Annotated in this window: 40 protein-coding genes; 34 read left to right on the forward strand and 6 right to left on the reverse strand. The window is 38.6% G+C overall.

Going from position 1 to position 47653, the window contains the following annotated elements; all coding sequences use genetic code 11:
- Nucleotides 1-330, forward strand: a 330-nt coding sequence (locus tag PLJ10_08900) for a hypothetical protein (GenBank protein ID HOK09764.1), incomplete at its 5' end; no start/stop codon positions are given.
- Nucleotides 331-841: 511 nt separating this feature from the next.
- On the opposite strand, the gene PLJ10_08905 is transcribed toward PLJ10_08900, so the two are convergent.
- The 3 genes from PLJ10_08905 to PLJ10_08915 all read right to left on the reverse strand — a co-directional run bounded on the left by PLJ10_08905 (nucleotide 842) and on the right by PLJ10_08915 (nucleotide 9005).
- Nucleotides 842-4375, reverse strand: a complete 3534-nt coding sequence (locus tag PLJ10_08905) for an NPCBM/NEW2 domain-containing protein (protein ID HOK09765.1) — start codon at nucleotides 4373-4375, stop codon at nucleotides 842-844.
- Nucleotides 4376-5011: 636 nt separating this feature from the next.
- Nucleotides 5012-6799 carry a hypothetical protein gene (locus PLJ10_08910; protein HOK09766.1) on the reverse strand — a complete coding sequence of 596 codons (1788 nt, stop codon included), beginning with the start codon at nucleotides 6797-6799 and terminating at the stop codon, nucleotides 5012-5014.
- Nucleotides 6800-7730: 931 nt separating this feature from the next.
- Entirely contained in the window at nucleotides 7731-9005 is a 1275-nt protein-coding gene (locus PLJ10_08915) for a C45 family autoproteolytic acyltransferase/hydrolase (GenBank protein HOK09767.1), read from the reverse strand.
- Nucleotides 9006-9111: 106 nt separating this feature from the next.
- On the opposite strand from PLJ10_08915, the gene recG reads away from it, so the two are divergent.
- The 16 genes from recG to dapA all read left to right on the forward strand — a co-directional run bounded on the left by recG (nucleotide 9112) and on the right by dapA (nucleotide 23297).
- Nucleotides 9112-11121 (forward strand): ATP-dependent DNA helicase RecG, encoded by a 2010-nt coding sequence (recG, locus tag PLJ10_08920; protein HOK09768.1) that lies wholly within the window; start codon nucleotides 9112-9114, stop codon nucleotides 11119-11121.
- A 267-nt stretch (nucleotides 11122-11388) separates the two neighbouring features.
- A complete protein-coding gene (locus PLJ10_08925; protein ID HOK09769.1) occupies nucleotides 11389-11652 on the forward strand; it encodes a CopG family transcriptional regulator in 264 nt (87 codons plus the stop codon).
- Nucleotides 11653-11668: 16 nt separating this feature from the next.
- Nucleotides 11669-12556, forward strand: coding sequence for a zinc ABC transporter substrate-binding protein (locus PLJ10_08930; GenBank protein HOK09770.1), 888 nt, complete (start codon nucleotides 11669-11671; stop codon nucleotides 12554-12556).
- A 23-nt stretch (nucleotides 12557-12579) separates the two neighbouring features.
- Nucleotides 12580-13389, forward strand: a complete 810-nt coding sequence (locus tag PLJ10_08935) for an ABC transporter ATP-binding protein (GenBank protein ID HOK09771.1) — start codon at nucleotides 12580-12582, stop codon at nucleotides 13387-13389.
- Entirely contained in the window at nucleotides 13382-14242 is an 861-nt protein-coding gene (locus tag PLJ10_08940; protein ID HOK09772.1) for a metal ABC transporter permease, read from the forward strand. Before PLJ10_08935 ends, PLJ10_08940 begins: the two co-directional genes overlap by 8 nt.
- A 157-nt stretch (nucleotides 14243-14399) precedes the next feature.
- Nucleotides 14400-15059 carry a hypothetical protein gene (locus PLJ10_08945; protein ID HOK09773.1) on the forward strand — a complete coding sequence of 220 codons (660 nt, stop codon included), beginning with the start codon at nucleotides 14400-14402 and terminating at the stop codon, nucleotides 15057-15059.
- Between the two features lie 12 nt (nucleotides 15060-15071).
- Nucleotides 15072-16034 carry a 16S rRNA (adenine(1518)-N(6)/adenine(1519)-N(6))-dimethyltransferase RsmA gene (gene rsmA, locus PLJ10_08950; protein HOK09774.1) on the forward strand — a complete coding sequence of 321 codons (963 nt, stop codon included), beginning with the start codon at nucleotides 15072-15074 and terminating at the stop codon, nucleotides 16032-16034.
- Nucleotides 16035-16078: 44 nt separating this feature from the next.
- Nucleotides 16079-17173, forward strand: a complete 1095-nt coding sequence (locus PLJ10_08955) for a histidine kinase dimerization/phospho-acceptor domain-containing protein (protein ID HOK09775.1) — start codon at nucleotides 16079-16081, stop codon at nucleotides 17171-17173.
- Nucleotides 17174-17175: 2 nt separating this feature from the next.
- A complete protein-coding gene (lipB, locus tag PLJ10_08960; GenBank protein ID HOK09776.1) occupies nucleotides 17176-17853 on the forward strand; it encodes a lipoyl(octanoyl) transferase LipB in 678 nt (225 codons plus the stop codon).
- Nucleotides 17854-18028: 175 nt separating this feature from the next.
- Entirely contained in the window at nucleotides 18029-18463 is a 435-nt protein-coding gene (gene rpsF / locus PLJ10_08965; GenBank protein ID HOK09777.1) for a 30S ribosomal protein S6, read from the forward strand.
- 24 nt (nucleotides 18464-18487) lie between these two features.
- On the forward strand, nucleotides 18488-18979 hold the full coding sequence (ssb, locus tag PLJ10_08970; protein HOK09778.1) for a single-stranded DNA-binding protein: 492 nt from the start codon (nucleotides 18488-18490) through the stop codon (nucleotides 18977-18979).
- A gap of 75 nt (nucleotides 18980-19054) precedes the next feature.
- Nucleotides 19055-19336, forward strand: coding sequence for a 30S ribosomal protein S18 (gene rpsR / locus PLJ10_08975; protein ID HOK09779.1), 282 nt, complete (start codon nucleotides 19055-19057; stop codon nucleotides 19334-19336).
- Nucleotides 19337-19381: 45 nt separating this feature from the next.
- On the forward strand, nucleotides 19382-20377 hold the full coding sequence (locus PLJ10_08980; GenBank protein HOK09780.1) for a hypothetical protein: 996 nt from the start codon (nucleotides 19382-19384) through the stop codon (nucleotides 20375-20377).
- A 55-nt stretch (nucleotides 20378-20432) separates the two neighbouring features.
- Nucleotides 20433-20909 (forward strand): 50S ribosomal protein L9, encoded by a 477-nt coding sequence (rplI, locus tag PLJ10_08985; GenBank protein ID HOK09781.1) that lies wholly within the window; start codon nucleotides 20433-20435, stop codon nucleotides 20907-20909.
- 5 nt (nucleotides 20910-20914) lie between these two features.
- Nucleotides 20915-22390, forward strand: coding sequence for a replicative DNA helicase (gene dnaB / locus PLJ10_08990; GenBank protein ID HOK09782.1), 1476 nt, complete (start codon nucleotides 20915-20917; stop codon nucleotides 22388-22390).
- A 37-nt stretch (nucleotides 22391-22427) separates the two neighbouring features.
- Complete coding sequence (gene dapA / locus PLJ10_08995; GenBank protein ID HOK09783.1) at nucleotides 22428-23297, forward strand: 4-hydroxy-tetrahydrodipicolinate synthase; 870 nt, start codon at nucleotides 22428-22430, stop codon at nucleotides 23295-23297.
- 93 nt (nucleotides 23298-23390) lie between these two features.
- Here dapA and PLJ10_09000 read toward each other — a convergent pair whose 3' ends face one another.
- Entirely contained in the window at nucleotides 23391-25001 is a 1611-nt protein-coding gene (locus tag PLJ10_09000; protein HOK09784.1) for a glycosyltransferase family 39 protein, read from the reverse strand.
- A gap of 119 nt (nucleotides 25002-25120) precedes the next feature.
- On the opposite strand from PLJ10_09000, the gene PLJ10_09005 reads away from it, so the two are divergent.
- From PLJ10_09005 to PLJ10_09025, 5 genes are all read left to right on the forward strand, one after another.
- Complete coding sequence (locus tag PLJ10_09005) at nucleotides 25121-26014, forward strand: DUF72 domain-containing protein (protein HOK09785.1); 894 nt, start codon at nucleotides 25121-25123, stop codon at nucleotides 26012-26014.
- Nucleotides 26015-26141: 127 nt separating this feature from the next.
- Complete coding sequence (locus PLJ10_09010) at nucleotides 26142-27440, forward strand: HD domain-containing protein (GenBank protein HOK09786.1); 1299 nt, start codon at nucleotides 26142-26144, stop codon at nucleotides 27438-27440.
- A 125-nt stretch (nucleotides 27441-27565) separates the two neighbouring features.
- Nucleotides 27566-29659, forward strand: coding sequence for a RelA/SpoT family protein (locus PLJ10_09015; protein ID HOK09787.1), 2094 nt, complete (start codon nucleotides 27566-27568; stop codon nucleotides 29657-29659).
- A 19-nt stretch (nucleotides 29660-29678) separates the two neighbouring features.
- Nucleotides 29679-31679 (forward strand): excinuclease ABC subunit UvrB, encoded by a 2001-nt coding sequence (gene uvrB / locus PLJ10_09020; protein HOK09788.1) that lies wholly within the window; start codon nucleotides 29679-29681, stop codon nucleotides 31677-31679.
- Between the two features lie 96 nt (nucleotides 31680-31775).
- Nucleotides 31776-32024: a zinc ribbon domain-containing protein gene (locus tag PLJ10_09025; protein ID HOK09789.1), complete on the forward strand. Its 249-nt coding sequence runs from the start codon at nucleotides 31776-31778 to the stop codon at nucleotides 32022-32024.
- A 3-nt stretch (nucleotides 32025-32027) separates the two neighbouring features.
- Here the strand turns inward: PLJ10_09025 and PLJ10_09030 are convergent, their stop codons facing one another.
- Complete coding sequence (locus PLJ10_09030; GenBank protein HOK09790.1) at nucleotides 32028-33311, reverse strand: L-rhamnose isomerase; 1284 nt, start codon at nucleotides 33309-33311, stop codon at nucleotides 32028-32030.
- Between the two features lie 202 nt (nucleotides 33312-33513).
- On the opposite strand from PLJ10_09030, the gene PLJ10_09035 reads away from it, so the two are divergent.
- The 11 genes from PLJ10_09035 to PLJ10_09085 all read left to right on the forward strand — a co-directional run bounded on the left by PLJ10_09035 (nucleotide 33514) and on the right by PLJ10_09085 (nucleotide 44130).
- Nucleotides 33514-33915 (forward strand): type II secretion system protein GspG, encoded by a 402-nt coding sequence (locus PLJ10_09035; GenBank protein HOK09791.1) that lies wholly within the window; start codon nucleotides 33514-33516, stop codon nucleotides 33913-33915.
- Between the two features lie 29 nt (nucleotides 33916-33944).
- Nucleotides 33945-34472, forward strand: coding sequence for a GspH/FimT family protein (locus PLJ10_09040; GenBank protein ID HOK09792.1), 528 nt, complete (start codon nucleotides 33945-33947; stop codon nucleotides 34470-34472).
- The gene (locus tag PLJ10_09045) at nucleotides 34469-34933 is read left to right on the forward strand and encodes a hypothetical protein (GenBank protein HOK09793.1); all 465 of its coding nucleotides are present in this window, start codon (nucleotides 34469-34471) and stop codon (nucleotides 34931-34933) included. The genes PLJ10_09040 and PLJ10_09045 overlap by 4 nt, the downstream gene beginning before the upstream one ends.
- The gene (locus PLJ10_09050; GenBank protein ID HOK09794.1) at nucleotides 34930-35676 is read left to right on the forward strand and encodes a prepilin-type N-terminal cleavage/methylation domain-containing protein; all 747 of its coding nucleotides are present in this window, start codon (nucleotides 34930-34932) and stop codon (nucleotides 35674-35676) included. The genes PLJ10_09045 and PLJ10_09050 overlap by 4 nt, the downstream gene beginning before the upstream one ends.
- The gene (locus PLJ10_09055; protein HOK09795.1) at nucleotides 35673-36611 is read left to right on the forward strand and encodes a type II secretion system protein GspK; all 939 of its coding nucleotides are present in this window, start codon (nucleotides 35673-35675) and stop codon (nucleotides 36609-36611) included. The genes PLJ10_09050 and PLJ10_09055 overlap by 4 nt, the downstream gene beginning before the upstream one ends.
- Complete coding sequence (locus PLJ10_09060) at nucleotides 36601-38211, forward strand: hypothetical protein (GenBank protein ID HOK09796.1); 1611 nt, start codon at nucleotides 36601-36603, stop codon at nucleotides 38209-38211. The genes PLJ10_09055 and PLJ10_09060 overlap by 11 nt, the downstream gene beginning before the upstream one ends.
- A complete protein-coding gene (locus PLJ10_09065) occupies nucleotides 38183-39235 on the forward strand; it encodes a hypothetical protein (protein ID HOK09797.1) in 1053 nt (350 codons plus the stop codon). The genes PLJ10_09060 and PLJ10_09065 overlap by 29 nt, the downstream gene beginning before the upstream one ends.
- A complete protein-coding gene (locus PLJ10_09070) occupies nucleotides 39232-39753 on the forward strand; it encodes a hypothetical protein (GenBank protein HOK09798.1) in 522 nt (173 codons plus the stop codon). The genes PLJ10_09065 and PLJ10_09070 overlap by 4 nt, the downstream gene beginning before the upstream one ends.
- Before the next feature lie 85 nt (nucleotides 39754-39838).
- Nucleotides 39839-42916, forward strand: coding sequence for a secretin N-terminal domain-containing protein (locus tag PLJ10_09075; protein HOK09799.1), 3078 nt, complete (start codon nucleotides 39839-39841; stop codon nucleotides 42914-42916).
- A gap of 177 nt (nucleotides 42917-43093) precedes the next feature.
- Entirely contained in the window at nucleotides 43094-43576 is a 483-nt protein-coding gene (locus PLJ10_09080; protein HOK09800.1) for a pentapeptide repeat-containing protein, read from the forward strand.
- On the forward strand, nucleotides 43573-44130 hold the full coding sequence (locus PLJ10_09085; protein HOK09801.1) for an MBL fold metallo-hydrolase: 558 nt from the start codon (nucleotides 43573-43575) through the stop codon (nucleotides 44128-44130). Before PLJ10_09080 ends, PLJ10_09085 begins: the two co-directional genes overlap by 4 nt.
- A gap of 51 nt (nucleotides 44131-44181) precedes the next feature.
- Here PLJ10_09085 and PLJ10_09090 read toward each other — a convergent pair whose 3' ends face one another.
- Nucleotides 44182-45177, reverse strand: coding sequence for an aldo/keto reductase (locus PLJ10_09090; protein ID HOK09802.1), 996 nt, complete (start codon nucleotides 45175-45177; stop codon nucleotides 44182-44184).
- Between the two features lie 164 nt (nucleotides 45178-45341).
- On the opposite strand from PLJ10_09090, the gene PLJ10_09095 reads away from it, so the two are divergent.
- On the forward strand, nucleotides 45342-47653 hold a 2312-nt coding region (locus PLJ10_09095), incomplete at its 3' end, for a DUF6259 domain-containing protein (protein HOK09803.1).

Below are 47653 nucleotides of genomic sequence, written 5' to 3' on the forward strand. Positions count from 1 at the left end.
TCTCTTATTTTCAGTCCTGATAGTCGTAGGGTGGCGTATTCCGCTAAGCGTGGGGATAAGTGGGTTGTAGTGGTAGACGGGGTAGAAGGCAAGGAATATGATGGGATTGGAGCAGGTTCTCTTATTTTCAGTCCTGATAGTCGTAGGGTGGCGTATTCCGCTAAGCGTGGGGGTAAGTGGGTAGTAGTAGTAGACGGAGTGGAAGGCAAAGAATACGGGGTTGTTCTAACAGGTAGCAACCTTGTCTTCGACTCGCCTACACATTTGCATACTCTCGCTGGCCGTGGTAACGAAGTCTTCCTACTTGAGATAGATATTGTTGAAAAATAGGTAACGTAATCTTAGGATAAAGCGTAGGTAGAACTAAAATATAACAAACGTAATCGTTTTTTGCTCTGCTTCATTTAAAGCGAACACATAAGATTTTTACTTACATTCCTTTTCTCTTCTGCGTAAATCCAGTAATAGGATTGAGGTTAAGATTAACTCATAAAATCATCTTTTCTAAGATTATACTGAATTCGGGTATTCTCTGAAATGCTACTTTTTCTTGGTGACCATTTGTAACCGCAGGAGTTGCACTTGTATATGCATCTTTTTATCCAACCTATTCGTTTGAATTGGTAGTACGGACAATGCGGGTACGTTTTGAGCAGTCTGAGTGCTTGCAGGTATCTGTAAGCGCTCTCTTCCTCTGCTGATATCTTTGCTATTTCCATTATCTCAACTGCTTCTCTTCTTTTTTTATTCTCTCTAATAAAGCATTTCTCTAAAAATTATTCTATGTGAATTAATAATATTTTGATAAATAAAAATATAATTTATAATGTATATAAATTTATTAAAACATACATTTAATAACCCATTTTTCTTCAATCTTACTGGGGGTAGGGAATAGATAGACAACACTTGATTGGGTATCCCAGTTAGCGTATTCGGTAGCATTTACTAAGACCTTTTTAATGGATTTATTGGAAGGATGTCGGATTCTGAGTATTATTTTGCTGAAATCCACATCTTTTTTGAGATATACATTCCCATCTATTTCATTGTTATCTAATGAATATAAATCATAACTTACTTTGCCGAAGTAGGTATCGGCGTTTGTAATTGTAATTTGCTTTCCTGATTCGAGCCAATAGGATGGAACAAATGGTGCCAACCAGAGAACATCTTTATCTTCACGGATAAACATTTTTCGTGTTTGAACAAGGAACCAACCCGTTTCATGTGTTTTATTCCATGCTCCGATATTATGAAAGTGTTCCCAGAATGACAGGTTTTCAGTATTCAATAATGAAGGAATAGCATTAAAATAAGAACGGATAAAAGGCTTTATTTCGTCTCGCATAGCATAAGTTTCCGCTATTCGCGTGTAATAGGGTTGGATTTTTGAAAATCCCCCCAAATTGAATGGGTCTTGTTTATTTCCTTCTTCTGGATAATCTCCTTCACCACTAAAAGCGAACCAGTAATCGGAATGGAGGAACCAGTAATCTTCCATGTGCTGGACAATGTTTTCCGCATCGTTGCTGTATGGCTCCAGTACACCGAGAGGGATTAGATGATGCGGTCCTAATTCAACATCATACGCCCAACTTCTGCCGGCATCTTCTCCGGGAAACATTTCACCGGAGGTGCCGAAGGTATATAAGTTAGGTGGATAGGGTAAAATCCATCTCCCATTTGAAAGCGGTAATACAGGTGTTCTCTCCTTATTCCATTCGAATGCTCTTAAAATAGATGCATTTAAATCCTTTGCTCCTTCTATATATTTATCTGCTAATGGATGGTTTATATCTTTTAATATGGAACCCACTCCATTAAGTCCTGCACAAAAATGTCCCTGGATAGCGAACCGATATGCAAAACGATTCCAATCCGCGCCAACACCTGGTGGCATAAGCCCGTATTCTGGCACTTTATCTCCATTTCCTTCCATTTTTTTCGTTTTCTCACACTGTGCCATTATCCAATCGCAAACTCGGGATAGTTTATCCGCATATTTTGTTAACCATTCTTTATCCCTTGTAAGTCGGTAATGTTCGGCTAATGTCCATAAATGCCAGCCTGTTCCCATTAATGTATACCCTGTGGTCAGATAACCTGCATCATTATACTTGCTTATGAAGTATTCCAGAGATTTCTTCGAAAACTCATGCCAGCCCATAAGGTCCATTCCATATACAATGGAATGAGCTTCACTTTCTAATGGACCGTATGACATAGAGGCTATCCATGGAGCAATTAAATCCTCTTCGGAACGTCCTGCAATTAAACAGTGCACCTGCGATGCTTTAATAACATTGTTAAGTAAGGGTTCAGGTATATCTATTTTCATTGAGTCTGCACATAAGTTTTCCCAGTATTTCACTGTTTCTCCCAGGAGTTCTTCTTCTTTTATTTGCTCTAATACTTTTATATCTATATTTATATCTGATGGGATGATGACAAATAATTTGATAAATGACCCTGGAGATATTGGATGGTTTATAAGAATATTTTCTCCACTTATTTCCCCAATTGAATTCTCTATTTTGCAAATACCTACTATCTTCTCTTGCTTCTTTACAACTATAATATTATGTTTCTTTTCTAATTCTGCTTTTATTCCCTCTTTTTTGTTGGAGTAAAAAGAAAGAGAGAAATCTGGAGTTTTTTCTTTCACATCATTATTTTTTATTTCAAAATCCGAAATACACAAAGATTTTTTTTCTTTATAGGGAGCAACAAAGGTTCTTAAAAAATATGTAATGCCGTTATCATTTTTTTCAATTACAGGGATAGGGAGCCAGGCATTATAAAGAGTGCGTTTTAATTTGTCGGTATTCCCCATACGAACCTTCATAAAAAGGTCGTTAAACTGGATAGAACCTTCTCTCTCCACAATGAATTTATTATTATCACACGCAAGGGATAGCATCGTGGGTCCATTATCCTGAATGGGACGGTGAATCTTTTCCATGGCATTTGGAAAAGTTTGTTCTGGAAGAGAACGGACGCTATCAAGAACACTTTGCTTGCCTTCTATCGTCTTTTTGTATTCATTTATTGTAAGAGAGGAAGATTGTAAAACTGCGAAAACACCTGCAGAAGGCACATAAACACAGGGATGGCTCATGATGTCCTCAACTGCAATACAAAACTTTGTATCTGGCAAACGAATCCATAACAGGGTTCTATCCCCTTTATCACTTCGAGGGACACTATAAAGGAGATTAAGTGTTAATGGCTCAGGAAGTTTCCATATTTGATTTAACGGATGTAACGATTCTAAAAACTTTCCATTATAAATCTGAAGGGTTGCCTGAGTATTTGTATCGTTTTTTTCTTTTTCCAATCTTATAACGGTTTTTTCCCAGTATGAATTGCTATATGCATTCAATTTTTTTATATATAGTGGTTTGTCAGTTTCAAAGACCCATCTAACTTTTTCTGTGCCTTTCCAGATAAAAAGATTATCCCGCCATGGTATATGCAAAGCACATTGGGTCCCTTTCATTTCAATCTCACCATTTACATTTTGCCATTTCCCCTGCCATGGAGATTCTCCTGTCCAGACTTCTACTCTGATTTTTGAGGGGGTATTATCATCAGCAAATTCAATTTCAAGATCTGTTAATTTTCGTCTTTCATACCAACGCAATCCAATACATTTTAATCCTTCGTAATCTGGGACTTCGTATAATCCACTTTCCTGTAAAGTTATTTTTTTCTCCAAAAACACATCCTCTGGCGGGAACTCTTCTACTCTGGAACAACGAGCCCCTTCATATCTTCTCGGGTCGCAGGTAATCACATCTGCAAACGATGCAATATCTAGATTATTATCTTTGTTTGTTTTTTCTTCATTTCCCGTTAAAATCAATTTTGCATCTGCCCAGTTTGCACAATCACAGGTAATACCATCATTCCCATCTTTAACCACAAGACGCAGTTCACGGGCGTTATCTAAGTTAATCTTAACAGGCACTGGAGAATCTAATTCCCGTATTACACCACTGTCCCAGCGTTTCTCATCGTCCACAAATATCTGGAAAATCACACTGCCTGTATTTGTCCCACTTTGTTTTTGAACCCCCACTTCACATTCAAAATGTTTATATTTACCACCTAAATCAACTACAATCTCTCCTACTGCATGATGTCCTATACCTTTCTGATATTTTTTCTCCCCTATTTGCAACTCCATTGGAGTTTGCCCTGAAGCATGTGCAGAGACATCCCAGCCCGTCTCTCCCCAGCCCTGTGTAATCGAAATAATACGCTCTGGCATATCACTCAAATATACCATCTTGTCTGAGAAACATGGCAAAGATATGACAAATAAGCAAATCATTATTAGTCTGTGTATCTTTAATAGAGTTCTTATCATTCTGCTATCTCCTTATAAGTAGAAGCCTTTCTTCATTTATCGTATAACCTTTAACCAGAGGTTCTTTAAGCGTTTTAGTTGCCCAGATATGAAATTATGTTACTTTTTTTGAATTAACACGATAACCAATAGAAATAATCATGTCTAATTATATAGGTTCATCTTTCTAATTTTTCCATCAGAGGAAACCTGTGCAATTTTTACACAGGTTGATTTTTCGTTTAACTCATTTGATTTGTATATATTTTTGATATGTTTGGCAATAATTGTCCTATCAATTTCAAAAAGTTTTGCAATTAAATGTGGATCAAGTCAAATAGTGTCTTTTTCAGGTTTAACTTGAATTTCAGGTCCATTTGGAAATTCATAAGTCACAATTTTACCTTCATTGAAATCATCTTTTTGTTTCATTTGTAGTATCCCTATTAACGTCAAATTAAATATCAGATTTAACCAACCTCTCTATTTTGTTGTAATAGTTTGATGTTATTTTTATGAAACTGATGTAATTGCATCTATCTTCTATCTTAACATAGTGGTTCACTAATCCTATACGTAGAATGTACGCGATAAACACACATGTAAGGATGTTGATAATACCTTTGTAATTACAAGTAGTATGGCAGGCAAATACTGCTAATGCGTATATAATTCTGTGGGGATATTACCATTCCAGCGGGACCATGTATCGCAATTTCTATTAATTGTTTCACCATTGATGGATTTAATCACCCACATTCCCGCAGGTGCGTTAACATCGTATTCGATTTTATTATCATCTAAAAACACGAAGGATGAATATATTTTTTCTCTCGAAGGATTTTTGTTGATGAGTTCTGATAACAATTTGTTGGGAGAAAGGTTATTTCTATCGGGTAAATACAATAAACCAAATTTCTCATCATTATAAACACAAACATACAAACCACTTGCACATTCAGGTGCAAAAACGAACCACGCTTCCTTCTGAGCAACGGGAGTATATTGTGGTGGAATAGATACGGGGGAATTTCCTACTGCAAATCTTTTGTAAACACCTGTATTGTTCCAGCACCACCATTTGCCCTTGCCTTTTATATGAAAGCATTTATTAATGTCTACTTCTCTATCATTTAATAATAAGGTTGTAGGTCTCGGAATAATCATGGCTCGCAGACCTCTATATACTCCTCCTGCACTAATTAGATATTCCGTCCCTCCACTGTATATTTCAGGAGTTCCATTTTCCCCATAACCTATCTGAACAAAATAATCATGAGGTTTTTCACTTGCCCACTTCTTCACAATAGGAGGGACAGTGTATGGAGATAATACAGCAAAAAGAATTCGGGAATGTCGGGTCATTTCCTTGCCCGGGGCATTATCGCTTTCAGGCAGACACCACCATCGCATTAATGCAGTATGTGGGTCAATCACTAAAGATGTCGTATCGGCATATTCAAATCTACGACGGAAAGGGGCACATCTACGGAACTGTAAACTACCTAATGCATATTTCCAATTAATACTATCTAATACCTTATGTGCTCTAACCCTTATCTCTGTCGAATCAGGAAATTCTTCCAGATTTAGCAATGCCTGAACCGCATATAACAAGTAAGGAATGGAATTAAACTCATATTCACCATTCATAAGCATATCTTCAAGATAATCAATAAGCCACCTCTCCAAACCATTAGTTTTGTTATCATATTCGGGCTTCCCAGGTGTAATTGTGGAACTTCCATATTTAAATAGCCACTGATTTTTCAAATACCTACTACTTTCCGTCATCAAATGATGGTTTTCTGTATCACGAACCCAACCCAGGGATTTGGGAACAGCAATTCTCGGCTTTCCTCCTTCTTCTACTAACCCGACATTAAGCACATGTTCCAATGTCTCCTGGTAAATCAATTTCGGATTATCTCCAAAAAGATACATAATCCTCGTAAGCACCACCTCCGTAAAATCATAATCCCCTTTAAACAAAAACCATGAAGAACCGCTGTATGACCAAGGTTTCAATTCCTGCAAATATTTATTTACTTCTTCTACATCTTTACCACAGGCAAGTTTTGCCAGGCATATATACGGTGAACTGCTTCTTTTTTCCGCCTTTACCAAAGGTTTCTTCGCAACCGATTCTATGAATTCTTTTGCATAATCATTATTATAAGACAATTTTCCATTCTCATTATTTAGTAGAACCTCATCATTCCATTTTGGTCCTGCTTCTCCCCAGGATAAATGTGGAATCGGTTTTCGCCCTGCACCTAATAACTCATCCACCAACGACGGCAAAAATAAGAAGGCAGTCATAAGAAAGCAAATCCCAGGAAAACTATAAAGGGACACTTTCACTAACAATGATAGTAAAATATAAGAAAAATAATTTTCTTCATTATTTTCGCTTTGTTCAAAGAACTTATTAAAATTTGACATAAACAGTTTTTCCTTTATTATCTTTTCTATCAAATGGGTTTAATAATACCATACATAGAAATTTATTATGTAAAAAGTAAACTTTACAGGTATTTAGAAATAAGAAAGAGAATAGGCAAATAATAACAGGAAAACAAGGAGCGGTGGATATGGCTGGGATGAAATATCAACCTAATGCTAAAACAATGGCTTAACTGGGCAAGATAATAAAGAAGTTAAAGGAATCCGTGATGGGTTTTGTGAAGCAGTTGAGGTTAAGCCACAAACAGTATGTTAGTGGAAGCATAGAGAGAAATTAACAGACAGGTCATTTCGTCTCCATCAGTTAAAGGTGGTGTCTAATCTGTCGTAGGAGTCGGTAATATGTTATGTTAGGTGAGGCATAGTACGGGGCTGGGGATTGATGGTTTAGTGCGGTATCAAAACTGTTCATTCCAAAGGGGAATAAAGGAAATGTATTTCGGTATTTGTATAGGCATGTGGTTATTAAGAGGAGATAAAACAATGATTTACCCGCCCATATACATCGAAAACCAATGAATTAGCTGAATGCTTGAACGGTAGGATAGTGGAGGATTCTTCTGCAACATTACTTTACAGGTTACAATAAGTTAATGGATAGGTCAAATCACACGTCTATTGTTATAGCTTTGTTTACAGAAGGTGGAATTAAATAACGAGTTCTAAAAAAAAGTATTCACAACAACACATCCGTTTGAATCTTCATTTGTCCCCTCTTTAAAAAACTATTAATATTAAATACAGTTCTAAAGTAAAAAGTCCCTTGTAGCGTACAAAATTCAGTATGTGCACATTCTACAGGCTTGTATACAACACGCTGTCGCCATGGTCCGTAGATTTTACTGTAATCTATTTCAAGATGAAATATTAAATGGCAGATGGAAATAAATTTATGATAATACGTTATAATTTATTGAATGATTTTTGCATTATTTTTGCGGTTGGGATCGAATAGTTCTTTCATCTTATAATGGATGTATGGTTGTTTTGCGGCGTCTTCTTTCCCTTTAGCGTGTGCTACCCATAATTCAAGGTCTGTCGGGCAATATAAAACGCTATGAAGGTTAACATTGACCATTGCAACAGCCTTCAGGATTTCAAGGGCTATGTTCTGGTCAATCTTGCCGTAATTTTCCTTAATCCGTGTTGCCATCCCTTTGTATCGGTGGTCATAAGAATTAGAACCGTAAGGCATGTTTGGTGCATTGGCACAGGTTTGTAAGGAGCGAATTCTCGGGTCCATTGCCTCATCTGCACGCATAACTGCATTTGGGATGGGAATAGCATACTCAACAGTTTCCTTTGGGTCATTATCGGTAAAAATAGCGACATGATGAGCACAGGTTTCAAATGCCAGTGCACGATTATCATCTCCATCCGCAATTACATAGTTATATCCAACGGTATGCCGTGCAGATTTGATAATGTCGGAGGCCTTATCTAATGTTGAAGCCTCTTCAAGGATACGGCGGAGTAAGAATTCCAGTGGAATGCCATCAATACGTCGGTCTTTGTTGGTTGCACCAATTTGAGCGATGGATACGCCACGCATGTTCATTCCTGACAATACCCCGATTGCACAGGCATAGCCAACCGAAACAAAAGAGTTTAGCCCTTCAGGTTCATAACAAAAGAGGACTGCAGTGTCCTGAATACCTGCTTCCATAATCCAGTCGAAATTTCTGCCATGATATAATTTGCCATCGGTAGTTGCTTCTCCCCACACTGCAAAAGAACTGCAACCCCGTTCTGTAATAACAGAAACGACATGAACTCTCCGTAAATCCTGCAATTTTACACCTGCACCATCAGCCAATCCTTCCAGTTCACGTTCATATCTTGGTGGAATATGAGGTGAACATAAACGCCATGTTATGTCTAAAATTAACTTCGCCGCAAATTTTGGTAGTCCCACTTCCCTTTTTGCCAATTCCAGAAGTTCGTCAAATCGTGTTAAACTTTTACGAACCACATCTTTCAGCAATACACCACGTTGAAACCCCATTTCATAAGGTGTTCCTTTTAAGTGAAGAACCTTTGTGCCTTCCACTTCTTCTAAAAAAGCCTTTTGCACATCCACGTTCTCTTTTGGTCCACGTATCGGGTATAACCAAAAATAAAATCCAGCGATTAACACAACAATAACAAATAGGACAGGTAGAAGAAATTTAATTTTCCGTTTCATGTTCTATACTCCTGTGATTGATTTGTTTATGACGGGAAGCAATCTAAAAAGAAAGAATATAATATTCTATAACAAGAATGACATTTAGTATTACAGGAATGTTTCAATGGGTGCAAAAAAGAATCTCGCATCTACATATCCACATCATTGGGATGTATCAATTTCAGAACTTCCAGAAATTGGTAAAAGCCGTGAACGGCGACTAAATCAGATGGGTATTTATACCGTGAAGGACCTATTGCTCTACCCACCTCGTAGGTATGAAGACCGAAGAAATATTTGCACCATTAACTCAATTAGAAACGGCAATAAATATACCTTGTTGGTAACGGTTGAAAAGGCAAGGCGTATTTTTCTATCGAAAGGTATTCAACAAGCACGGGTTATGTTCAAAGATGATACGGGCAACTTAGAGGCAATTTTTTGGGGAAGAGGCTATCTTATTAATTATGTGTTTCAAACGGGAAAGAAATTTTTCTTATACGGTTCTATCGAAAAATTTAATTCCAGATTCGTGATGAATAATCCAGAGTATGAAGAGTATGTTCCTGAAGAAGAGAGCATCCACACTTCCCGTTTAGTGCCTATTTACACCGTAACTGAGGGTATTTCGCTTCGCTCATTTCGTAGATGGATTTATGAAGTATTGACGCAAATTTTAATTGATGATACATTATCTGAAGAATTCATCAATGCCCGTGGATTTATGACGTTACAAGATGCCATAAGAAAACTACACTTCCCAGATTCTATCGAAGAGATAGAACAGGCACGCCAACGTTTAGCCTATGATGAAGTGTTGAAATTACAAAAAGAATGGTTAACATGGAGAACAACAAACCTCGCATCAGAACATATATGTAGACATAGAATTAATGGTTCACTTCTTAAAACATTCCAAAAAAGCCTTCCCTTTAGTTTGACTAATGCACAGAAACGGGTTATAGATGAAGTATTACATGATATGAGTTCAAATAAACAAATGCTGAGGCTTATTCAAGGCGATGTCGGTTGTGGCAAAACACTGGTGGCTGTACATGCCTTACTCTCTGCTGTAGATAGTGGCTATCAAACTGTTTTAATGGCTCCTACTGAAATATTGGCAGAACAACACTATTTAAATATTCAACATTTCCTTAACGTCCTACCTGTTCAGGTAGCATTACTCACAGGTTCTGTAAGGAATGCTAAAGAAATACGTCAAAAGATAGCCAATGGTAAGGTAAATATTGTCATTGGAACCCATGCTTTAATTCAGGATACGACACAGTTCCAAAATTTAGGGTTGGTCGTAATTGACGAACAGCACCGTTTTGGAGTGATGCAGAGGAAAAAATTGCGAATGAAGGGTCAGGCTCCCGATATTTTATATCTCACTGCAACACCTATTCCGCGAACTCTCGCCCTAACTGTTTATGGAGGTATGGATATTAGTATCATTGACGAATTACCATCAGGTAGAAAACCTGTTAAGACTCATATTGTCCGTGAAGAAAAAAGAGAGGATTTACTGAACTTTATAATAAAGCAGGCTCAGAACGGTTTTGCCACCTATTGGGTTTGCCCAAGCATTGAGGAATCAACTCATAAGGAGAACCTTAAACCTTTATTCAATATCTATGAAACACTGCGTAACGGTGCTTTTTCAACATTACGAACAGACTTGCTCCATGGGAGGTTATCTTTTAATGAGAAAGCAGAGGTAATGAATCGCCTTGGAAAAGGAGAAATTGATGTCTTGTTCTGTACCACAGTCATTGAGGTTGGTGTTGATATTCCACATGCTACTACACTTGTTATAGAAAATGCTGATTGTTTTGGACTTGCTCAGCTTCACCAATTACGCGGTCGAGTTGGGAGAAGTTCTTATGATTCGTTTTGTTTCTTGGTACCTACCTCCCTTAATTCCGCTGGTATCGAACGATTAAAAATTCTATGTCAAACAAATAATGGATTTGAAATTGCTGAACAAGACCTGCTTCTCCGCGGGCACGGTGAACTTGGTGGCTTACGACAAGCAGGTATGTCTGACCTTAAATTTATCGATTTTAGCCATGACTTGCAAATTATTCAACAGGCAAGAAATGATGCCCAAATATTGGTATGCAAGAGATAGTATTGCTTTACTATTTTGATATTCTTTTGATAATGCTGTTTGTCCATCTATTCAATTCATCATGAACAAAAAATGAATATAATATGAAAATCATTTGAGGGCTGTTGAAATTCATGTACTTATAGTTTTCGTGTCAATTTATTTAAAGATGCTCAGAAATTACTAACACGTGTGTATAAGTTCTAATTGACATTTTATATATGGATATGGTATTACAATGTATTACCTGCGTTTTCTATAAACAAAGTTAAAGGAGTAATAATGACTATGAGTTCTGAACCGCAAGTTATTTCATTCAAAGCAGACAAAGCCCTTTGGGAGGCATTAGAAGGAATGACGAACCGCTCTGAATTTATTCGCAATGCTATTTTAATGGCACTGGATAATGTTTGCCCTCTGTGTGGTGGAACAGGTTTGATTTCAGCATCACAGAGAAATCATTTACAGAATTTTTTAAAACATCACGAGGTTGTTATTTGCAAAGAATGCAATCAACGACATTTAACCTGCACTCATACACCAAAGAAGTAACAAGGCTTACTAACCCATGAAAATGCGATTGTATACTTGTATATTTTTTGCACTGGTTTTTAATTTATTCAGCCCATTTTGTTTATGGGCAATAGAGGAAGGGAACGTTTATTATGCAGGGATTCCACCAGTTGCAGGGATTCTTGACCGTCTTATACTTCCACAGGAGCAGGTGCAGGTAATATGTGCTTCCAATGTGAATCCTCATACCTTTGATATATCCCCATCACAATTGCAGAAACTGACACATGCCAAAGCATTTTTTCATACCAACTTTCCTTACGAATTGAAGATTGTAAAAACATTGGAAACCACGAAAAACAATGTGCAATGTGTGGATGTTACGCAGAATGTCCACTGGCGGGAAGAGCGTATTCATTCTCACTACGAACATAGGCTTTCTCAACAGTATGGAGGAAATAATGATTTGCATTGTTGGCTTAGTCCCGAAAACTTAAAGATAATGTCTTTCACTATATACTCAACGTTAGTCAGGAATAATCCCGAAAAGAAAGATGTATATCAGGTGAATTATAAAAAATGGCTAAGTGACCTTGAAGAGATAGATAAAAAAATCAAAGAGATATTATTGCCTCATAAAGGAAAACGTTTTTTTGTATATCATCCTGCTTTTGGTTATTTTGCGGAATCGTATGGTTTGCACGAGGTTTATATTGAGATGGAAGGGAAGACTCCATCGCCAAAACAAATGCAAACACTATTCGAACAGATGAAGAGAGAAGGGACTCGGGTAATTTTTATTCAACCTCAATTTGACCCAAAACCCGCAGAGATTATTGCAAATGCTATTGGAGGGAGAGTGGAGGTGATGAACGATTTTGAACGGGATGTGTTAAATCAATTTTTGTTCATTGCGGAGAAAATATCCGATTCCTATAAATAAGAAAGAGAGATTTAAAAAACATTATGACAGAAAGAATAACAACAAGTAATTCATCAACCACATTACCTAAAAAAGGGGATACTATTCCAGCGGTTTGTATACGGGATATGTATTTTACTTATCAAAAAGAGTATATCCTTGAAAATGTAAATCTGGATATATTTGCTCGGGAATTTGTTTCTATTATAGGTCCTAACGGCAGTGGCAAAACGACCCTATTAAAACTCATGTTAGGACTTTTACAACCTCAAAAAGGGAATATCCTCATTTTTGGTGAGAAACCAGAGAGAAATCGTGACCGAATCGGCTATGTACCACAATATTTCCAGTTAGATATGTCTTTCCCAGCGACCGTATTAGAAGTCGTTTTAATGGGGTTAGTCCACAAACAGCAATGGCTACGTTTTTCAGCCTCTGCGAGGGAAAAAGCCCGAGATGCATTAGATATTGTGGGGTTAGGTTCATTATCGAAAGAAATGTTTTGTAATCTTTCAGGAGGCCAACGCCAACGTGTATTAATTGCCCGTGCCCTAGTGAGCCAGCCGAAAATTCTTCTGTTTGATGAACCTACAGCACATGTAGATACAGTTGCAGAAAAGAATTTGATGGATTTATTGAAGCAAATTAGCCGTGAGTTAACAGTTATTTTGGTTTCCCATGACTTAGGGGTTGTTTCCGAATATGTAGATACAGTTGTGTGCGTTAATAGAACCGTCCAGAAACATCCAACAAATGAGCTTACTGGTGCGATTATCCGAGAATTGTACGGTAGCCATATTGAGTTGGTTCATCATGGATTTATTCACACTCAGGAGCGACATAACCATGAATGAACTATGGCATACATTCATTGACCCTAATTTTCCATTTCTAAGATATGTCTTTGTATCGGGGATATTGGCAAGTATTAGTTTCGGCATCGTCGGCTCGTATGTTGTTACTAAAAATATGGTTTCATTGGTAGGTGCCATATCTCATTCTGTGCTTGCTGGGGTCGGTTTGGCTCTATTCCTTCAACATCGATACCAGATAGGCTTTATTACACCTTTTTATGGGGCACTATTCGCAGGTATACTATCCGCTATTATTATTTCTTTGGTATCTAAATACATTACAGGGAGACAAGATGCGGTTATCGGTGCCATCTGGGCTGTTGGGATGGCGATAGGGATGGTATTTTTAGCATATACCCCTGGCTATGTTGACCCGATGAGTTATCTTTTCGGTAGCACCATGCTTATTACAAAGAATGAAATAAAGAATCTTATCTTTTTGGATATTATCATTCTTGCTATTGCTTTTGTATATTATCCTCAGTTCTGGGCTTATTGTTTTGATGAGGAATTTGCCCGTGTGAGGAATGTTCCTGTCATGTTTCTGAATATGCTTTTACTAATTATGTCTGCGGTTACAGTGGTGATGATGATGCCTATGGTTGGAATTATTCTTGTCTTGGCTCAATTGTCTCTTCCCGTACTAATTGCAGAGCAATTTGTATCACGTCTCTCATTATTAATGTTGGGCTCCATTATCCTTTGTATGTTGACCAGTACTATAGGACTCATGGGCAGTTATAAACTTGACCTACCCGCTGGGCCCGTTATCGTCCTTACCTCCATGAGTATCTATATCCTTGTATACCTCTTCAAATTAATAAAGAAAACTATAAACAAAATCTCTCCATAAAAACGTTTTTTAAATCCGTCCGCATCCACTCGTAGGTTATTTTCGTTTATTGTGAGGTTCCAATTATCTATAAACAAAGAATGTAAGTATCTCTTAATATACATTTTTCGTTATAATATACGTTTAATATAGAATTTTAAGTTAGAGAGGTTCATTTATGAAATCATGTTTTTTTGTATTTGTATCTTTGTTTATAGTTATATTTTCTACTTTATTTAGTGCCTGTATTCCGAGTACACCACCACAAGGAGATATAAAGGTTGAGACAAATTCAGGACAACCATCAGAAATATCAGGTGTAAGTCCGACTTCATCTACAACACCTATACAGGAAACAGCACCACCTACTACCAAGGATAACGAATCGGCGAAACCTGACGAAAAGAACAAACAAAAAGTAAACAAGTCAACAATTCGCTTTGGTATGCCTGGAGCAGGAATCCCATTTTCTATTCAACAATCCCCCTTAGTCGGAGATGACGGTTTTTCGATTAAAGGTTCATTTGGACTAAGTGGAACGATAACACGCCCAGATAAGAACAAAGACCTCTGGGTCTTTGCAGGGCAATTTGAATTTCCTTCGGAAGAATATAAAGCGGGTGAACCGAGTTATATTATTATAAACGCCCCAGCTGAATATTATTCACAAAATAAACCGTTAGACCCGTCTTTTATACCGCAGGTTATGATAACAATTCCTATGAAATTACCGAAGGATGCAAAAGATGAGAAAGGGAATGTTAAGGTTCCTTTCCGTATTGAAATTCCTGTTTCTGCAAAAGCCAAATTTATGTTTACAATGGTAGATAGTCCGTGATATTATAACTCTATGAAAAATCAAAATCACCGGGAAATAGAAAACGCACCTTGTATATCTGCTCCCCATAATAGTTCTGTCCATGTAGATAAGCCTCCCCTTAGAGATTTGTGCAGGCAGTATAACATACGACTTAAAAAGCGATTAGGACAGAATTTGCTTTTAGATGATAATATTCACCGCATTATGATTGAAGCGGGAGGGTTAAACAAAGAAGATGCTGTCATAGAAGTAGGCGCTGGACTGGGTGCTTTAACATGGCATATTGTTCACTATGCAGGTAGAGTTTTAGCCGTAGAAATAGACCCTTCTTTTATGCCTTGTCTGGAAAACCGTTTTGGTCATTTACCACATGTAAAATTATTTCGGGGAGATATTCTAAATCACGAAATCTCAGATTTGATAGATACATTTTTACCAGGTGCAAGCCATTACAAAATGCTTTCAAATCTCCCTTATTACATTACAACCCCAGTATTATTTCATTTTTTAGAGTGCTCTGTAAATTTTGAACGAATTGTGGTTATGGTCCAATATGAGGTTGGTGCACGAATGTCTGCTATTGCTGGGACAAAGGACTATGGAGTTCTGAGTTTGGCAATTCAATCCCTTTACCATGTGGATTTAGTCCACTTTGTTCCACGAACCTGTTTTGTCCCACGTCCAGAGGTGGACAGTTGTATTGTCCGTTTACGAAAGATTAACCCACCTATAATATCGCTCGAAAAACGGAAACATGTATTACAGGTTATTCATGCTTGCTTCTCACAACGGAGAAAGAACCTTAAAAATGCATTAGGGAAATCTCCCTTGTTGCAATTACCAATGTCATCGGTTCTGGAAGGGCTTCAAATTGCAGGAATTGACCCTACACGGCGAGCTGAAACACTCACCTGGGACGATTTTGTACGACTAACAGAGATTTTCGAAACATTAAGGTCAGAAAAAGAAAAATCGCAAAACCTCTCTCATTAATAAATAAAATATAAACATTAAATTATTTAGGTTATGAATACAATATGAATGAATTATTAACACAGGTTATACAACAATTAGAAAGTGGCATTATTATCGTAGATAAGGATGGAAGCGTTTTAATTGCAAATCCATCCGCAGTAAGATTTCTAAAACTACCTCAAGAAATAGATTTGCAAAAGTGTAATATCTTCGAAGTCAAAGAGTTATCTCCTTTCGTAAATATCTATTGTGAGATACTCGCAAGTAAAAAACCCGTTATACGAAAAAGAATAATTATTTCTGGACAAGGTAAAGACATAGTTTTGGGCTTAAATGGCTCTCCAATCATGGAGGAAGGCAACCTTCTCGGGGTTGTATTTTTATTTACCGATTTAACAGATATTGAAAAGATTCAACAAGAATTAGAAATGTATAAACAATTAGAACACATCGGCGAATTGACAGCGGAAATGGTACATGAATTTCGTAATCCTTTAAGTGTTATTTCAGGAATTACTGAATTTTTAATTGATAAGTTCTCTACTAACTCAGATTTGGTCAGTAATTTGAAATATATATTAGGCGAAACGGAGCAAATAAATCTTTTAATTGCTCGATATTTAAGTTTTGCAAAACTTAAAGAAATAAATATAGAGAAACAAACTACTGATTATATTATTCAACGGGCTATCTCGCTTTGCTCTAATATTATCAAGAAATATAATGCGACTATCGATGTAGAAGAGATACCTAAACCACTCAGGTTCATATTTGCAGATAGCGAAAAATTAGCTGGTGCCTTATCCAATCTAATCCGCAATGCTGTTGAGGGGCAATATGAACAACAGAGGATTTGGGTTCGTCTCTCGGTCTATGAAAAGGAAGGAGAGATAGTGTTTCGTATTGAAGGAGCTGAACCGTTCTCACTGGAAAACACGGAAGAAATTGATTTGGCTGATAGCTACGCTGATAGGAAAAAGGGAGGGACAAGAATAGAACTTTCCGCGTTACGTTTCATTATATTAGCCCATCGTGGGTGGATACGTTCCTACCAACGAAAACCATTAGGTATTGCATACGAAATTGGAATACCATTAAATCTACGAGAAAATATATCCATTGATACTACCAAACTATCCGAAGCTGATAACGTATAAAAATGATGAAAGATTGTGAATTCAAAGTCGTTATTTTTAATAAACCACAGGACTATCAGAGTATATATCAACTCCAATTAGAACAAAAAGAAAACCTTCATTTGGGCTCTAATACAGAATACCTTTATCTACTTGAGCATTTGCCAGTATTCACCGCAGGGAGACAGTTCAAACAAGAGCATTTACTAATTCCACTAAATCTGTGTCGGGAACGAGGTATTGATTTCTATCATATAGACCGTGGAGGCGATATTACCTATCATGGCCCAGGACAACTCGTTGGTTATCCCATCATAGACCTTAACCGACATAAAATAACAGTTCACCAATATCTACGTAAACTGGAAGACATCATTATTGAGACCTTACATACCTTTCACATCCAAGCCACAACCTTAAAACCTTTAACAGGTGTTTGGGTTCAAGACCGAAAAATTTGTGCTATTGGCATCGGTGTTAAGAATGGAATTACATGGCATGGGTTTAGCATTAATCTTACCGTAGACCTGACTCCATATCAGTGGATAGTCCCTTGTGGAATTAGTGATAAACCCGTAACCTCATTACAAAAGGAAATTGGTACATCCTCCTGTCCTACCAAAGACGAATTCTTAAAGGTATTATTACCTATTTTTTTCAGACAATTTGGCATTGAGCATTTCTCTATTATAAATTCCTAAACCTGCCGAGACTTTGAAAATATAACTTATGTTATAAATATATATAAACATAGTAGCCTCTTATTTTAGTTCCCATATTATAATTTCAGTTTGTTCGTGAGAGTTACTTTTGATATAATATGGTTTCTTTATTTATCCGTACCATTAAAACCCAAACCGTAATGAGGAGTATCTTATGTCATTACGAACTTACGAAGCGCTGTTCATCGTCAGCCCGGAAGTGGAAGACGATGACGTCCAGGCGATAGCCCGCGAGACCGAGAATTTGGTCGTAAAGAGCGGAGGGGTTATCGTGCGCTCCGAAGTATGGGGTCGACGGAGATTAGCTTACAAGGTCAAAAAGTTTACGGAAGGTATCTACATTTTGATACGTTTCCAATCTCCTCCCAACTTTATAGCGCGACTGGAAAATTATTTCCGCCTTAGTGAACAAATTATTCGTTACATCGTCGTGTATTTTGACGAGAAGACGCTCCGTCTGGAAGCGGAACAAGAACAGAGACGCAAAGAGCTATTAGAAGCAGGCTATGGACAGCAATCAGATTTAGACAAAGAAAATCTTACCCCAATTCCGACTCATATTGAAGAGGATGAGGAGGAAGAGGAATAACTCTTAAAAAAGGAACGATGAATTATGTCAGATGTGAGGGTTCCCGATTTAAACATAGTTCTGATTGCGGGTCGGGTAGTCCGTGAACCTGATTTTCGCACAACACCCAGTAGAAGGTCAGTTGCGCGGTTTACCATAGCCCACAATCGTCGATACCGTATGAAAGACGGAAGTTTCAAAGAAGAAACGGTTTTTGCAAACATTGTGGTTTGGGACCGTCAAGCTGAATACGCAAGTCAACAATTGCGGAAAGGTAGGCCTGTTTTGGTTGAAGGTCGGTTGAGATTGGATGAGTGGGAAGACCGTGCTACAGGGCAACGTCGGTCACGTCTTGAAATCGTTGCATGGCGAGTTAGTCCCCTCGATTGGGTACCCGCGGAAGGTGAATCTTTCGACGTTGAGGAGTTTCCACCTGATGAGGAAAGAGGCTCGTATCCAGATGCTTCCCCAAATCAGGGGAAAGTTCCCCCTCAAAATAACATCAACCATTTTCCAGAAGACGATGTTCCGTTTTAACCTTTCTTTTACCTAAATTTTCTATTTGTAATTAAATTGAACTAAAAACACTTAAATAATAAAGAGGATTGTCTTATGGCACACATCTCTGCAAAAGCAAAATCAAAGATTCGAATGAAACGACTAAAAAGACGTAAGAAGAAGAGAATATTCCGCAAAAAGGTGAGTCGTTTATCATTAGAACGGATAGTATATATTGATTACAAAGATACCAATCTTTTAAGACATTACATAACTGAACGTGGAAAAATTATACCTCGACGGATTACAGGTGCGACAGCGAAGCAACAACGAATGTTAAATCGTGCTATCAAATTAGCACGACAGATTGCACTGCTTCCTTTTGTCGCAGAATAAAAGAAAAGGATACGTTTGTATTCCTAAAATTAAAGATATCTTATTATGTCAGGTTTTTTGGCGAAAATATTGTTTCTTGTCTTGATTACAGCCTATATGGTTGGAGAAGGACTTTTTTTCTTTGTCCCTCTGATTTCAGTTGCACTTATTGGACCAACAGTGGCAAGAGGTTCTCGTAAACGTACGTTCCTATTATGTGTTGCATTAGCATTTGGAATTGTTTTAGGAGCGGAAATAGAAGAATTAACATGGGAATATGAAATCATTCTGATTAGCTTAGCAACCTTTATTGGAAGTGCAATGCTGAGTATCTCCTTAGGACTTGCATTAAGAAGATATTCATGGGCTCATTGCCTGATTCTTACCACGGGTGTCATATTTCTCCTCTTTACATGTGTAACTATGCTATTTTGGCAAGAGTTGAGAAAAGACATTTCAATTTCGGTCAATGCGAGAATAGCCGAGATAAACAATTTAAGTAAAGAACAAGCGGATAGTATGCCACCTTCCTCTACGACCTTTATCGAAGGGTTAAAGTATCTTGATTATCATTGGGAAGATTTCCATTTAGGACTGATGTTTGGACAAAGCCTATTATTATCATTGATAATATTGGGTCTTATAATAGCACGGTTACGAACCTTCCCATGTGAAGATGGCTTAAACTGTTGGGAAAATCCCAATTTAGGTACCTTTGCTCAGATTCGACCGACAGATTATCTGGTTTGGCTGGCAATTTTATCTGCAATTGTCATAATCTACGACCAACATTATGGAATAGGTGAGATTCCACGAATTATTGTACGCAATTTAGCAGTAGGTTTAAGCTTTGTTTATTGGCTAAATGGGCTAAGTATTCTTATATTTTGCGCCTCGCTATTCCAATGGAATATTGTGATTACATTGATTATTGTTGTTTTCGTTTTCGGTATTTGGGGTTTTCCACTCCTTGCCACTGTAGGCTTTTTTGATACATGGTGGGAATTCCGAAATGTGTTGTCACAACTTTACAATCGGATGAATCCAAAAATAATAGCATGAATATAAATAAATAATTAAGAATAATTAATAAACTCTAATATTCGGGAGAAAGACTATGAAAGTGATACTATGTCGCGACATTGAGAAGTTAGGAAAGGTCGGAGAAACTGTAAATGTTGCCGATGGTTTTGCTCGCAACTATCTTATTCCGCGCAAATTAGCTGTATCTGTGCAGTCCGCATCTGCTGCTGAAATCAAGCATCATTTTGAAATTATTCAGAGGCGCGAAACAAAACGGAAAGCACAGATGGAGTCGGTAGCTAAACAGTTAAATGCCATTACAATCGAGTTCAAAATACGAGCTGGAGATGAGGATAAACTGTTTGGCTCTGTAACGTCCGCAATGATTGCAGAAGAACTCCATAAAATGCATTTTGACATTGACCGCAAACAGATTGTTCTTGAAGAGCCCATAAAAACGTTAGGTATCTTCTGTGTCCCAGTAAAATTAGGAAGTGGCGTTACTGCGGAATTGAAGGTTTGGGTAAGCCAGCTTACGGATGAAAATTCGACAGAGAATAATGAAGGTTAATTGATATGTCATCGTCTCGGAAAAAATTAAGCAACATTGAAAAACTTCCGGGACTGATTGACCGTGAGCCCCCAAAGTCGATAGAAGCAGAACGGTATGTATTGGGGGCAATACTTTTAAATGCGGAAGCATTTAAAGAAGCCTTAGATGTTTTCGGGTTCAACACAGAAGGGTTATTTTATTATACTCCGCATCAAATAATATTTGATGCTATGATAGAAATCCATGAGAAGAAGAAACCCGACGTTCATGCTGTAATTAGTCATCTCGAGTCTAAAAAACAATTAACAGATGCAGGTGGTGCTTCGTATATCACCGAATTAATGAGTTCTGTAACAACCTCCGCAAATATTACTTACTATGCAAGTATTGTTCTCGAAATGGCAATGTTACGACGCCTGATTGAACGGTGCAGTTATATTATTGGCAGAGCGTATGAAGCACAGACGCCTGTTAAGGAACTGGTAGACCACGCAGAAAGTGAAATCTTTACTATTGCTGCACAACGGAAAATTAATCCCATCTTTTCGTTTAAAGATATTGTACAACCTATCGTAAAAGGGCTTGAAGACCGAATTAAAAAAGGAGAGGTAATTACAGGTATACCAACAGGTTTTGATATTCTTGACTATTATCTCTGTGGTTTGCAACCTTCGGAAATGATTGTCCTTGCAGCTCGACCTTCCGTAGGAAAAACAGCATTTGCATTAAATATCGCAAAAAACGTAGCATCCCAACAGGATAAGGATGGCAACCCCTACGGCGTGTTAATCTTTAGTTTGGAGATGGCGAAGGAGCAGTTAATCCAACGATTAATTTGCATGGTTGGGAGAATAGATGGGCAGTTTTTGCGTAAAACAAATCTGGCGAAGGATTCATTAGCCCATATTATTGAGGCTGGAGGGCAATTAGCAGATTCGTATATTTATGTAGATGACACACCAAGTATAAATATTATGGAACTCCGTTCAAAAGCGCGACGTCATTTATTACAACATCCCGAAGTTAAACTTATTATTATTGATTATCTACAATTAATGAGTGTGGCAAACCGTGGCGAAAATCGACAGGTAGAAATTGCAGAAATTTCACGACAAATTAAAGGTTTGGCACGTGAGTTAGGTATACCTATCCTTACATTATGCCAATTAAGTCGTGAGGCTGAAAGAGAGTCAGCGATACCAAAGCTTTCCCATCTGCGGGAATCTGGTGCTATCGAACAGGATGCTGATGTTGTGCTCTTTTTACATCACGGAAAACAGGAAAAAAAAGGTGAAAAAGAGGCTGATAAAAAGAAGGTTAAAGACCCTGTAAACATTCAGCTGGATATTGCAAAACAACGAAACGGACCAATAGGGTCTATTCATTTAGCATTTTACCGTAGGTATCAGTTGTTTTCCCCGATAAGTGATGTAGATGAGTCAAGTGCTCCTGATTCATCCTCAAAACAATATGCAGAGGAAGAGGAGAGTCCATTTTAAGTAAAATAACTATGAAAACACTATAAGGAGAATAACTATGTTTAAGGGTTCATGGGTCGCATTAGTAACACCATTTAAGGAAAATTTTGAAGTAGATTTTGATGCATACGGTAAGTTAGTAGATTTTCATATTCAGCAGGGAACGCATGGTTTAGTCCCTTGTGGTTGTACTGGTGAAGCGGCTACGTTATCCCATGAAGAACAAAAAGAATGTATTCGTTTTGTGGTAGAACGGGTCGCAGGTAGGCTTCCTATAGTCGCAGGAACAGGGTCAAATAATACTGCAGAAGCCATCGATTTAACCCGCTATGCCAAAGAGGTTGGATGTGATGGTGCTTTATTAATCACCCCATACTATAATAAACCTACACAAGCAGGGCTTATTGCTCATTATCATGCCATTGCCAAAGAGGTAGATATACCTATTGTGCTTTATAATGTGCCAAGTAGAACAGGAATTAAACTGGAAGCTGAAACAGTGGCAGAGTTAAATAAAGTGCCAAATATTGTGTGTATTAAAGAAGCTGGCGGTAGCGTTGACCAAGTTTCTCAAATTCTTTCGCTATGCGATATTACTGTCTTGTCAGGTGATGACAGTCTCACTCTGCCCATGATGTCTGTAGGTGCAATGGGTGTTATCTCTGTCGCTGCAAATGTTGTCCCTGCAGAGATTGCCCACATGTGCACCCTTGCTTTAGAAGGAAACTATGCCAAAGCACGTGAAATACATTATCGGTGCATGCCGTTATTCAAAGCATTATTCTATGAAACCAATCCTATGCCTGTAAAAGCAGTATTAGCACGGATGGGTATGATTAAGAACATCCTACGTCTGCCCTTAGTACCTATGAGTGAACCCCAATACAAACGGCTTGAACAGGTATTACAAAAACTCAACCTTATTTAGTCTTAACTAAATATACTACGAGAAGTTCGTCATCATAGCAACAAAGAAAGCATCACCAATTAAGTCAGAAGACACTTTTTCCCATTTTTTGTCCTATCCTGAAGTGTTAGTTTTTCGTTGATACAAGGTGACACTCAAACCACTGAAAATCTTAAATTCCTTTCTTTCCCAGTTTTCATTAAGATATTTCCGAATAGGTTCTGTATGTGGCTTGTATTCAAAAGTAATACCATGTGATTCCAGAAACCACAGACGGTTATATTTCCTTGTTGCCTGTTCAATCGGAACGGGTAATAACCCATGATGTTGTAACAGTGTTGGATTGCCAAATGTATCGATATGCACCTGAACATCAATAGCACTCATACCTACCCGACATTGAGGATAATCCTCTAAATAGTGCCTCATAGAAGGAGCCATAAAATGACTCGGGTAAATAATAATATCTCCTTCTTGAAAATGTTCTCGAACCCACTTTCCTACACTTCGAAAATCAACCTTATGATAAACACCCAGTCGATGCATATCTACAGGATGCAACCGCTGATTATAAAAATCCAGCAAACATGAACTGGTAAGAAGAATAAAAATAAATAAAACTGCCCCTCGGACTGCATTGTATCTTAGCCCATGGATTCCTTTTGCGATTGCAAACAAAGCAACAACCCCTGAAAAAATAAACAATCGGTGTTCATAAAAGGAAAAATGCCTTGCCCCCCAGAAAAAAACATTTATAAAGATAGGAACAAGACTCATTAGAAAGACATAAAACCCTTGTTCAGGTTGATTACGGTATGCCCATAAACCATATACAAATAAGAACAAGGACAGGCAAAATAATATCCAGTAAACAGTCGTGTCCGATGTATAACCAGCAAAAAAGTTTTTCCACGTGATAAGTCCTGTCTTTATTGTCGGGTTTGGATACCACACATAACGGATGTTCGATACAATTTGGTGAAACTCCCACGCAAGATATAAAGCAGGCAAGACAAATATGCCCGCAACTACATTGGTCCAGAACCACTTTCGAAACAAATTGCGTCTACCTAAACCCATAAGAACAAGGATAAATAAATTCGTAATAAAAATTGTCCACACACTAAAATAATGGGAATACATCAGCAGGACAAAAATACAACCTAATCCAATCCAGTCCTTCCATCCATTCTTTGAAAGAATACGAAATAGGAAAAGAAGACCTAATAAATTTAACAACACATAAAAGGAATAAATTCGCAATTCTTGTGCATAATAAATCTGAAAAGGTGAAATAACAAATAACAACGTTGCTATAACCACCGCTATCGGTCTGTCCAGCATCCATTTCGAAACTCGGTAAAACACAATAACGGACAAGATACTCCAAAAACAGGGAAGCAATCGCCATGCAAAATCATCCCAAACAGAATACAACTCCCAAAATCGAATGGCTCCAAGTATATGCCCCCATATAAATGTAAGTAATGGGTTCATAGGCGGTTCATTATTTAACATTGGCGAGAGGAAACTAAGTTTGTTATCCACCAGTTTACTTAACTGAATAGAGGCACACTCGTCATACCATAAACTCCATGTGCCTAATCTATATAGACGCAAAAAAACTGCTAACGGGAAAAGGGCACTCCAAAAAAAATATGAAGTCACTTTCCATTTTAATTTTTCCAGTTGTTCCTGTCTTATCTCTTCTTTTGTTCGAATCATATTTATAATTCCATGATATTATTTCTGGTTACACTTGTGTTTCTCATTATAATTAGTTAGTTATTACAGATAAACATAATGATAAGATAACTAAAAAGGATATACATTTTCACATTAGCATGAATTCCACAATATCAAATAATCACCCAACAACAGGATTATCTCCATGTTATATTGGCGTTTCTGGTTGGTCGTATGAAGATTGGAAAGGGACTGTTTTTCCATTAACATTGCCAAAGACCACACATCCTATCCGCTACCTTGCACAGTGGATTAATTGTATTGAGATAAACGTTACTTATTATCGACTTATAAACCCATCCATGAGTAAAAACTGGGTAAAACAAGTTGAGGGCGATAAAGACTTTTTATTCACAGTAAAACTGTGGAATAAGTTCACCCATGAAAAAAAGGAGCATTTAGAACCTCAAGATATAGACTCCTTTGTTCACTCTATTGAACCAATATTAAATGCGAATAAGTTAGGTTGTATTCTCATTCAATTTCCATACCGTTTTCATCGCACTCCTGAAAACAGAAAATACCTCGCTGAACTTATCTCGTCTCTCTATACCTTACCAGTTGCGGTAGAGTTCCGCCATAAATCGTGGTTTCATCCACAGGTTTTAGCAGGTTTTCGACAACGAGCCATAGCCTTCTGTAATATAGACCAACCTTTAGTAGATTCCTATTGTCTACCACCTACTGAGGAAGTAACTGCTGAATTTGCTTATGTTCGTTTCCACGGTAGAAATGCAGAACATTGGTTTTCAGAAGAATCCAGCCGTGATGAAAGATATAACTACCTTTATAGTGAACAGGAATTAGACCCATGGGTTGAGCGAATTCAAAATATACGAACCAAAGCCAAGCGTGTGTTCATTCTAATGAATAATCACTTTGCAGGGAAAGCCTTGATTAATGCAATTCAACTTCGTGAAAAATTAGGTTATCCCGTCTCCACTCCAATACCTTATGAATTACAACAAATTATAGACAAAGAGAAAAAGTAATCCCTATTTGTATTCTTTAAACATCCCATAGGAATACACACCAAAGAAACAGGTGTTATACATCTTGTAAGCATTACAGTTTTAATTGTATTATAAAACCTACCCTTTAATACATGAGTGAAATTAGATGCTGATAACAAATCTTATAAAATTCTTAAATAGGATGTTTGGGTTATTTAACCCATCCTTAGCACCCCATTTAGCACAAGTTACATATCTAAGTAAAAAAATCGGCGAACATTTAGAATTATCCCCTCAATCCATTCAAGACTTGGTTGTTGCTTCATCTATACATGATGTTGGTTTACTTTCATTATCGCAAAAAGAAAGTTACCTATTATTAGAAGAGAATTTCCCAGCAACCCATTCCTTGACTGTGTTTTTATTATTCAATAAAATTCCTTTTTTTAGCCAACCTTCACGGATTGTCAAGTATCATCATGTAAATTACAACGATTCAGAGAATAGTCTGGAAAAACAGTATCCTGATAAACAACCAATACCGATTGAGAGTTTCATAATAAGATTAGCAGATAGAATTGCGGTTCATATTAATCCAACACAACCTATTTTAGAGCAGATAGAAAATATTTACCAATACATTGAGACAAAAAAAGACATCTTTCATCCAGAGGTCTTGAATGTTTTTTATTCGATATTAAAGAAAAGAGACTACCTATGGCTTGATTTACTATCCGTCCCCCCAGAAATATTGTTAGAAAGGATATTGCAGGATAACATTACGTATATCCCCGAAAATGAAATATTTTTAAAGGTAGCTGAGGTTATAGGGCATCTTATTGACTTTAAAAGCCAGTTCACAGCCAGTCATAGTTATTGTGTTGCAGAGATATCATCTTGGTTATTTCATACAAATACACCTCCAGCCAATGAAAAATGCAATTACATCAGAGAAGTAGGCTTTCTTCATGATATCGGCAAATTAGGAATTCCTATTGAGATACTTGAAAAACCAGGCAAGGTAAATTCACAAGAATGGAACATAATGCGTTCTCATGCTTACTATAGCCACATCGCATTGGAAACTATGTATGGTGATTATCCTTGCCTTAGATATGCCCCATACCACCATGAAAAGTTAGATGGTTCTGGTTATCCCTTCGGATTGAAAGAGGATGATATTCATATAATTGCACGGACTATATCCATAGCCGATGTTTTTACAGCGATAACCGAAAAGAGACCTTACCGTGCAGAGTTGTCTGAAAATGAAGTGGTCGGTATTATGAAGCCTATGGCAAATGCAAAAAAATTAGATAAGGATATTGTAGACTTTATTCTTACTCACTTTAAGGAAGCAAAGGAACGACGGGACGAAGCAGAATTTATAGCAAGGCAAACGTACAATAGCATTAGGGATAACATAAAAAAATACTACGAATTAGAAGTAAAAAAAGAGATATAAGAGAGACACTACTAAAAAGCATCTACTCTATGCCCCTAATTAAGTTCCAATTTTAATGATCTTTACCAAAAATTAACAAGAAAAATATATTGTTGTTTTGATATAATAAAAAATAAAGGGTTAATATGAACTCTTCTGCACCGAATATCATTCCTTCCGATGTTGAGGAGAGATTTGCGTCTTTATCGGAATATCTTAAATCGGCAGGAATGAATGAAAAGGACATCCGTAGAATACAAAAAGCATTTGATTTAGCCCAGCATGCCCACGAGGGACAAAAACGCCTTTCTGGAGAACCCTACATTATTCACCCTATCGAAGTGGCGAAACTTCTCTCAGAATTAGGTCTGGATGCCAGTACTATAATGGCAGGCTTACTTCATGATGTCTTTGAGGATACGTCACTATCTCGTGAAGAGCTCGAAAAGGAAATGGGAAGAGCAGTACTACACATCATTGAAGGGGTTACCGCCGTTTCAAAACAACAAATGAAAGCCGTCCTCCGTGAAAATGAGAAAATCCGCAAGTTGGCAACCTTACGCAAGTTACTAATAGCGAGTGTGCGTGATGTTCGGGTGTTATTAGTAAAATTGGCTGACCGCCTACATAATATGCGGACTATCCAATACTTATCAGATGAGGCTCAAACCCGAATTGCTCAGGAAACAATGAACATTTATGCTCCTGTTGCACATCGCCTTGGAATCTACCGATGGAAAATGGAATTAGAAGACCTTTCTTTTGCTGTTCTTTTACCTGTAGAGTATGAATGTCTCAAACAACGAATTGCTAAAACCCAACAGGAACGTGAAAGGGAAATAAAAGAGCTTATCGCTTATATGCAAACAGAATTGCAGAGACTTGGTATCAAGGCACGTATTTTAGGCAGGCCAAAACATCTATATAGCACCTACCGAAAAATGCAACGACAACAAATCCCCTTGGAACGGGTAATGGACTTATACGCAATACGGGTCATTGTCTCTACAGTTGAGGAATGTTATAGCGTGCTGGATATTGCCCATCAGTTAGGGAATCTAATTCCTGAACGGTTCCGCGACCATATAAAAAAACCCAGAAGTAATGGCTACCGTTCTCTCCATACCACCGTATTCATTCCCCGTAAATATCCCTTAGAAATTCAAATTCGCACTGAGGAGATGGACCGGGAAGCAGAATTTGGTATCGCAGCACACTGGTTCTACAAAGAAGGAGGGATTATAGATGATGCACGATTACAACGTCATATCGAATGGCTACGAAATATGGCTATGGAATTATCCTCCGCTGATGGTGAATTAATTACTCTAAAAGATATTCAGGATGACCTGAAAATATCCGAAATTTTCGCCTTTACACCAAAAGGTGACGTGATAGAATTACCGTTGAATTCTACGGTGCTTGACTTTGCTTATTCAATACACACCGACATCGGGAACCATTGCATTGGTGCACGTATTAATGGTAAATTTGTCCCTATTCATACCCGACTTAATACAGGTGATGTGGTAGAAATCCTTACTTCCCCGAAACAGGAACCTCGATTGGGCTGGTTAAAATTAGTGAATTTCGGGAGGGCACGAAATAAAATCCGTCGTCATCTCCGCGAACGGGGTATCCTACCTAAAGAAGAGGAAGAAGAGGAATTAACAAAAAAAGAAGAAAAGAAGGAAATGCCTCCTCAACCCTTGTTTATTCCCGACCTTTCCGTCTTAACAAAAACCGACTTCGCCAATAAGAACGAGACCCTTGAAAAAGAACGACACCTAAGCATCCGTATTGATGGTGAGAAGAACATATCTGTCCAATTTAGCAAATGTTGCAATCCACTCCCTGGCGACGAGGTATTAGGCTATTCTACTGTTAAAGGAGCAATTACAATCCATAAAAAAGATTGCAGGGTTTTCAATAGTGTTCCCCGTGATACATCACGTATCCACAAAGCATGGTGGGAAAGTGACAACATCTCTAAAATAACCATTCATGTTTTGGCACGTCCGTCACCAACTATAATTCAGGAAATCACCACATTGTTAATAGAAAATAAAATACCTGTAATCGATGCAAATTATAAATCCCTTCGACATGGACTAATTAAATTTGAATTTACACAAAATATCATGCCCACTGCGAGTATGAAATCATCCGATTATATTATCCGTTCCATTCGCTCCATTAATGGAGTTATACAAGTTCGACGGACAATCGTTTCTATATAATAAGATGTGAATTGAGAATATGGATACGTTTGAATTAGTAAGTTCCTACAAACCAGCTGGTGACCAACCCGAAGCAATAAAATTGCTCGTAGACGGATTAAATGCAGGACTGCGAAGCCAAGTACTATTAGGTGTAACAGGGTCTGGAAAAACCTTTACGATTGCTAACGTGATTGCTACTGTCAATCGTCCCACATTAGTATTAGCCCCCAATAAGATATTAGCTGCTCAACTATACGGTGAATTTAAGCAGTTATTTCCTCACAACGCTGTTGAATATTTTGTTAGTTATTATGATTATTACCAGCCAGAAGCATATATTCCAACCACAGACACGTACATCGAGAAAGATGCCTCTATTAACGATGAGATAGATAAAATGCGACATTCTGCAACACGTGCTGTGCTGACACGACGAGACTGTATCATTGTTGCGTCTGTCTCATGTATCTATGGTATCGGTTCACCAGAAGTGTATCGGCAGATGCGGGTTGAACTTCGTCCAGGTGAAGAATTTCCGAGGGAAAAATTACTGGCTTCACTGGTAGCTATGCAATATAGCCGTAATGATGTAGACTTTTATCGTGGAACATTCCGAGTCCGCGGTGATGTTGTGGATGTATTCCCTGCCTATGAAACAGAGCGAGCCATAAGAATTGAATATTTTGGTGATGAAATCGATGCACTTGTCGAATTTGACCCTCTCCGAGGAATTACTTACCGTAAGCTACGGTATGCTGAAATCTTTCCAGGGAGTCATTACGCAACAACAAAAGATGCGATGGAACGAGCCATCGCTGGAATAGAACATGAGTTAAATGAACGGTTGAAGGAACTTTACGCAGAAAATCAGGTTTTATATGCCCAACGATTAGAACAACGAACCCGATACGACATCGAGATGCTACGTGAACTCGGGTACTGTCCAGGAATAGAAAATTATTCACGTCATTTAGATGGCCGTATGCCTGGAGAACCTCCATATACCCTTATCAATTATTTTCCAGAGGACTTCCTTCTCGTAGTTGATGAAAGTCACATCTCAATACCACAGGTTCGGGCAATGTATCACGGAGACCGCTCTCGCAAGGACCAGCTTATCGCCTATGGTTTCCGATTACCATCCGCACGGGATAATCGTCCACTAACCTTCGACGAATTCATGGAGCGAATAAATCAGGTCATCTATGTTAGTGCAACCCCATCCGAATTTGAGGTAAATGAAGCAGATGGGGTCATAGTAGAGCAGGTTGTAAGGCCAACTGGCTTGGTAGACCCCGAAGTGGAGGTTCGGACAGCTCAGAATCAGGTACAGGACTTATTAGACGAAATTCAAAAGCAGGTTGAAAAGGGATATCGGGTACTTGTCACTACACTGACCAAGCGAATGGCAGAAGAATTGACGGAATATTACCGCAAAATTGGATTGCGGGTCAGGTATATGCACTCCGATGTGGATACTCTTGAAAGGATAGAACTTATCCGTGACCTACGTAGGGGTGAATTTGATGTGTTAATAGGGATTAACCTACTCCGTGAAGGATTGGACATCCCAGAAGTTTCTCTTGTCGCTATTCTCGATGCAGACAAAGAGGGATACCTACGTTCCGAAACCAGCCTAATTCAAACATGCGGAAGAGCAGCACGGAATCTCCATGGGAAGGTTATCATGTATGCAGACCAAATAACGTCATCTATGGAACATGCTATACGCGAAATGGAACGAAGGCGAAAGAAGCAAATAAGCTATAATCGGAAACACAAAATTACTCCACGAACAATACAAAAGCCCATTCCTAATATTGTTCCACAGGCAAAAGTGCGAACTTCTCAAAAGAAACTGAAAGTGGCAGAGGCAACTGAAGAATATACAACTATGCCAGAAGATATTCCACGAGAAATTGAAAAGTTAAGACAACTGATGTTTGAATCCGCAGAACGGATGGATTTTGAAGAAGCCGCTGTTTATCGGGATAGAATGCTCAACCTACAACGGCTACAAATCGAATTGGGTCTGTAACCATTAGGGAATTTAATTTTGTTTACTCGAATAAAATTAGAAACGTTGTTTGTTTTGATATAATAATTACACTAACTACGCTGAGGAGGATATGATATGCCATTATTCGAATACACGTGCAAAGAATGCAACAAAACATTTGAATTACTTGTTAAAAACGCTGATGTAAAAGTTACATGTCCTGAATGTGGGTCTAAAAAAACAGAAAAATCATTAAGTCATTTTGCACCTCTTGGTGCCAGTTCAGGTAAACGACTTAATATGGGATGCGTCGGCGATTGTGGTAATAACTATAATAGTTGTTCACTAAATAACTCTGGGGGATGTTGCGGTTGTAACATGTAAAGGTTAACCCCGTTTACTTAGAACGTTCTCCTCATATCTTTTAACTTCATGAATCCAGTTGTGCCCTACGGGAACATTATTTTTTAAACAGTAATAATTCCATACAGCAGACCATGGCAGTCTCTTCGTTTCTTCAAGTAAAGCGAGTCGGCTTGTATAGTCGCCACTACATTCCAGCTGTTTTAATATTTGAGAAGGTTCTAATAGTGCTTTTAACAAAGCACAGAGAACAGAACGGGTACCAATAACCCATGCTGAAATACGGTTTATACTGGCATCAAAGAAATCTAAACCTATATGTACCCGTGGTAGAAGATTATTGCGGACAATTTCTTCCATAAGGGCAGATACATCATCATTTATGATAACGACATGGTCACTGTCCCAACGTACCCCACGGCTGATATGAAGAAGTATTTCGGGCACATATAGTAAAACAGAGGAAATTTTATCAGCAACAGATTCTGTAGGATGGAAATGCCCCATATCTAAACATAGTAATTTTTGTTTCTTGATAGCATAACCTAAATAAAACTCATGAGAGCCAACGACATAACATTCCGAACCTATCCCGAACAATTTGCTTTCCACAGAGTCTTTGTTCAACTGCTCATCTACAACAATATTAAAAATTTCATCTAATGACTCCTGAAGCCGTTCCCGTGGAGAATATCGGTCAATAGGTAAGTCCTTAAAGCCATCTGGTATCCAGATATTCGTTACACAGGTGTTTCCTAAGGTCTTCCCAAAATATGCACCAATCTCACGACATACAATACAATGACGAATCCAAAAATTGCGGATGTTACGGTCAGGATGGGATAACGTAAAACCAGAATCTGCCAGCGGATGTGCGAAACATGTCGGGTTAAAATCAACACCCAATCCCTGTTGTTTTGCCCAGTCTGCCCAACGTGAAAAATGTTCTGGTTTTAGATTGTCACGCTCAACTTTTTTACCACCTGTTTCAGCATAAATAGCATGGAGATTAATCCGATGCTTCCCAGGTATCAAAGACAGTGCTTTTTCCATATCACTACGCAATTCATCCGCATTACGGGCTTTACCCGGATAATTCCCTGTTGCCTGAATTCCACCACTTGATGCAGATTCCGAATGCTCAAAACCACCAACATCGTCACCCTGCCAACAATGCAGAGAAATAGGTATCGACTCTAATGTTTTTAGAACCGCATCAGTATCTACATTTACACCTGCATAAATTTCACGAGCCAACTCATACATCTTTTCTGTTTCTTCCACATTATATTTAGGGATTAATGCCATAATTTAAATCCTTCTTTTAAGTTAAATTCTAAAATTAGTATAGCAAAACATAATCACCTCTTTTCTGTCCAATTTGTCCGACTTGTCCGAATTGTCCGACCTATAACTTAAAATATCTTCTCTGTCCAAAAAATGAACTTGCAAATCCGTTATATTATATAATAATAAGAGGCAGACAATAGTCGAATTAAAGGAATTTTTTATGACACGGAATTCAGGGTTTACATTAATTGAACTTATTCTCGTAACAATTATTATTGGAATTCTTGCAGGTATGGTCGTAATGAATTATGGTGGTAGAGTACGTGAAGCACAAATCCGTGCTGCAAAAGGCGATATTGCCACATATAGTAATGCGGTCGATTTATATGCATTAGACCATAATGATAAATATCCTGGATCATTAGAGGATTTAGTCAGCGGAGAACGTCGTTATGTCCGCGAACTACGTCCAGACCCTTGGGGAAATCCATACATCTACAAACCAGCAACAGACCCACTAAAAGCAGATTATCAGATTTTCTCTGCTGGGCCTGATGGTGTTCCCGGAAATGAAGATGATGTTACATCTTCCTCAGAAACAAGTCTTACTTCAAAAAAATAACTTATTTGATATTAAAACAATAAGAAAGAGTGAGAATTCCGATTATTACAAAAAAAACAAAACACATTGCGGGCTTTACTCTTCTCGAATTAGTGGTTGTTGTGGCTCTACTTTCTGTATTAACAGGATTAGTCATCCCTGTCTATAACCGTGCTATGTTTTCCCTACGTATCCGCAACACTACACAGGACATCACATCACTTATCAGATATGCTCAGGAAAAAGCGATTGCTGAATCCCGTGAATTTCGTGTATTAATTGACGAAGACAAAGGCACCTTTCGTCTCATGCGATTGAAAAGCCAGTCCATAGAGGGAGACAAAGAATTTGAACCTGTTGCACCTGCTGATGGCGGTGAGGCGCTTCAACTTCCAGAAACCATGACCATTTCACGGATTACTGCTGGGAAAGACCGTGCCACTGGGTTACATTATATCTCCTGTTTTCCAAATGGTGCGTCTGACCACGGACAACTTGTAATCGAAACAAATGGCAGTCGGAAACAGAGAATTTCAATAAAATGGACTGGTGCCTTGGGGAGGTTTGAGATTAAATGAACCGAAAACAATCTAAATATGGATATATATTATTCGAAGCGGTTTTCTCTATGGCTTTATTAAGCATCGCAGGGTTAACCTTCCAGTCCGCTTTGCATCAGGCAATCCTGACCCGAGGTCAGGCAAATGACTATACTATTGCACGTTTTTTATTAGAACGGGTCAACGCCGAGATAGAACTTCAACCACAATTTGAAGAGACAGAAAAGAGCGGACAATTCCCACCACCATATAATCGTTTTACTTACGAATGGAAAATCAGTAAACTATCAATACCCAAGCCAAGTCTACCCTCAAAATTACCACCCGACCTTCGTGAAAATTTAGAAAAGATGTTCCGTGATTACATGGCGAAAGTGGATATCTGGATTCGCTGGCAGAGAGCTGGAATGAATTTTGAAGTACATGCACAAAACTTGTTTCAACCCGAAAAGTTATGGCTTCCTGAAGAACAACAATGAGAAAAACCAGTTTAAGACACAAATATTTAAACAAACACGGTTTTACCTTAATGGAACTATTAGTCGCTTCCACACTGCTAAGCATCGTATTATCCTCTGTTTATGTGTTATTTCATTCATCTATACGTACATGGAAACAATTAGAATCGGGGGTCAATCCATATCAGGACGCAAGGCTTGTTATGAACTTAATCGCACGTGATATTAACAATGTTGTTGCCTCAGCAGGACACTTAGTTGAAGGAGATGACCACCAGTTTGTTCTGTTCTCTATCACTGAACCATTTAATAAAGACACTGGAGAAGGTGGCCATCTCATGCAAATTGAATATTCATATAACCGCTCTCAAAAACGGATTGAACGGGAAGAAGCATTGGTGGAAACTGCACTTCCGAAATTTCCCCCAGCAAACCGTGAAATTGACCGTTCTCGGATTCGCATTACCAAAAAGAAAAAAGTGACTATTGCCGAGGGAGTTCGCAATTTCGAGGTTGCTTATTTATGGGTACCGTATGACGATAAACGAAACTTAAAAGAGCCTCCAAAAAAGGTAGAAATTGTCAAAGCAGAAAAACACAAACTATGCTGGTGGCTACCTCAAGGAATAGAGATAAAAATGACCATTGACGACCCTGACCAGCCTGAAAACAAAATTGAATTTAGAGAGGTTTTTCCTATTCGTGCACCTTCTGCACATCTGACCCAAAAACAATTAGATGAATTATTAAAGGATAAAGTATGAGGAAATCAGGATTTATACTCGTCTCTATCCTTTGGGTGATTACCTTACTAAGTTTCGTTATTTTAGGTTTTGGCAAACGTGTAACATTAGACCGACGTGCCTCCGCATATAGTTTAGATGTCAGCGAAGCACGTCTACTGGCTCATTCAGCCGTCCAACGAGGCATTATTGAACTCCGAAATAAAGCCATTATCGATGTCGCAGAAGCAGAAGAGAAAGGTGGGGGGACACATCTTGGTCAACCATGGGCACAGCCAAAAAGTTTAATTAAAGACCTTCACATATTAGATTGGGGTGAAAACCGAAGTGAAGATGATGTGTTTTATATCATAACTGATGAGGAGAGTAAAATTAATTTAAACTCTACCGCAAAGGAAATACTTGAAGAGGTTCAGGGGATTAATCGTGGTGTTATCCGCCAAATTATAAAGCGGAGAACAGAATCGGTGCACCAAGATGAAGGGATAAGCCCGTTTCAAGTGGAAGAAGAATTGCGATACCTACGGGGTGTAAAAGATGAAGACTGGTTTGGAACGTCGAAAACCCCCGGATTAAAAGATATGTTCACAGTCCATGGCTCTGGAAGGATCAATTTGAACACGGCTTCAGAGAAGGTATTAAAATGTATTCCAAAATTAGGTGACCGTGCAATAGAGACAATATTAAATTATCGTGCTGGTGCCGATGGAACATTAGGTACAGGTGACGACAAAGGCTTTCGTTCCGTTCAGGAAGTCATGGACGTAACAGGATTAGCAGGAGACCCTATCGAGGCTATTAAGCAATATTGCACCTTTTACTCTTCTTGTTTTAGGATTAAAGGATATGCGACCCTAAGAAATGGTAAAATACGAGTTGCCTGTACCGCTATTGTTTATATTGAATCAACAAATGCAAGCCTGATTCGCTGGCAGGAGGAGACATTTGGAATATAAAGGAAACAAATATCTATTTATAACCATTGAAGGGGATTACTACTCCTTACTTCGTGTTCAGAAAACACGAAAAGACTGGGAATTCATTCATTATGAGACAAATTTCAATCCCTCACAAGGAACTCCAACGCATCCTCTCTCCCAGCTAAAACAGAAAGCAATAGATAACAAATGGCTACAAGATTCATGCTATTTAGTCTTACCAAGACACGAAATTACATCTCGAATTGTAACTTTCCCTTCACAAAACATCGATGAAATTAAAAATATGGTTGCACTCAGTGCAGAAGAGTATGTGCCGTACTCTTCCGACGAAATTCAGACTTCACAAATGATACTCGAACAACTCCCTAATGATGAGAGCAAAGTGTTTATCGCCATTGCTCACCGCGACCTAATCGATGAAAAAATAAACATATTAAGAGAGATTGGTTTAGAACCTCTGGGCATTCTTGTGAGCACAGGATTAATTGCAGATACAGCAATACCTCTGGCCAAAGACAAATTGCATACTGGGAATATTGGTATTGTCCATCTCGCCCTTGGCGGAATAGAATTTGCCATATTCCATAATAATCGGCTACAGTTTTCGAGGGGAGTTCGGACAACTTGGGAATTAAGGGAGCATAAAGAAACCACAACCATTCCTGAGAAAAAAGACGAAGATATTGTATTAGACCCCTTCCGCATCCACTCTGAGCCATTGGTAGAGCATTCTCAACAAACTACAAAAGCACAGAGCGAGTTAGCCACAGATTTAACCCAAGAGATTGTTCGCGAAATAAGAACATCGGTTAATACTTACCAACAAGAAACGGAATCCGAGTTTACAATCAATAAAATCTATATTAGTGCGGATTTTCCAGTTCCTCAACACTTAAAAGATGAACTACAAAAGTTTTTGGATATCCCTTGTGTTCTAATTAGCCCAGAACACATAACAGGATGTTCATGGAAAACAGAATGGGCACCTCCTATTTCTGCACCCCTTGTGGGGGTAGCCCTGTCTTTATTCGACAACAAGCCCACCCCCCTAAATCTTCTTCCTGAAAAATTACTAATTACACAAAAAGTAAGAGAGATTGCAAAGCACATCAAACGTCTTGCAGTACTTGGGATTGTCCTCATTTTGTCGCTTGTGGGCTTATTTGCACAAAGCGTCTATCAACGACAAAAACTTATTCATGAACTGCAACGACAGGTGGCAGAGATTGAATCCAACGCACGTGGTGTAGCGGAAAAACGACAACAACTGCAAATTTTACGGCGTGAAGTGGCAAAAAACGGTTCGGCATTGGACTGCCTTTCACGGATTACCGCATCAACGCCACCTCGTGTAAATATGAATATGTATAGTTATCGTAGAAATGAAGGGATTAACATCTGGGGTAGAGCCAAATCCGTAGATGATGTTCATGCATTTGCAGAAAATCTCCGACGACAAGCCATTTCAAGTTCATTAAGCGCCTTCCAGCAGGCAAGAAGTGTTTACGAACAGCAAACTCGCGAACAAAATGAAGTCATTTTTGATTACCAGATTTCAATACCATTCAGTGAAGAGGAAGAATCGCGTGGAGCAGATACTGCTACAAATCCATAATGTCTGGAAACGGTTTTCCCAGCGTGAACAATTGCTCATAGTGGGTACCGTTATTGTTGTTATCCTTTTCACAGTAAACATTATTTACCGCTCTACCATAAACTATATTGACGAATTAGAGAACACAATTGATAAGTTACAACAAGACTTGCTCAATTATACACACCAGTTAGCAGTAAAACAGACCGTCGAAACAGAATACGCTCAGGTAGCACGCCAGCATTCGAGCAAATGGACTGAGGCTGAAATCCATGACCGACTACGACAGGAACTCTATCGCCTCGCTCAAAAATATCCTCCAGAATTAAACGAAGAAGGAATCCCCATCAAGACAACCACCTCTACTGGTTCACTGGTAGAAATCCCATCTCTTCAACAAGGTATTTTAAGAACTACAGATAAAAATTACCGTGAATATACCATCAACTTAAAACTTCCTGCCTCCGATTTTACCTCGCTTATCTCATTTTTACAAAGACTGCAAAGTAGCCCACAATCACTACGTATAGATAATATTGATTTGCGGAGACATCCTTTAGAAGAAAAAGTGAGTGCAGATATGGATATTACACGGATTATCACCGCAGGAATGAGCGGTGATATAACTACCACTTCCGATACTATTGAACTCAGCCTTGACCCAGTTGATTGGAACTGCTCTGGTGGCTCTCTCACTCCACAACAGGACGCTGAGAAAAAAACCACATGCCTCATTGCAGAGGCATCCCAAGACACCATGGAACTGGCATTTGTTCGCTCTTTTAAACCTGGAGAGAAATGGCTACTCGAAATAGATATTGCAGTAAAAGGAAACGCCTGGCTCACTCTTTCCTCTCCTGACAATATAACTTTTGATGGTAAAGAAACATTAAAAAATGATGGCAAAAAATATCACTATAAAATAAGCATGACCTTGCCTAAAATTAAAAATGATAGAATACGGATTCGGATTCCCCATCTTATTGTAAAAGGAAATGGCAGTAAAATTTATATCTATAACGGAAAAATAACGAAAGTAGGATGATGAAGATAACAGATAAAAAACGTATCTGGAATTGGATTGAAATCAGTATATGTATTTTAACCCTTTTCGTTATTTCTCAGATAGTATTAAATTTTCTTTTCGACCCCACAGAAACCCGTAGACAATCCCTTACACGCGATTTAGAAACAATACCTACAACAAGTCGCACATCAGATATGTCTACCACAGATATCGATACGTGGGGACAGACTATCATTGATAAAAAAGATTTATGGAAACCATTGGTTCCACCTCCACCACCTCCACCACCTCCACCCCCACCACCTCCAAAGAAGCCTGATATATCGCAAATATTACAGGGGGTCAAAGCATCTCGACAACAAATCGGACAAAAAATAAAAATATTTACTCCCGAAGAACCGAGAGGAATCCTCGTAGGTGTTGGCGATGTTGTCAAAGGTTGTAAGGTGCAATCTTTTGACCGCAACACCGTAACATTTGTCTTTTTCTGGGAAGAAGGAAAGGAAGAAATTCCATATACAATAAATCGTGAATAATCCTGTCTTGTTTAATCACATGAAGTCAATGTATGATACATACGAAAGAAAAAATATATGAAACTGTGAAGCAAGGTTAAAAGATATGAAACCAACACAAATCAATGTTGTTTCTGAACCAAAAAAGAATACCCATTATTACAAACCACTTAAAATGATTTTTCACCATCTGTTCTGTTTTATCATGATATTATTAATGATAGTCCCACCTGCAGTGCCTCAGGGACAATCGCCAACAAGCCCTGTATCTCGTCCATCCACAAGAAGTTCAAAAACACCTTCTTCCTCTGTTCGTGGGCAAGGAACACGATTCAAACTAAATGACCAATCATCCTCCTTTGGTGGGGGAATGCAACAACAAGAGCCACTATTACGGAGTAGAAGTACTACAAAAACAGAAGAACAAAAAAAACCAGAAGGCAAAAAAGAAACAACCGAAAAAAAACCATCTGAAGAAGAAACATCATCCACTGAAAAACAGCCTTCTAGAACAAGGACAATTACACGACAATCTAACACACCACAAGAGACGGTAAAAACTCAGACGCCTACAGCCCCAGCGATGCCTACCGCAGGGGGAACAACAGGAATCGCAGGACAGACACCACCAGGACCAAGAATGCCATCTATGATTTCAGGTGGAGGAACTACTGCAACAGGTGTAGGCCAAGTAGGAACAGCCCCAGGATTTAAAGGATTATTATCAGGCATTGGTAAAGCATTAGGCACCCAACCAGGTACCACAGCAGGTCAAGGCTTCTTCGATATACTATTTAGCCGAAAATTGGAATATAGCGAGCTACCAGATGAAGGTGAACCATTAACATTACCAGGACCTATGACCGCAGGCGAATTTTTAGAAGCCATTCACCTCGCAACAAATTGGAACATCATTGTATCCGAATCAGCAAAAGATGTCCAGATGAATTTCTGGCTCGTTGAGAAAAAACCAAAAGAAGCTTTGGAAGTCCTGAAATTCCATGACCTTTTCTATGACTATGATAAAAATACCAATTTCTTAAGAGTTTATACAAAAGAAGAATGGTTATTAAAAAATTTCGGCGACCTAAAACCACATGAATTTAAAATCAAACATGCAGATGTTTCATACATGGAAGCTATCCTCTCATCGCTCCTCTCAGGCATAGGCAAAATGATAACCGACACACGAACAGGAATTATCTATGTATGGGACATTGATGACAATCTAAAACAGATGGAAAAAACTGTCCAAGAATTAGACATTCCACTGGAAAAGAAAATGTTTACAATCAAGCATGCGGAGGTTGCTGATGTCGAATCAGTCTTATCTTCTATGTTATCTCCGAACGGCAGTCTCTTAGTGGACACAAGAAGTGGACAAATTTTCGTGTGGGATATCCCAACTTCATTGCAAAAAATGGACGATGTGGTAGCTCGCCTCGATATTCCAATGGAAACTCGTACATTTGTATCTCAATATGTAAACGTGGAAGATATTGCGGATTCGCTGGAATCGTTAATCTCACAACGCGGGGTCGTTCAGGTTGACCCACGAACAAATACAATTATTGTTACCGACTTACCTTCACGATTAGACAGAATTGCCGAATTTATCAAAACATTAGACATAAAACTTGAAACACGCACCTGGGTAATAAAATATGCAGATATTGACTTTATCGCAGACCAGATTGAAAATTTAGTCCCAGCAGAAATGGGACAAATTGTTGTTGATGATATGACACATCAAATTACTGTGACTGCTTTACCCAGCCGTATTAATGAGATTGACGAATTAATAAAAACATGGGATATTAAACGGAAGCAAGTGCTAATCGAAGCTTTCATAGTTGAAATGGATACCGAGGTAGAACGGTCATTAGGTATTAACTGGTCTTACTACGGAACATCAGGTAATGTACCTATTGTCCTCCATGGTGGGTCGGGTGTTAAAGATATTGCCTCCCCATCAGGAAGCGGAGAGTCTATGAGCGTCGGGCAATTACCTTCAATTATACCTCGTTTTAGCGAATTAACTTTAGATAGTAGTGGTAACATTACCCGCCAGCAAATACAAACCCTACAGGGCAAACCAGCCATCGACCGATTCCTCGGCAATAACCTCGCAGTGGCACTAAACTACTTAGACCGACAAAATAAAGCAACTATCCTCTCCTCACCTCGTGTAGTTGTGCAGGATGGAGAGGAAGCTATCTTTGAAAATGCAACCCGTGTCCCATATATTTCAGGCACTGCAGGCTACCCTTCCTCATATTACTATCGACAAACAAATACCAATCAGAATCAAAACACAGTTTATAACAATCCATATTATGGTGGTTATCCTTATTATGGTGGTTACTACGGTGGATATAATCGTGTCGAATTTATTGATGTCGGAACAATTTTATCCGTAGTGCCACGAATTACCGAAGACAACAACATCCTTTTAGATATTAGCGCAGAAGATAGCTCCTACAAAGATAAAGAAATCAAAGCGTATGACCAAACCTCAACAGTCCCCGAAAAGACCATTCGCCATGCAGAAACACAACTACGTGTTTACACTGGCGAAACAGTAGTTTTAGGTGGGTTAAGACGTAGTCGGAGCTCCAACCTTGTAACGAAAACTCCCTTACTCGGTGATATACCTTTATTAGGCAAACTCTTCCGTAACCCATCACGAACAGCACGAAATGATAACCTCCTTATATTTATCACCATAACTATTGTTGACGAATTCACACACCCCGAAGCCGAGATGCTTACTCGTGCGGAAGATAAAATCTCCGAAGATGTCCGTTATGAATCACGGAATATGTGGGGTAAACTCCATGAACAAATGTATCCCGACCGAAAATCAGAAATACGAATTTCAATCGGTAACAATGGAACTATTTTTATGGGTGGACAAAAAGTTAACCTCAACGAACTGCCCCAGATTCTCGAACAAGAGAAAACTAAAGGGAAAAAGGCTGTCTTATTAAGAAAAGCATTACGAGCACCAGATGCCCTTGTAAATGATGTAAAATCTATTGCTGAAAAAGCCAACCTGAAAATAGAATATGACGAAGCAAATGAACCTGTTGTGGCATTACCCAATCCACTTATACCCGATGACAACTCATCCGCTTCTATTCAACCATTAGAACCACAACAAACACCTGAGGAACAAAAATAATCACAAGAGTATCAACACTCTTATAAAAATCAACAATAAATCTTTCCTACGAAATATGTCATTTTCATATTGATACTATTATCTTACCTATTTTCCCAATTCTAAGCAATAGTTGAAAATGGAAGGGAAAAACAAGTATAAATTATTCCTCAGCAATAAAAAACAGGAGCCATATCCATGAGCGAAATTGCTATGCTAAAATATCATATTAATGCAGGAGGAATAATAGCATTACCAGATTACGTTGATAAAGAAATTCAAGAACGAATACAACAAGGAACACTAATCGGAGCAGATTTGAGAAGGAAAAATTTACGGGGCGTGTGGCTGGCAGGGATAAATCTTGAAGGAGCCGATTTATCAGGGGCAGATTTAGAATTTGTTGTATTGAGCAACGCACGACTCCACAAATGCAATTTAGAAAAAGCAAACCTAAAACGAGCAAACTTAATAGGTGCTGACCTGACCGAAGCAAACTTGAAAGATGCAGATTTATACTATGCACGACTGACCAGTGCAAACCTACAAAAAGCAAATCTGCAAGGTGCAAACTTACAACGGACAATACTCCGTTGTGCCGATTTATCTTATACCATCCTTACAAATGCCCATGGTGAACCTATTATCGACCGAACAAAGATGGAAGGGATAATTTCATGATAGTATATCATTTCTGCACCTCTATCAATGAAGCAAACGCTTACATACTAATCGACCCAGAAACCAAACAGGCATTACTCATCGATGTTCCAGAATGGACACCCATGATGGAACAGGTATTAGTAGAACAACAAGCCCAATTAAAAGGAGTCTTTATTACTCATGAACATTATGACCATATATCAGGATTACAAAAATTAAGACAACGTTACAACGGACTAAAACAATACCCCGAAAAAGTTTTCTTTCACAATCCAAACATGAATAAAACCGCAACTTTAAAATTAGGTGATTATGAAGGTCAAATAATATCACTTCCTGGCCATACACCAGAGAGCGTAGGACTTTATATCGACGGAATAATATTCACTGGCGACGCATTATTTGCTGGTTCTGTCGGCGGAACCATTAGTTCCTTACAGGCAAAACAGCAAATCGAAGCCATTAAAACAAAAATTCTAACCTTGCCTGAAAACACCCTCATTTTTCCTGGGCATGGTCCCATAACATCAGTCAGCACCGAAAAAAAATACAACCCTTTCCTACAATCATAATTCCAATTACTATTTACCCCCTTAAACATTATGTACTCACATGTACTTAATCTATAACTGTAATGGCTCCATTTCCTCTAAGGCTTTACGAATTTCATGCAGGTCAGATGAAGTCAGTTTAACGGAACCTGCACGAGCGTTCTCTTCAACCTGCGATTCGTTACGTGCCCCAACCAATGCACTCGTAATCCCTGGTTGATGAACTGTCCAAGCAATGAATAATTGCCCAAGCGTAATACCATACCCTTCTGCAATCGGTTTAACTCGTTCAAGCATATTAAGAACACGTCGACGATTCACAGTAGAAAACATCGCTTTATCCCTCCGCAAATCTCCCTGCGGAAATTCCCTGTCAAGAGTTACCTTTCCTGTAAGTAACCCTTGAGCGATAGGACTATAGGCTAATACTGAAATGTTGTTCTCTTGACAAAAAGGTAAAATTTCCACTTCTATTTCCCGCTCTAATGCATTATATTTTGGCTGGTTGCTTTCAATCCGTCCCTTCTTTAGACAAGTCCGCATCATTTCCACAGTAAAATTGCTCACCCCGATATACCGTATTTTGCCTTCTTTTTGTAATGAAAGCAGTGCAGACATCGTATCATCTAACGGCGTGGTTTTATCAGGCCAATGACACTGATAAAGGTCAATCACATCTACTTTGAGACGACGAAGGCTATTCTCACATTCTTTCCGTATCGAGGCAGGGCGTAGATTCTTATAGACCTTAAGCGGATTCCCATTTCGGTCGGTCGTATCAAAGAAAAATTCACCTTCATCAACATCCCAACGGAGACCACATTTTGTCGCAATAAAAACCTGATCCCTTCTATCATGAATCGCTTCACCGACAACTGTCTCGCTGTGGCCAAAACCGTAGATAGGCGCGGTATCAATACACGTAACACCAAGGTCAATAGCACGCTGTATCGCACGTTTTGCTTGTTCATCATCTGTACCACCCCAAAGCCACCCACCAATTGCCCACGCACCAAAAGAAACCACAGGAATCCTCACATTGGTCGTACCAAATGGTTTATATTCCATAATATTCCTCCTTATCTAAAATTTACTTAATCTAAAACAATAATTATTTGTTTTTTATTTTAACGTATTACACCCAGAAAAGAAAATTAATATTTTGTTATTAAATACAGATTAATTTAGAATAAATAACATAGTAAAACTAAACCAGGATAAGGATGAATACTATGGTTGCAAAAAGATTTATGTCAGTATTGGCTATATTTTTATGTTATGGAACAATCCAATTTCATGGAGTGTATGCAGATATGAATAACGAAATAACAACAGAATATTATCGATTGGTTCTTAACCCTACAACAGGGGACATAGAATCATTACAAAGTGAAGGGCAGGAATTAATATTCCCTCCAAGTCAATCACGTGGTTTATTTACGATTCGACTACGGGATGATAATGGAACTGCAACAGATTTAAGTTCATTAAAATGTTCATCAATTCAACTTTCTCGTGAAGAAACAGACCAGGAAATAAAGTTAAGAATAGAATATGCTCAGTTAGAAGGGAAGCCCATCTCTGCTACGGTATTCGTTCAATGTCCAAAACATTCCCGTTTCACCTATTGGACTATCAACATCAAAAATGAGACGGGTTTATGGCTTGAACATATAGACTTTCCAGTGGTAGTCGTTCCTGATAACTTGCCAAACTCTGGAGGCGACGCACGTCTTTTCTGGCCTGGAGGTGAAGGTGTAGTCGTTGAGGATTCTAATTTGCGAGAAAAAAGCTGGCTTCGTTGGCAACCAATTGAACATCCGACAATGGGCTGGAACGGTGTCTATCCAGGACCTGCCCAAATGCAATTCATGGCATACTATACACCTCGTGCTGGTTTATATTTCTCTGCACATGACCCTCAGGGAACACCCAAAGGAGTTGAATTTCATAAACACCCATTAGGTGGAATTTACCTCGATTTCCGATTATATCCTGGCCCTGTCTGTGAACCAGATTATACATTGCCTTATCCGATGGTACTCGGCGTCTTCAAGGGGGATTGGCATGACTCGGCAGAGATATACCGCAATTGGTGGGAAACATCAACAATGTATAAACCACCAAAGCTGGAAGATAATCCAGTTATTCCTGACTGGTATTACAAATCACCGATTATCGTTATGTATCCTGTCCGTGGTCAGCGAGATTTAGGCGTAGAAATGACACCTAATCCTGAATATTATCCTTACACGAATGCCCTGCCTATTTTACAAAAATTAGCATCAGACTTAGAATCCTCGATAATGGCACTATTAATGCACTGGGAAAGCAGTGCACCATGGGCACCACCCTATGTCTGGCCTCCCTATGGCGACTTCGAAGATTTCTGTCGGTTCCGAGATGCACTCCATAAATCAGGTGATTTAATTGGTTTATATGCAAGTGGTTCCGCCTACACAATAAAGAGTAACACCGACCCAACATACAATATGACAAAAGAGTTTCAAGAAAAGCGGGTTATTCAATATGTCACCTACGCACCTGATGGCAAACCTGCTGAGAACGGTGTATGTGCAGGACCAAATGCCCAGCGAATTGGTTATGACCTCTGTCCAGCAACTGAATGGGTGAAACAAGTGGTCGTTAACGAAATCACAAAAATAATTCCACATAATATTGACTATCTTCAATATTTCGACCAGAACTTAGGTGGCAACTGTTACCGCTGTTATGCTCGACATCATGGACATCCACCGGGTCCAGGATTATGGCAAACAGAATCCATGAAAGACTTATATCGCCGTATCTGGGAACAAATACACCAGCATGGCTCAAAAATGCTTATTGGTTGTGAAGCAAATTCGGCAGAGCCATTTATCCCGTATCTATTATTCAATGATAGTCGGTCCTATCTAAACTTCGCTATCGGAATACCTGTTCCTGCATACGGATATATCTTCCATGAATACTTAAACAACTTCATGGGTAACCAAAATGGCACAAGTCATTTCGTTGATGAAGAAAAAAGTCCATATAACCTCCACCAACGAGTTGCAATATCGTTTATTCAAGGTGACATGCTGAGCATCAACCTAAGGCAAGGAGGAAAAATCGCATGGGAATGGAGTTCTGCACCATGGGATAAAGGACCCAACCACGAACAAATTTTAACCTTAATACGCAACCTAAATAAATGGCGAACAGGAAAAGGTAACAAATACCTATTTTTCGGCAAAATGTTAAAGCCTTTTGAATACGGTGGAGACAAAGATGTACCCCTGATTACACCACGTGGTGACATTATCCATTTCCGCTCCATACTTGCTTCTCGGTGGATGTATAAAGACCAAACAGCAATGTTCCTGGTAAACTATCTCCCAGAACCACAAACCGCATCTATAAATTTACCCGATGCATATCACACCAATTGCTCATTACATCTAACCCCGTCTCAGGATAGCGAAGCCAAACCCTTACCTGAAAACCAAAATAAAATAGAAATTCCTCCCCTCTCAGCCATCATGTTAGAATGGAATAAATA

It is taken from the genome of Candidatus Hydrogenedens sp., from assembly GCA_035361075.1.
Taxonomy (GTDB): Bacteria; Hydrogenedentota; Hydrogenedentia; order Hydrogenedentales; family Hydrogenedentaceae; genus Hydrogenedens.

Bases quoted from the DNA above. Each gene is read 5' to 3' on its own strand.
- PLJ10_08905 (HOK09765.1), bottom strand. From the start codon at position 4,375: ATGATAAGAACTCTATTAAAGATACACAGACTAATAATGATTTGCTTA.
- PLJ10_08910 (HOK09766.1), bottom strand. From the start codon at position 6,799: ATGTCAAATTTTAATAAGTTCTTTGAACAAAGCGAAAATAATGAAGAA.
- PLJ10_08915 (HOK09767.1), bottom strand. From the start codon at position 9,005: ATGAAACGGAAAATTAAATTTCTTCTACCTGTCCTATTTGTTATTGTT.
- recG (HOK09768.1), top strand. From the start codon at position 9,112: ATGGGTGCAAAAAAGAATCTCGCATCTACATATCCACATCATTGGGAT.
- PLJ10_08925 (HOK09769.1), top strand. From the start codon at position 11,389: ATGAGTTCTGAACCGCAAGTTATTTCATTCAAAGCAGACAAAGCCCTT.
- PLJ10_08930 (HOK09770.1), top strand. From the start codon at position 11,669: ATGAAAATGCGATTGTATACTTGTATATTTTTTGCACTGGTTTTTAAT.
- PLJ10_08935 (HOK09771.1), top strand. From the start codon at position 12,580: ATGACAGAAAGAATAACAACAAGTAATTCATCAACCACATTACCTAAA.
- PLJ10_08940 (HOK09772.1), top strand. From the start codon at position 13,382: ATGAATGAACTATGGCATACATTCATTGACCCTAATTTTCCATTTCTA.
- PLJ10_08945 (HOK09773.1), top strand. From the start codon at position 14,400: ATGAAATCATGTTTTTTTGTATTTGTATCTTTGTTTATAGTTATATTT.
- rsmA (HOK09774.1), top strand. From the start codon at position 15,072: ATGAAAAATCAAAATCACCGGGAAATAGAAAACGCACCTTGTATATCT.
- PLJ10_08955 (HOK09775.1), top strand. From the start codon at position 16,079: ATGAATGAATTATTAACACAGGTTATACAACAATTAGAAAGTGGCATT.
- lipB (HOK09776.1), top strand. From the start codon at position 17,176: ATGATGAAAGATTGTGAATTCAAAGTCGTTATTTTTAATAAACCACAG.
- rpsF (HOK09777.1), top strand. From the start codon at position 18,029: ATGTCATTACGAACTTACGAAGCGCTGTTCATCGTCAGCCCGGAAGTG.
- ssb (HOK09778.1), top strand. From the start codon at position 18,488: ATGTCAGATGTGAGGGTTCCCGATTTAAACATAGTTCTGATTGCGGGT.
- rpsR (HOK09779.1), top strand. From the start codon at position 19,055: ATGGCACACATCTCTGCAAAAGCAAAATCAAAGATTCGAATGAAACGA.
- PLJ10_08980 (HOK09780.1), top strand. From the start codon at position 19,382: ATGTCAGGTTTTTTGGCGAAAATATTGTTTCTTGTCTTGATTACAGCC.
- rplI (HOK09781.1), top strand. From the start codon at position 20,433: ATGAAAGTGATACTATGTCGCGACATTGAGAAGTTAGGAAAGGTCGGA.
- dnaB (HOK09782.1), top strand. From the start codon at position 20,915: ATGTCATCGTCTCGGAAAAAATTAAGCAACATTGAAAAACTTCCGGGA.
- dapA (HOK09783.1), top strand. From the start codon at position 22,428: ATGTTTAAGGGTTCATGGGTCGCATTAGTAACACCATTTAAGGAAAAT.
- PLJ10_09000 (HOK09784.1), bottom strand. From the start codon at position 25,001: ATGATTCGAACAAAAGAAGAGATAAGACAGGAACAACTGGAAAAATTA.
- PLJ10_09005 (HOK09785.1), top strand. From the start codon at position 25,121: ATGAATTCCACAATATCAAATAATCACCCAACAACAGGATTATCTCCA.
- PLJ10_09010 (HOK09786.1), top strand. From the start codon at position 26,142: ATGCTGATAACAAATCTTATAAAATTCTTAAATAGGATGTTTGGGTTA.
- PLJ10_09015 (HOK09787.1), top strand. From the start codon at position 27,566: ATGAACTCTTCTGCACCGAATATCATTCCTTCCGATGTTGAGGAGAGA.
- uvrB (HOK09788.1), top strand. From the start codon at position 29,679: ATGGATACGTTTGAATTAGTAAGTTCCTACAAACCAGCTGGTGACCAA.
- PLJ10_09025 (HOK09789.1), top strand. From the start codon at position 31,776: ATGCCATTATTCGAATACACGTGCAAAGAATGCAACAAAACATTTGAA.
- PLJ10_09030 (HOK09790.1), bottom strand. From the start codon at position 33,311: ATGGCATTAATCCCTAAATATAATGTGGAAGAAACAGAAAAGATGTAT.
- PLJ10_09035 (HOK09791.1), top strand. From the start codon at position 33,514: ATGACACGGAATTCAGGGTTTACATTAATTGAACTTATTCTCGTAACA.
- PLJ10_09045 (HOK09793.1), top strand. From the start codon at position 34,469: ATGAACCGAAAACAATCTAAATATGGATATATATTATTCGAAGCGGTT.
- PLJ10_09050 (HOK09794.1), top strand. From the start codon at position 34,930: ATGAGAAAAACCAGTTTAAGACACAAATATTTAAACAAACACGGTTTT.
- PLJ10_09055 (HOK09795.1), top strand. From the start codon at position 35,673: ATGAGGAAATCAGGATTTATACTCGTCTCTATCCTTTGGGTGATTACC.
- PLJ10_09070 (HOK09798.1), top strand. From the start codon at position 39,232: ATGATGAAGATAACAGATAAAAAACGTATCTGGAATTGGATTGAAATC.
- PLJ10_09075 (HOK09799.1), top strand. From the start codon at position 39,839: ATGAAACCAACACAAATCAATGTTGTTTCTGAACCAAAAAAGAATACC.
- PLJ10_09080 (HOK09800.1), top strand. From the start codon at position 43,094: ATGAGCGAAATTGCTATGCTAAAATATCATATTAATGCAGGAGGAATA.
- PLJ10_09085 (HOK09801.1), top strand. From the start codon at position 43,573: ATGATAGTATATCATTTCTGCACCTCTATCAATGAAGCAAACGCTTAC.
- PLJ10_09090 (HOK09802.1), bottom strand. From the start codon at position 45,177: ATGGAATATAAACCATTTGGTACGACCAATGTGAGGATTCCTGTGGTT.